This is a genomic window from Eubacterium sp. BIOML-A2 (assembly GCF_009680135.1).
Lineage (GTDB): Bacteria > Bacillota > Clostridia > Lachnospirales > Lachnospiraceae > Faecalicatena > Faecalicatena contortus_B.
In genome coordinates this window covers 1-45,775 of the sequence record NZ_WKZK01000037.1, presented here as the reverse complement: position 1 = coordinate 45,775, position 45,775 = coordinate 1, and the positions used below count along the sequence as shown (strand labels likewise).

Below are 45,775 nucleotides of genomic sequence, written 5' to 3'. Positions count from 1 at the left end.
ATTGTATCAAATGGGCTGATGCGCGGTCTAACTGCGCTAAACTGCGGCCTGGGTGGGCCGGAGGCCCGGAATAATCATTATAATTGTGTCAATGAAAACTTCTATATGAAGACTTACTTCCGGGCAATAAAGGAGGGAACACTAATGGCTGATAAAATTGTTCCAATAATTATAGTAATGGTTCCTATTATCTTCTTCATCTGTAGATTCTCCTAAAATCAAAAAAGCACCGAAGTTGTCCCATAAGAGAAAGCTTCGATGCATTCGGTGAGAAAAGATATTCCAGATATTTTAATTGATGAGCTGGCTAAAAATGTGCTCAAGGAATTCTTTAAAATTGTAGCTGTTAGATACTTAGACTATTTCACTACAATTTGACCGCATTATTATTTGGCGGTTACTTTACATGCGGTAAATATAAAGATATATTATTATCAACTATTTTTCGGATTTCATCTAAAATTCTGTTCATCTTATTTCCTCCCAATAAACTTTTAATTTATCACCGGCTCTATTATATTTCATCCAGATAAAAAAGTATAGAGAGATTTCTCTCGCTCCGATGGAACAGCAGCTTCAAAACCGTGCTGACCTGTTCATCCGTCACATTCTCTGGGTGGGGGAAATAGCTTTCCAGCATTGCCCGTCTGGTGCAAAGCCGGTGTGTCTGTTCCTTTCGGGTCAGCATCTTTATCTGGTGCTGCAATATCTTTTCTTCATGCTGCGCCCGCCGGAGCTTGGCTTCTCCCTTTGCTATCTGCTCATTCAGTTTTTCCAGCTCTTCAGGGAACGCTTCACGGTCATAAGGCTTCGGGAAAGTGCCGCCGCCAGCTCCATGATAGGGAAGCGGATAAACAAAATCCCGTTGCTGTCCGGGATTCCATCTGTCAGAATTTCGCCCAGCAGACGGGCATACAGGATTTTGGCTGTGCTGCTGATTGGGAGCTTCACCACAGCCCTCGGCAGCGGAACGCAGGGCGGAACAGATGGAAAATAGAGAATCATTTAACCGCCAGAAGAATTGGCAGGGAAATATAGAATATGCATGCAGTTGGGATGAATGTGCCCAGAAGAATCATTATCTGTTGGAACAAATTATTGACAAAATAGAGAGGAATGGATATAATATCAATATACAAATTTTTGAACAATGGGGGATCGTTTATGGATGTAGATGGGAGAAGTGTATTATATCAGAAGATAGGCGTTACAATCAGCAATATGGCTCTTAGTCTGCTTTCTAAAAACGTGGGGGATCGGATTCACTCTATTTCCCAATATCAGGAGGAATTCGGTGTGTCAAGGGGGACGATTCAGAATGCCATTAGCTACTTAAAAGAAGTCAGAGCAGTGGTGCTTGCCCCTCATGGACATCTGGGTACATATGTAGAATGGATTGATTATGTAAAATTGCAGGAATGTTGTGTGGCACAGGGGTTAATGGGCATTATGCCGCTTCCTTATTCCGTAACTTACGAAGGTTTTGCTACTGCGATGTACGAACAACTGAAGAATCTGCGGTTTAATATGGCATATGCAAGGGGCGCTGTAGGGCGTATGGAACTCGTTGAGTCGGGGGTTTACCAGTTTGCGATTTGTTCCCAGTATGCAGTCGAACACGAAATGAAGATTGGTAAGAATATAGAAATCGCCTTAAACTTTGGTGCCGGGAGTTTTTTGTCACGGCATGTCCTGCTGCTGAGAGACCAGAATCAGAATGGGATAGCGGATGGTATGAAGGTGGCTTACGACAGTGATTCTCTGGATCAGAGTCAGATTACAAAAAATGTCGTAAAAGGGAAACGGGTTGAACTGGTGAATATCCCAACCCAGCAGACCGTCACCGCACTTTTGGAAGGCACAATCGATGCAGGTGTATGGAACTATGATGATATCCTGGAGAACCATCATCTGTACAATCTGAAAGTGGTATTCCTGAATGCATCGGAATATAGTGATTCGTTTTCTACGGCTGTTCTTGTGATCAGGAAGGATAGTGGTTATTTAAAAAAGGTTTTAGAAAAAAACATCAGTGTAAGCATGACTTTAAAAATTCAGAACGAAGTTCGCAGCGGAAAGCGCCATCCGTTTTATTAAGGAAATGTGTCTGGCGCCTATGTTGTTTTTTTTGATAGTACAAAAAAATGTACTTTATGTCGTAAGGTAAACGAGAAGTGGATTATGTAATCCGTTTCCAAAATATTTTTTAATTAAAAGTACAAAAAAATGTATATTAAAGGAGGAGCAGATGAACGAGATGGAAACTTTGTACGAGAGGTTAGCAATCCTGGAACAGGGGGGATTGATCACGCCTCATGTATCAGAACAGGTGAAGAAGATCATTGGGTTGGTTTTCGAGAGAAAGGAGCGGCCGGATATGGAGAAATTGGAAATGTTTACGACCCATATCGCAATGGCGATTCAGCGTATTTTAAACGGAGAGCGTGAGAATCCGCTGGATGATGCCGTGCTTGCAGGGCTCAGGGAAGAGGCTGTTTATCCTGATGCAGAGAGGTTTGCCCAAAACATTTATGAGCATACTGATATTGAGTTCCCGGAAGTTGAGAAGGGATATTTGGTAGTCCATTTATGTAATCTTTTTTCATAAAAAAATAAGAAGGAGGAAGAAAAGATGAAAATTGCAATTGGAGGAATGCAGAAAAATGAGATGCAGCAGGAAATTTTAAAATGCTGCCCGGATGCGGAGACGATCATCACAAACGATATGAATGCTGTATCTATGATGAAGAAAGGGGAGGTAGATTATTATATTGGTGCTTGTGAGAGCGGAGGCGGTTCTGCGATTTCAATACTGATTGGTCTGCTTGGCTACAGCAAATGCTGTACAGTCTGCAAAAATGGAGGCAAACCAAAAAAAGAAGAGATTGAGAAGTTTGTAAATGACGGAAAGGTCTGTTTCGGTATGGCGGTGTCACACATTGACATCACAGTGCCGGTGCTGATGCAAGTATTAATGGAGCATGAGGAGAAGTAATAGGAAATAGTAACAAGGCGAACAAAGAAAAGAGGAAGAAAATATGGAATTAAGTATTGTAAATGTGATAATTGTTATGCTTGTATGTGCCATGGCAGCTTTTTTATCCCATATGGGAATGGCAGTTTTTCATGATGGAATCCGTCCGGTCATTCCGGAATACATTGAAGGACGTATGCACAGAAGTGAGATGGCGTCCATTGCATTTGGATTGAGCGTTGGGTTCATCGCATCAGTTGGAATCGGAAATGCACTGGTAACTAATTTGCTGAATCCATGGCTGCTGTTTTTGGCAACAGATATTATTGGAATTGCGTCTCCGAAGAAATGGCTGGCCCCGATTCTCGGCGCGTTGTGGGGTCTGATTTGCATGACAGGAATCGGCGGGATCAATGCGGTGTTGACAGGAATGCCGGTGGATCTGATTACCGCAATGGGAGATGTCGGAACTTATGTTGTGACCGGTTTTGCATTATTCCCAATCGTTGCAATTATCATGCAGTTTGGAATAAAGACAGGAATTATAACCGCTGTGATTGTAATGGTATTTCGCTTTGCCGGACCTGGTTTCTCCACAATCAGCGGGGATGCCTGGACAATGATGATAGGTGTGATCGCCCTGGTTGCACTATGTATTTGGAAAGACTTTAAAAATAAGGAGAAGAGCGTGACAGAAGATTTGAATATTTTTTCAGAAAGAACTGAAAGAATCAAAAAGAATCTGCCATTTCTCATGGTTGCAGGGGCATTGATTGCAATCGCTTGTAATGTACATGTTTTGGCAGGTTCCGACGTGTCTATGTTTGACTTGTCAAAGGCCTATGCGATGAAAGATTCTGCGGAGGCAGCTACGTTGATAAAGACTGTTGCTACGAATGAATTCATGAGGGCACTGAGCTTTATTCCGTTGATCGCGACAACAGCAGTTACAACGGGTGTGTATGGAGTTGCCGGATTTACATTTATCTATGTTGCAGGTTACCTTTGCCCGAACCCGATCGTTGCAGCGATTGCAGGTGCGGCTATTATATTAGTGGAAGTTATGTTGCTTGGCCTAATCGGAAAATTCCTCGGAAATTTTCCATCTATGCGTGATGCATCTGATAATATCCGCAGTGCGATGAACACCTGTGTTGAGTTTGCATTGCTGATCGGCTCTATTGCGGCATGCTGCACGATGAGTGCCTCTACTTCTGCAGGAGCTGCAGGCGGTTTTGTTATCGGCGGATGTATATATTTGATTAATGAGATGACCGGACGTAAGATCATGCGTATGGCGATTGGACCAGTCGCAGCAATCGCAACTGGAATTATTTTGAATCTGACCTATTTGATTGGATTGACTCCTTTGGTATAAAGCATATGAAAGAGGTGGAATCATATGATTCAGACAGTAAATGGGAAGATTTCCCCGGAAGAATTAGGAATTACGATGTGCCATGAGCATTTGGCGCTGGACTTGTCCCCTGTGAGAGGGGACAAGGATTCCGACTTTGATGATACAGAATTGATTTTGGATGAAATTCGGAAAATGCAGGCATATGGGGTGAAATCCGTTGTCGAAGTAACTTGCAATGATATGGGAAGAGACGTAGAGAAGCTGCGTATGTACAGTAAGGCGTGCGGTATTCATATTATTGCGGCAACCGGATTTTATTTGGAGGAATACCATTCGGATGCGGTTCGGGAGGCAAGCCCTGAAGAATTAAGTGAAATTTTCTGTAAAGATATCCTGGAAGGAATTGATGGCACAGATATCAAAGCAGGCGTCATCGGTGAAGTTGCATCTGGAAATCCAAGTATGGGGCCAAGCGAGAGAAATGTGCTGATTGCTGCAGCTTTGGCCGGAAAGCAGACCGGACTGGCCGTAACGACGCACTGTCAGCTTGGAAGACTGGCAATGGAGCAGGCCAGGCTGTTTGAGAAGTACGGAATGGATCCTGCGAAAATTGTGCTGGGGCATTTGGATCTGGCAAATGATCGAACGTACTATGAAGAGGTTCTGAAAACAGGAGTAAATATCGGATTTGACACTATTGGAAAGACTGCATATCTAAGTGATGAGGTAAGGGCAGATAATCTGATGTGGCTTTTGGAACGAGGCTGGGAGGAACGAATTGTACTCTCTCAGGATATTTCGCGAAAAAGTTATCTGTCAAGCAGAGGCAAATATTCTGGATATATGACAGTGATGAAAGATTTTGTCCCACTTTTAAAAGAATGGGGAATTCAGCCAGGGACATTGAACAAATTATTGATAGATAATCCTGCCCGGATTTTTGATAAAGTGAATTGAGGTGATGATTACGAAGACATATCCTTTACAAAGTCTTACGGTTGAAGAGGCTGCAAAGTTTCAGTTTCGGATCGTGGACTGTATTACAAGAGAATTAAGCGGCCGCGAAATGGTTACCAGAGGAGATTTGGGAGTGGTGTGTGGGAAGAATAAACCGGTCATCACACAGAAAGCAGAAGCGGTAATTGCAAACATATTTGGCACGGAAGCATGTATGCTGGTGCGCGGGGCCGGGAGCGGGGCAATCCGGTTGGGACTTCACGCAATACTCAATTCGGGAGACATGATTTTGGTTCATAAGGCTCCAATTTATGATACTACGCAAACGTCTTTGGATATGATGGGAATCTACAAAGCAGAGGCAGATTTTCATGATGCCGGGGAAATTCATAAGATAATGGAAGAAAAACCGGAGATAAAGGCAGTATTAGTACAGCATACAAGACAGTGTCCAGAGGATCATTATAATTTAAAAAATGTAATTGAGACAGTAAAACGAGTCAGGCCTGTTCCCGTACTGACTGACGATAATTATGCGGCATTGAAAGTCCCACAGATCGGAGTGCAGTGCGGTGCTGATTTATCCTGTTTTTCGTCATTTAAATTGCTTGGCCCGGAGGGGGTCGGAATTATTGTAGGTAAGCAGTGTTACATAGAAAGATTGATTCAGGAGAACTATTCGGGCGGAATGCAGGTGCAGGGCCATGAGGCATTGGATGTACTTCGCGGTATGGTCTATGCCCCTGTGGCGCTGGCACTGGAAGCGCAGGTGAGCGAAGAATGTGTCCGCAGGCTGAACGAGGGAGAAATTCCAGAAGTAAGACGGGCGTTTTTGGCGAATGCACAGTCGAAGGTTATTTTGGTTGAATTTCGAAAGGAAATAGCAAAACGAGTTTTAAAAGAGGCTGAAGCATTAGGGGCAGCTCCATATCCTGTGGGATGTGAGTCAAAATACGAGATGGTTCCGCTTTTTTACCGGATTTCCGGTACATTTCGTAAAGCAGATCCGGCGCTGGAAGAGCGTATGATCCGTATCAACCCTCTTCGGGCAGGAAGCGATACGGTAATGCGGATTATAAAGGAATCTATAGAAAGAGGAAAAGTATGTTTGTAGATCAAATGTTAGAAAAGAATAAAAAGCTGCTTGAGACGGCGTTTGCATTACAGCAAAGCGGGCAGATCATGCCGGATTCCTATGTGATTGATATGGATACCTTGCTGGACAATGCGAGAAAAATTCTGGATGAAGCAAAAAAACAAAATATAAAACTATATTTTATGCTGAAACAATTAGGAAGAAATCCATATATAGCAGAGAAACTGGTGGAAATGGGATACGAAGGAGCTGTTGTGGTAGATTTTAAAGAAGCAAAGATCATGATGGACGCGGGAATTCCGATTGGAAACGTGGGACATTTGGTACAGGCGCCGAATGCTATGCTCTCCGAGATCGTAGCCTATCATCCGGAAGTGATGACAATTTATTCCCTGGATAAGGCCGCACAGATTCAGAAGGCAGCGAAGGAACTTGGAGTGTTCCAGGGCATTTTGCTGCGGGTTTATAATGAAGACGATATGAGTTATCAGGGGCAGACTGCTGGCTTTTTGCTTCGGGATCTGCCGGAGATTGCAAAAACAATTATGGACGATTACCCAAATATTGAGATAAAAGGGGTCACTTCTTTTCCGTGTTATCTGTATGACGAAGAAGCCGGGGATATTCGGCCTACTTATAATCTGAATACAGTAAAAGAGGCTGTTGAAATTCTCCAAAAGCTTGGTATAGAGGCGGAAATCGTCAATACACCGTCTGCTACTTGTGTCAGGACATTGCAGATGATGGCGGAATTAGGCGGAAACTGTGGAGAACCGGGACACGGAATGACGGGGACAACTCCTATGCATGCGGTACAGGGAATGGAGGAAACGCCATGTGTTGTATATGTAAGTGAGATTTCCCATAATTTTGACGGAAACGCATATTGTTATGGAGGCGGATATTATCGAAGATCCCACATGAAATCGGTATTGGTGGGAAAGGAACTGAAGTCAGCAAAGAAGCTGGATGTGATACCGCCATCCTTAGAGAGTATTGATTACTATCTTGGAATTTCAGAAGAGTGTGAGATCGGAGATGCGGCCATCATGGCATTTCGTTTCCAGATTTTTGTGACCAGGAGTGACGTGGTTCTGATTCAGGGAATTCAAAAAGGACATCCGAAAATCATCGGGATTTATGACAGCATGGGAAGGGTGAAAAAATGAGCAGAAGATTTGTCGTAATTGTGTTAGATGGATTTGGAATTGGTGCAATGAATGACGCGGTGACAGAGAGACCGGGGGATGAAAAGGCGAATACGCTGGGAAGTATTCTACGGGATTGCCCTGATCTGAAGCTTCCGAATCTGGAGCGGCTTGGACTTATGAATGCTTTTGGAAAAGAAAGCGCTAAAATGAAGTTTTGCAAAACAGCGAATTATGGAAAGTCTGAGCTGATGCACTTTGGGGCGGATACTTTCATGGGACATCAGGAAATCATGGGAACTTTGCCGAAGAAGCCAACCATGCATCAATTTCAGGAAAAAGTGGATGAAGTATATTATCATCTAAAAGAGAATGGACACAAAGTCAGGATTGTCAGCCGAGGCGGACTGCGCTACATAGTTTGTGATGACTACGTTACGGTTGCAGACAACCTGGAGGCTGATTTGGGCATGTGCTATAATGTGACAGCTCCGCTGGATTTTATTTCGTTTGAAAAGGAGTATGAGATCGCCCGGCTTGTCCGTGAGGTTGTGACTGTCGGGAGAGTGATTGTGTTCGGCGGAACAGGCAATACAATGGAAGATTTATATAAGGCGGAGGAAATAAAAGAAGGTAAGTTTATTGGGATTGCATCTGCAAGATCGAAATCTTATGAGTATGGATACCAATGCCTTCATTTAGGCTATGGTGTAGATAAAAATGTGCAGGCTCCGACGATTTTAACCAAAGCGGGAGTCCCGGTTACTTTGATTGGAAAGGTGGCGGATATTGTTGCCAATGACAGCGGAACAAGTATCTCCTGTGTGCCGACAGAAGAATGTATGCGGCTGACACTGGATGCCATAAAAAAAACAGACAGAGGGTTCATCTGCACGAATGTGCAGGAAACAGATCTGGCAGGTCATTCACAGTCTTCTGTGCAGTACCGTAAGATTTTGGAACAAGCAGATGCAGGACTAGGCAAATTGATTCCGGTTCTGGGAGAAGAAGATATACTGGTTGTGATGGCGGATCATGGGAATGACCCGGATATCGGGCACAGTAAACATACAAGGGAATGTGTTCCACTGTTGATATATAAAAAGGGAACCGAATACAGAAACCTGGGGATTCGCAAAAGTTTGTCGGATGTAGGGGCCTCTGTTTGCGAATATTTTCAAACGAATGCACCCCAGAACGGCAGAAGCTTTTTAGAACAGTTATGTTAAGTTAAGGCTTAAAAGAGAAAGTGAGCGTAGAAAAAGAAAATGCAAATAATCAGAAATGTGCAAATTAAAAGAAACGGAGAGATTTGCACATTCGATTATCCGCATAACCACTACACTTTCAAGTCATTTGAAATATAAAAACACTCATTTTTACAAGAAATTTACCACGATTGAATGAGCCTTGATATGATGATAAAACCACATGGGGATAGCACAGAATAACTGTATATCTCCCGGTTTTCATTTATGCAATATGATTATTTCACTCTGATTTCAACCACTTTCAGCGCGGTAAAACGGACGCAGGCATAACTTAGAGATATAAGCGTCATAGAACTTCAAAATTCCTTTAACCGCCTTTTCATTTCCAGCAGACGTTTTACAAATTACCCTAATGAGGGATAGCCATAATCTTTTCTTATTTGTTAATTCTTTTCTATAACCCCAAAATATCAAACGGAATATCACACTTTCATAGTGCTACATGCAAAGTGATCGAAAACTACAGCCAGAGCTATGGCTGCCCGGCTTGCAACAGCCTGCCGGGTATCAAACGCTGCTTTTGCTGGGCGCACATACGTCAATATTTCATTGATGCCGTCCCCAAAGGGAAACAGTATGATTACAGCCAGCCGGCAGTACAGGGAGTCCAGTACTGCAACCGGTTATTCGCCATCGAGGATTCCATTAACAAGAAATATCCCGGTGATCATGAAAAGCGGAAACAGCTGCGTCTCAAGAAGGAGAAACCCATTCTGGAGGCTTTCTGGCCGTGGCTGGATCAGCAGAAGCCGGTCCGGAATACCCGCATGGACAAAGCGGTGAATTAGGAGCCTGTCAATTCTAATAAAGACATTTCGAGTCAGGAATATTTACGAAATTTATGCAAAGAGTTTTCAGGAATTACTTTCAGACTAAATGATAAGAGTATAGAGTCTGCTGATGGAATGTTAGAACAAGTAGGCAATAATTTCGGCGGAAGGGATCAATGTAGTATCAGTATAGACCTTACGACAGATGAAGGAGATGCAGGACGAGGCTGCCCAGAAGGCTGCTATGGAAGCTGATTCAGATATGAGGACAATTGCGGCTTCATCAGCAGCTCTTAATGTTGCGGCCAATGGATTAGGTGAAACATCGGAAGGGAATGCAGAAGGCTGGGGTTGAATGGAAAATATTGCAAACAGAACTTTTGAATATGCCAGATAATCTTAATGAGTACAATGAAATTTATCTAGGTAATCTTAGAAAATGTCGGATTTGCGAAAAGATAAAACATGGACAGTGATTTAAGAGAGATTTACAATAGACGTAAAATGAGTAACAGCTATAAGGTACTGCTTGATACAGCTCAGGTGACCAATTAGATTTGTGGAAGAGAGGAATTGACAGATGAAACTGACAGATTTAAGAGTAAACCATGTGAAGAACCCATTGGGATTTCAAACGATCCCGTTAAGTTTTTCGTGGAAAGTAACAGAAGCCGGAGAGGCAAAGCGGATGGAGTCTGCCAGATTACAAATCTTTAATGGAGACACTCCTGTTTTTGACAGTGGAGAAAAAAGAGGGATGAACAGTCTGGATTATAATGTAGATATTTCTCTGATGCCGAGGACACATTATACATGGACGGTGGAAGTGACGGCAGATAACCGACAGAAAGCGGAAGCGACAGGGCATTTCGAAACAGGAAAGATGGAAGAGAAATGGACTGCAAAGTGGATTGCACCACAATTGGGAGACGAGGAAATACAACCAGTATTCAGGAAGTGTTTTAGAGTGGATGAAGCAATTGTGGGAGTTAATGCAAGATTGTACCTGTGTGGACTTGGCGTTTATGAAGTGTATCTCAATGGACAGAAAGTCGGGGAGGAATATCTTGCGCCGGGCTATCATTCTTATGACTTTCATCTGCAGGTGCAGACATATGATGTGACGGATTATCTGAAAGAAGGAGACAATGAAATTCAGATTTGGCTGGGAAGTGGATGGTATAAAGGTCGTCTTGGATTTGACGGCGGATATGAAAATCTGTATGGAGAGTTTTGCTGTGCGATGGGAGAATTGTATGTTGAGCGACGTGATGGAGACGGAGCGAAAACAACTGAGCTTGTTGTATGTACGGATGAGACATGGGAATACACACAGTCACCAATTGAATTCAGTAACATTTATGATGGAGAAATTTATGATGCAAGACGAGAATATGCAGTGCATCGTGAGACAAGTCAGATAGGTGATATTGCGGAAAATGCAGCAGAAAATGGAAAATGGAAATTGGTAAATCTTCGTGTTCCAGAAAAATGTGGACCGCTGAAAGACCGGTATAGTCTGCCGATTGTAAAGAAAGAACACTTTGAACCAATCGAAATCATCCGGACTACAAAGCAGGAAAATGTGTTGGATTTCGGACAGAACCTGACCGGCTGGGTAGAATTTGATTGTCAGATGCAGGAGGGGATGCAGATTCGTCTTACAGCATCGGAAATCATGCAGGATGAGTGCTTTTACCATGATAATTTTCGGACGGCAAAAACAGAATTCGTTTATATTTCCAATGGAAAGCAATCTCATGTAAGACCGCATTTCACGTTCTATGGATTCCGTTATATGAAAGTAGAATATCTGGATGAGAAGGGAAATATTCTGGCAGATCGGAGACCGTCAGAGGAAGAGCATTTTACAGCATATCACCTGCGCAGTGATTTTGATGAAATCGGCAGTATTATAACGGGGAACAAAAAGGTAAATCAGCTGTTCTCCAATGCAATGTGGGGGCAGAAGGATAACTTTCTGGATGTGCCGACTGACTGCCCGCAGCGTGATGAACGTCTTGGATGGACCGGAGACGCTCAGATTTTCTCAGAAACAGCATGCTATAACATGTACATGCCCGCATTCTATCGAAAATATTTGTGGGACATGCGTGCGGAACAAAGTATTTTGGGCGGCTCAGTGCCCAATGTAGTCCCAAGATTAAAACAAGGAATGGTTGCGGAACATGGAAGTTGTCCATGGGCAGATGCAGGAGTAATTATTCCATGGAATGTCTATCTGCATTATGGAAGTAGAACATTGTTGAAAGAGTGCTATCCGGGGATGAAAGACTGGGTGGATTGTGAGCGGAGAAAAGAAGAGGCGCTGGGAGGGCTGCATCTTGTCAAAGACGGTTTTCATTTTGCAGATTGGCTGGCACTGGATAATCCGCAGCCGGGGCCGTTTGGTGCAACAGATGCACTTTATATTGCAAACGCATACTACTATAAATGCACGAAGAGTGTGGCAGAAGCAGCGGCAGTGCTGGGATATGAAATAGATAAGCAGGAATACGGAAAATTGGCGAATGAGATATTAGCAGCGATTCAGAAAACATATTTTGATGAAAATGGATTGTGTATCTGTCATACGCAGACAGGTTCGGCAATTGCAGTTATGTTTGGCTTGAATCCAAATGAGGATGCACAGAATAGAGAAGGAGAGGTGTTATATGCCCGCGTGAAAGAAAACAATGGGCATCTAAATACCGGATTTGTCGGAACAACGATGCTCTGTCCTGCATTGACAAAGACGGGACACAGCAAAACAGCAGCAGATCTGTTGTTGAATGAGGAATTTCCGGGCTGGCTTTACAGTGTCAATCTGGGAGCAACGACCATATGGGAGCGTTGGAATTCAGTGGAGCCTGACGGACATCTGAACCCAGAGGGGATGAACAGCCTAAACCACTATAGCTATGGCAGCATTGCAGCGTGGATGTATGGAGATCTTTGCGGAATCCGACCAGTGGAGGCCGGATTTAAGAAGGCTGTGATAGAACCACATGCAGATGCAAGATTGGGGTTTGCTGAAATGAAGCTGGATACAGCAGCAGGATTGTATCGAAGCAAATGGAGCTGTAATACAAACGGAACGGTGTTATATGAGATTGAAGTACCTTTTGATGCGGAGGCAGAATTGATGATAGGAAACAAAAGGTGGACATTGCCAGCTGGAAATTATACATTTACAACAGAGAAGTGAAAAGGAAAGGGAAAAGGATATGAAAACATGTGAGGTAAATATGCGTGATCCATTTGTTATGGTACATGGGGGAATGTATTATTTGTATGGAACGAGGAGTGAGTCCTGCTGGGGACCGGCAGACGGATTCGACTGTTATGTCAGTGAAGATATGGAGAACTGGGAAGGCCCGATAGAAATCTTCCACAGACCAGACGGATTTTTTGCTGATCAAAATTACTGGGCACCGGAATGTGTGTACCTGGAAGCGGATGAGGAAGCAGGAAGAACAGAGGGACCATGGAAACAGATGGAGGAGCCAATCTTTCCGGAAAACGGAGGACATGGAATGATGTTCCGGGATGCAAAGGGGGAACTACTGTTTACGTTACATTTTCCAAACGATAAATATAAAGAACGTCCGATGTTTGCCAGAATGAATCTGGAAGACGAAAAATTAAGATTGAAATAGTATCAGTCAAAAAAAGAAAAGTACTGGTATGGTTGTTTGAAAGAAGGAGAAACAAATTATGAAAGAACTAAAATGGAACAAACAATGGAAATTCTGGCCGGATAAAGATTCATTTGCACTTGTGTGGGATATTTCGGAAATTGCAAAAGAAATCACATTGCCGCATGATGCCATGATTGAAAATCCGGCAGATCCGAACAGTTTGAACGGAGGTAATACAGGCTTCCGCGATGCAGAGTGCTACACTTATGTAAAAATGCTGTTTGCACCGGAGGAATACAAAAATCAGACAGTTATGATAAAGTTTGAAGGTGTTTACATGAATGCATTTGTTTCTGTAAATGGGCAGATAGCAGCAAAAAGTCCATTCGGTTACACGACATTTTATGCGGAAATCAGCGATTTTCTAAAATATGGAGAAGAGAATGAGATTCGTGTACAGGTAAGAGCAGGAGCGATGACAAACAGTCGTTGGTATTCCGGTGCTGGTATTTACAGAGATGTATATCTTCTGGAGTCGGGATTAACCTATCTGGTGCCGGAGGGTGTGCAGATTAAAACGGAGAGAATAGAAGACGGGTATGCCGTGCTTCAGATTTCTTCCGAAGTAAAAAACAGAAATCATACTGTGAAGGAACTGGTTCTGGAGACCGCAATTGAAGATGCTGATGGACGCGTTGTTACATCTGAGAGAACGAGCCTGGCTTTGTTTGATCAGGAAATGCGAAAATTATCTCAGAGAATTACGGTAGATGCTCCACAATTATGGAGCGAGCACTCACCGATCCTTTATACCTGTGTAAGCCGTCTGTTTGAGAAGCAAGCAGAGGAACTTATTCTTTTAGATGAAAACAGAGAAATATTTGGAATACGTACAGTTCAGGTTGATGCAAGAAGAGGATTTTGCGTAAATGGAGAAATTGTCAATTTGCGTGGCGGATGTATTCATCATGACAGTGGACTTCTGGGAGCAGCTACGTATGAGGATGCTCAGTATCGTCAGGTGAGAAGAATGAAAGAAGCTGGATTTAACGCAATCCGAATGTCACACCACCCGATGGCTCCGGCGATGCTTCGTGCCTGTGATGAGTTGGGGATGTATGTGATGGACGAGACATTTGATATGTGGAATCGACTGAAGTCCAATTATGATTATGGTTTGTATTTTCAGGAGTGGTGGGAAAAAGATGTAACTGCCATGGTGAGAAAAGATTTCAATCATCCATCGGTAGTGCTTTATTCCATTGGAAATGAGATTCCGGAAATTGGAACAAACGGCGGATCAAAGACGTGTTATGAATTAAGTTCTAAGGTAAAAGAATTGGATGACAGCAGATTCACATTAGCCTCTGTCAATGGTGTGTTTGCTGCTGGAGATCAGGTTCCGAAAATCATTGAGGATGTTGTTGCTGATTTGAGCCGGGAAGGTAAGATTGAAGGGAATGTAAATAATTTCATGACTTTAATGGACACGCATATGGATAAGATTGTTGTACATGATGCAATCACGGAAAGACTGGAAAAAGCAGCTGCATCTACCGATATCATTGGATACAATTACATGACAGCACGCTACGAGATGGACGGAGAGAAATACCCGAATCGTGTAATTGTAGGAAGCGAAACCTACCCTCCTGAAATCGCAAGAAACTGGGCATTAGTAGAGAAATTACCGTATGTTATCGGAGACTTTACATGGACAGGATGGGATTATATCGGGGAAGCAGGCGTTGGAATTCCGGCATACCAGTGGGGAGAAGGCGGTTTTGGTGCTACATTCCCGGCACAGCTTGCATATTCGGGAGATATTGATATTACCGGATTCAGAAGACCGGCATCGTATTACCGTGAGGTTGTGTTCGGCATGAGAACGATACCTTATATTGCAGTACAGAATCCATACAAATACGGACAGCCTATTATTAAGACGCCTTGGGTGATCAGTGATGCGGCGGCTGCATGGAACTGGAAAGACTGTGAAGGAAAACCGGTAGTCATAGAAGTATACGCACCGGGAGAAGAAGTAGAACTTTGGGTGAACGGAGTATCTTGCGGAAGAAAAACGTCAGGAAAAGAAGTGGGATTTCGCACATTGTTCGAGACAACTTATGAACCGGGAACAGTAGCCGCAGTTGCATATGAAAACGGAAAAGAGATTGGAAGATATGAACTGAAAACTGCAGAAAAAGCCTATAACCTTGTTCTGAAGCCGGAAATATATCACGGATTAAAGGGGAGAGAACAGGAATTGTATTATATTGATGTAGAACTTTGTGATGAGAAGGGTATAATTGTAACAGATGATGATCAAAAACTGAATTTGTCTGTTGAAGGCGGAGCAGAGGCAGTAGGATTTGGAAGTGGAAATCCGAAACCAAACTACAACTTTAATGATGGCGTTACAGAGACATTTAACGGTCGGGCACTGATAATATTGAAGAAAGTCAGCGATGAGTTTGTGATTGTGAAGGTGGCGGCAGAGAATGGAAAAACAGCGGAAGTTTGTTTAAAGACAAATGAATAATTAAAATGTATATATTCAGTATGAGAAGTTGTACCAAACCTGTAAGGGATGTATTATCGGTTTGGTACAATTTGCAGTATAAAAGGTGGGAGGGCTTATGAAAAAACAGGACAAGAAAATCAGAGATTTACTGGATCAGATGACATTAGAAGAAAAAGTTGGACAGCTTCAGCAGTGTGGACCTTCACTGGTAGGGGCATTTGAAGTAAGTTTTGAAGAATTGCTGGATATGATGTTTGATGGCAGAATCTCTCAAGAAGAGTTTGGACGGCTGATGGCAACAGCAGAACAGGATTTCCATGAAGAAGATCTCAGAGCAGGGAAAATAGGATCTTATAATGGAGTTGGTGATGCTGCTACAGCTAATCGTCTGCAAAAAATAGCTGTGGAGGAAACGAGACTTGGAATTCCGTTACTGTTTGGATTCGATGTGATTCACGGATTTCGCACGATTACCCCGATTCCTCTTGGAGAGAGTTGTGCGTGGGATCCGGATCTGTGGGAACGCACAGGGCGGATGGCCGCTGAAGAAGCAACAGCAGGCGGGGTTCATATGACGTTTGCGCCGATGGTTGATGTGGCGAAGGACGCACGTTGGGGCAGAGTCAGCGAAGGTGCCGGAGAAGATGTCCTTTTAAATGGACTTTATGGAGCGGCAAAAGTGAGAGGTTTTCAGGGGGAGAATCTGGCAAAAGAAGATGCAATGGCGGCATGCGTGAAGCATTTTGCGGCATATGGTGCCTGTGAGGCAGGACGGGATTACAATCGGGTGGATATGTCTATGCAGCGTTTATGGGAAGAGTATCTGCCGTCCTACAAAATGTGCATTGATACAGGAGCAAGAGCGGTAATGCCTGCGTTCAATGATATAAATGGAGTCCCATGTTCTGTGAATCCATGGCTTCTGAAGAATGTACTGCGAAAGCAGTGGGGCTTTGATGGTATGACAGTCAGTGATGCCAATGCGATTGCAGAGTGTGTAAACCATGGAATCGTGTCGGATAAGCGTACTGCTGCAAAGGAAGCGCTGGAAGCAGGGGTGGATATGGATATGACGTCCAATAGTTACAGTGAGTATCTGGCTGATTTGATCCGAGACGGTGAAATCGGGGAAACAGTACTTGATGAAGCAGTGTCAAATATTCTTCGCGTAAAATTTGAGTTAGGATTATTTGAGAATCCATATAAAACAAGTGAAGAACGTGAGTCAAAAGCATTTATGAAACCGGAATACCGGGAACTGGCGAGAGAAGCTGCGACAAAATCTATAGTTTTATTAAAGAACGATACACATGTTGATGCATGTAGTAGTGAATCCGAGAAGGCAGAGAAGATTCTTCCGTTGCAAGATGGAACACGGTTGGGGATTTTTGGAAAGTTGGCAGCAGACAAGGGAGAAATGACTGGTGCGTGGGCAATCGGTGCGAACCCGGAAGATTGTGTGAGTTTGCTGGAAGCCTGCGAGAAGCAGGGTATAGCTTATCAGTATAGTGATGAGGATAACCGGATAGCAGACATTGTATCAGAATCTGATGTACTGATTGCTGTACTTGGAGAGAAAAAAGATCAGAGTGGAGAGGCGGCAAGCCGGGCTGATATTACTTTGACGGAGGAACAGCTTGCGTTGGTACGTAATCTACTGGCAACAGGAAAACCGGTCGTGGCAGTGCTATTTAATGGGAGACCGTTGGCAATTCCGTATGTGGCAGAACATGTACCCGCAATTGTGGAAGCATGGCATCCGGGTGTGGAAGCCGGAAATGCTTTGTTGGATATACTATTTGGTAAGGTCAATCCAAGCGGAAGACTGACGACAACCTTTCCATATGCAAGCGGACAGTGTCCGACGTATTATGCACATATCAATACAGGACGTCCGGGCGGAAAGTCAAAGTTTACATCGAAATATCTGGATACACCGCTGGAACCTGTATTCCCGTTTGGTTACGGATTAAGTTATACGCAATTCGAATATCTGGATCAAGGAATGGAGCGAGAAGGAGATGTATTTCGGATATCGTTAAAAGTAAAAAATATCGGGGCCAGGGACGGCCAAGAAGTCGTACAGTGTTATATACAGAATAAGACGGCAAAACGTGTACGCCCAGTGAAGGAACTCAAAGCGTTTGAAAAAATCAACATCAAAGCAGGTGAGACTGCAGAGGTGAACTTTGAGATACCAATCAGTGAACTGGGATATTATGACTGGGATATGCAGTACATTACAGAATTACAGGACATTTCATTCTATATTGGAAGTGATTCACAAAATTGTATAAAAATTGATATGAATTAGTTTTTATAAATATAAAAATCTGTCCCGGTAATCAATCGGGGGCATGCCGTAATACTTCTTGAAAATATGTCGAAAAGTGCCGGCGTCGGAATATCCAAGTTCCTCGGCAATCGCAGCAACTCATTATCGGATAAGATGCCGAAGAAAACTCATCTGAAGTATATCCCGAATTTCATCTAGGGTGTGTGGAATATTCAGACTTCGCTGAGGGTAGTTGAAGTACAGTTCTTTGAAAATATATTCCAGTTCAAATGCTATGGAGAATTATTGCATTCCCCTGTCTGAAAGCAGATGAGATTGCTATACTGAATTTAGATGAAATGAGAAAGGGGGAATAGAGAATGTCAGAAATTGGAAAATGGATTACGAACGAAACATCGTCACCATTTTATGCGAGAAAGAAATTCACAGTTGAAAAAAACATAAAAAAAGCAGAAGCGAAAGTCTGCGGGCTGGGACAATTTCACTTTTATATCAATGGGAAGAAAGTGGAAGATCACGAACTGGATCCGGGGTGGACGGACTATAAAAAGCTTATACAATATGTGACGTTTGATGTGACCAATTATTTGAAGAACGGAGAGAATGTAGCAGGTGTAGAAGTGGGGAATGGATGGTTCATCAAAACAGATGAACATTATACATTTAAGTTCCCGGAATTTATGCCGCCGAATCCGAATCCATATGAGCCGTTTGGAAAATATCTGATGCTGGCATTGAAAATGACAGTTACGTATACAGATGGTACGAAAGATGTGATTACTGCAGATGATACATTTACTGTAAAAGAGCATCCGATTGTGATGAGTAATGTTTATGGATCAGAGACGATGGACGGTAGACTCGTACAGTACGGATGGAGCACAGCGGAATTTGATGATTTTGACTGGAAGCAGGCGGTGATTGTAAATCAAGAAGATGTGCCGAAGGGAAGTCTCCAGAATCAGTTTCAGCCTGCGGTTCGGGTGATTCATTCGTATGAGGGACAATTATTGAATGAAGTGAATGGACGACAAATCTATGATTTCGGTCAAAATATGTCCGGTATTCTGGAATTCGAGGTGAAAGGTCATGCCGGAGATGTGGTGAAATGTTATCCGGCAGAGAAACTTTCGGAAAACGGAGATGTGGATCAAATTGCAAAGAACTGGGTGACAGTAGACTCCTGTATCACGTATATTATCGGTCAGGATGATGTGTGGGAAACATTCCGAATGAAATTCACTTATTTTGCAGGAAGATACATGGCGGCAGAGAAAATCTCAGCAGCACAGACGCCAGCAGAAATAGTGCTTCGCAGTTTTTGGGGACATGCAATCAGCAGTGCTAGTGAAACGAATGGAACGTTTACCTGTGATGACGAACGCTACAATCAGATTTATAATCTGGTTGAAAAGGCGGTAGAGGCAAATATGGTCAGTGTCCATACGGACTGCCCGACGATAGAACGTTTTGCATGGCAGGAACCGAACCATTTAATGGCACCGTCAATCATGTATATGAAAAACGGGCGGAAACTGTGGGAGAAGTTCTTGACGGATATGCGGATTGCACAGCATACCGGAGCAGACTATTTTCTGGATTTTGAAGGAAATAAAGTATATCCGGGAGAAGGAATGATGCCGTCCCAATGCCCGTGCTATATTCCAAATGTTTTACCGGTTCCGGGAATGGGAAGTTTCTACGACATCATTCCATGGGGAGGTACATCCATCTTGGGCACGTATTGGCACTATCAGTTTTATGGTGATGTCAAGATAATTGAAGACAATTATGACGCAGGGATGCGTTACTTAAATCACTTGAAGAAAAAAGTCAATACAGATGGCTTCATCAATCACGGTCTGGGAGATTGGGGAAACCCGCGCAATGAACTGGTAAGAGAAAATATAGAAACAGCATATTTATATGCAGATACAACAACTCTGGCAAAATTTGCACAAGTCCTTGGCAGAGAAAAGGACAGGGAAGAATTGCAGGAGTTTGCGGACAGAATTAAACAGAATTACAATGAAAAACTGCTGATTCAACATCCGGATCATGGATTCTGGTGCTATCGTGCATGGGATCATCCTGATGAAATCTTCCTTACGCAGGCTTGTGAGGCACTGCCGCTTTACTGGGGATTGGTGCCTGAGGATAAGAAAGAGGATATTGCAAAAGCACTCTGCTATACATTCGAGAGGGATCAAGCATTTATCAGTGGGGAAATCGGGTTGCCGTATGTGATTCAAACCGCAAGGGAATATGGTATGAATGACATTATCGGTAAGTTCATTTTGAAAGAAGAACATCCGAGTTATTATGCATTTGTCTTAGATGGAGAGACTACACTTGGAGAATACTGGGAATCGAATCCGAGAAGTCACTGCCATGATATGATGGGACATATTATTGAGTGGTTCTACAATGGAATTGCAGGAATTCAGGCAGAAAAGCCAGGATTTAAACAGATTAAAATCCAGCCATATCTTCCGGAAAGTATTGGTGAGTTTATATGCCATTATCATTCTATAAATGGTTTGATTGAAGTTCATGTGAAAAAAGAAGGAAACGATGTCCTATTGGAAATTACAATTCCAAAGGAGATAGAATGTAGGATAGACACTTGTAATTTAGAGTCGGCAGGAAGAAAAATAATAACTGCTTTCAGGGAAAGGTAATGATAATATGCGAGATTTTGAAAATGCGAGAAACCCGATCCTTCCGTTGGAATATCATGTCCCGGATAGCGAAGGTCATGTAATGCCGGATGGAAAACTTTATATTTATGGAAGTTTTAACTGACACATATTTCCGATGGGGACGAGCTGTATTTCGTTATGTAAAGAGTGAGAAGGAATGGACAGAAGTGGAACTGACCTGTGTAGGTAGCGGAACTGTGACGATACTGATGAACGGAAAGAATGCCGGAATTGTATCTGTATCAGAAAATGGAAAAGAAGAAGTATCCAGCGCGATTGTGACAGCAGCGCCAATCCGGATGTCGGCGGGAGTGTATGAATTATGTCTGAGATTTGAAAATCCAGAGAAACTGGAAATACTTTCCATAAGATTGAAGTAGCTGACTTTAAAAGTATATTCAGGAAAGATAAAAAATGTCGGATGTATAAAAAGAAATGTCGGAGAAATAAAATCAACATGAAAAAATGTCGGATTTCAAATAAGAAACAACATGGGATTATCTATGGAAAGGAAGTAAACTAGAATTATCTTAAAGAGAGGTAAGATAAAAAGAAACTTAAGGAATTAAGGAGAAAAGGAGAGTAAGACAATGGCTAATGAAAACACAACAATGAAGAAGCCGGAACAGGAAGTCAGTACTGCTTTTAAATGGTTTCATGCTACTTCTGTAAACGGAGGTGCAATGCTGATTGCAGCGGTACTTGCAAGTTATCTTTCAGTTTACATGACAGATACATTAAAAATTCCGGCAGCAATGGCATCAGGAATTATGTTTATCTCTACATTATGGGATGCGATCAATGACCCAATGATGGGGGTTATTGCAGACCGTACCAAGACAAGATGGGGACGTTACAGACCATATATTTTTGCAGCACCGATTTTGTTGACAATTTTTGCTACATTGCTTTGGATTGACTGGGGATTCGAGTCTACAGTTGCAAAAGCAGCATATGTATTGATTATGTATATCGGATATGGTATGACAGTAACAATGTATACAATGCCACAGATGGCGATTCTTCCGGCAGCAGTCAAAAATAATCAGACAAGAAATGCGATTATTACAATGGGTGCAGGAACATGTGCATTTATGTTCACAATCGGAAATACATTTACATTGAATATTACCGGATTCTTTAACAGCATTGGATTCAGCAATGGTTATGTTCCATTGATGTTGATTTGCGGAGTGCTTGCATTTATTTCTTTCTGGGGACTATTTGTTACTTCTAAAGGGCAGGAAAAATATCTGCAGCCGGCAGAAAAAGGAAATCCAATGAAGAGTATCAGTATGGTACTGAAGTATAAGGAAGTAATCCCGAATCTGATTGCATGGGTAATGGCTTCTATGGGATACGGAATGATGTTTGCAACATCTGTTTACTATATGATGTACTACTGGGCAAGACCGGATCTGATTGGTGCTTATATGGGAGTTATTTCCATCGGAGCATTAGTTTCTATGATGGTTCTTATGCCAATCGTATTGAAAATCTGCAAGTCAGGATCAAAAGCGTTGATTGTTTCACAGGCATTGTCAATCATTTGTTATGTACTTCTGTTCTTTACAGGAAAGACAAACTTTACATATCTTTGCGTGTTAACATTTATTTCATCTGGCTTCTCTGCTATGCAGAATGCATTGGTAAATGTACTTGTAAATGATACAATTGACTTCATTCAGTTGAAAGAGGGAAAATCTGCAAATGGTGTGATTGCATCGATTAAAGGATTTGCACAGAAATGTGGTAATACAGTAGTAAGTTCCGGTATTCTTGCAGTTCTTGCAGCATCCGGATATATTGCAGGAGCAATTGGACAGCAGCCGGAATCAGCGATGTTTGCTTTGAACTTCTTGAAATTCGGAGCACCATCTATCACAGGAATTATCTTAATTCTCTGTGTAGCTAAGAACCCGATTGCAAAATATGCAAAAGAAATCGAAGATATGAAAGCCAAAATGGATGCAAATGAGTAATAAGAAATAGTGTGTTGAAAAAGTCTCTCCGGAAACAGGGAGACTTTTTAACAAGAAAAGAGGAAAAGTTATATGAAAACAACAGCAGTAAATCCATATCTTCCTTTCTGGGAGACGGTTCCGGATGGAGAACCGCATGTATTTGGAGAAAGAGTCTATATATACGGAAGTCATGACCGATTAAATGGTACATCATTTTGTGAGGGTGACTATGTTTGCTGGAGTGCTCCGGTGGATGATTTGGGGAATTGGACATGCGAGGGGACGATTTATCGGAAGCATCAGGATCCAATTAACGGTGCACCGTACGAAAAGCAAATGCCGGAGTTTGAACCCAGCTTTTTCGGTGCAGGGACACGATTTCTGTATGCACCGGATGTAACCAAAGGACCGGATGGAAGATATTATCTGTATTATGCGTTGGATACAGTAAATATCATTTCAGTGGCAGTATGTGATACTCCGGCAGGACAATATGAATTTTTGGATTATGTCAGAAAAGAGGATGGGAGCATTCCGCAGGTGGGACGTTGGTTTGATCCGGCGATTCTATGTGAAGAAAGTGGAAATTATCTATATTACGGATTTTGCCCGCCAACGCGTTTCCCGGGAATGGAAGAATTGGATATTCCGGGCGGCATGATGATAAAGCTGGCTAATGATATGCATACAATCATCAGTGAGCCGAAATGTGTGGCAAATGGAGTCGGCACGGCGAAAGGAACAGCTTATGAAGCACATCCGTTTTTTGAGGCATCCAGTATCCGCAAATACGGAGAGTGGTACTACCTTGTGTATTCCAGCCTGCAGGGACATGAGCTATGTTATGGGATGGCAAAAACTCCAGAGGGTCCGTTTGAATATAAGGGCGTGATTGTATCTAATGGGGATATCGGTTATAAAGGAAATACACTTCCAGTGAATTATACGGGGAATAACCATGGCGGTCTTGTGGAAATCGGTGGAAAACATTATGTTTTCTGGCATAGACATACACATGGAATCGCATTTTCCAGACAGGGATGTGCAGATGAGGTGCACATACTGGAAGACGGAACAATTCCGCAAATTGAGATCACAAGCTGTGGGCTGAATGGAGAACCACTTCCTGCAAAAGGAAGATATCTGTCTTATATCGCATGTCATCTCACAGAGGAAGATCAAACAAAAGTAGGTCAGGTCGTAATGGGCGGTCCGGGGCAGCCAGTGCCGGAATTACCGGAGGAAATGCCGTATGTGACTGAGGAAGCCGATGCACAAGGGGAACATGGTCTAAAACCGTTTATACGGAACTTGAAGACTGGTGCTGTGGCAGGATATAAGTATTTCCGGTTTGACGGAGATGAGACAACAATCGCATTAGAACTGCGTGGATGCGGTACCGTAGAAGTACATCTTGATACTCCGGATGGAGAGAAAGTTGCAGAAGTTATAGTGGATTCATGCGATTGGAAGATTGTAGATACAAAAATGGAATCATGTGAAGCAGTTCATGCATTGTATTTTATTGTAAAAGAAGGGTGTATGGATTTTGCCGGATTTGAAATAACTATTTAATGTGTTAGCAGTTGTGGGGGGTGGCTTGGATATAGTAGCGGATTCGAGGGCATATACACCAGTAGTCTTTACAACTGCTAATGCATTAAATTAGTTAATTTGTCGAGAATGGCACAAACATGTTTTCGGTAGTCTGATTCTGTTTCCGATATTCCTGGGGTGACATTTTATAAGTCGCGCGGAATACACGAGAGAAATGATCTGCCGAGTTGTACCCGATCTGTTCGGCAATTTCACCGACCTTTAAGTTTGTATTCAGCAGATAATCGATAGCATCTGCAAGACGGAGCCGCTTGATCAGCTCAGTGAATGTATATCCTGTATTCTGCTTGATCAGTGTGCACAGATGTGGTTCACTGTAGTGGAAAAGCTCTGCAAGTGAAGACAAAGTCAGGGTTTGATAATTATGCTGTATATACTGTAATACAAGTGAAAAATCTGACCCCATTTCATAATTGTAGAACTGGATTGTCTGGCTGTAGTTCCGAAGCAGTGAAGAAAACATCAGATTCACATAGCTGATACAGCAGGCATTGCTGTACATATCTTGTTTGTAGGACTCAATCATCATATAACGAATATATTTTTTTAGAGCAAAATTATCCTGCGTAAAAAACTTCAGATAATTGGATTGATTTTCGCCCTGAAGAATCATACGGAAAAAATAGGATAACAAATCTTTCCGGGACATTAACGAAAAGAATGTTGTATCAAAGGTACTCTTACGGATACAGATTGTAAAAATTGTTGAATCGTCCTCTAACAACATATCATGAGCGGATCCGGGGGCAATGATACACAATTCCCCCTCGTGAAGAATATGTGTCTCGTTTTCAAAAATAAAAGTTCCATGACCACTGGAAACAAAATTAATCTCAAAATAATTATGTTTATGCTTGTAAGGGCGTGTATACCGAGGGTGTCGGATAACAAATACATCTCTAGTGTTTGGAATAAGTGCATTTTCCATAACAGTGACATCCAGTGGTGCACCACCGTACAAAGAAAGAGAAAGTGGAAGGGAGTCCACGATTCGATCAAAATCTTCGTCAGTCATATTTTCAAAATTTCCGGTTAAGGAGGGTGTGGGAGCTACTTCGGACAGGAGCCCTTTCTGGTAAAGATATGCTGTCATTTCCGGGAACTGCATACGGTTGCCGGTACGCTGATAATAGTCTTTCATGTGGTTTTGAAATTCTCCGTAAGTCATGTAGTATGGCATATGTAAACTCCTTATTGATAAAATAATATTGTGTTTTCTGTTTACAGATTCACGTAGTCGTGTATGGATGTATTGTATCAAAAAAACAAAACAAGAGCAAGATGACAGTATTAAAATATGTCGGATAGAAAAAAAAACTACATGGAAACCTTTCGAGATTAAACGTAAGATAAATATATGATGTGACTAATTGTGAATAATGAAAGATGAGGAGAAAATGATGTTTGATTTTAAGGCAAAGCCATTTTATTTGAAAGATGAGCAGGTGCAATGGGTAAACGATACATATGAAGGAATGTCTATTAAGGAGAAAATAGGTCAGTTATTCTGTCCAATCGTATTTACAAAAGAGGAGGATGAACTTCGCAAACTGGTGCAGGAAAAACATATCGGAGGAATGCTTTACAGAGAAGGTCCGGGAGAAGAACTCCGTCAGGCGCACAAGATATTGCAGGACGCGGCAAAAATTCCGCTTTTGACAGCATCTAATCTGGAATACGGTGGAAATGGATCAGCTGTTGAGGGAACATACTTTGGACGCGAAATGCTTGTGGCCGCAACAGGGGATACAGAAAAAGCGTATCAGCTTGGTAAGGTGAGCTGCAGTGAAGGTGCGGCGGTCGGTGTGAATTGGTCGTTTGCTCCGGTTGTGGATCTGGATCAGAACTATCACAACCCGATCACAAATGTGCGGACATTTGGAGATGATCTGCAGACTGTCATTGATATGGGAAAAGCCTATATTAAAGCAGCGGAGGAAGAAGGTGTGGCGACATCCGTAAAACATTTCCCGGGAGATGGCGTGGACGAGAGAGATCAGCATCTTTTGACAAGTGTCAATTCATTAAGCTGTGAGGAGTGGGATGCGACATATGGAAAAATCTATGAGGAAATGATAGAGGCAGGTACATTGACCGTAATGGCGGCACACATCGCAATGCCGGCTTATGAGGAATATTTCGACGGTAAACCATGTGAAAAGATTATTCCGGCAACATTGTCAAAGAATCTTATGATACATCTTCTGAGAGAAAAACTTGGCTTTAACGGACTGATCACGACAGATGCGACTCCAATGGTAGGTTTCTGTAGTGCAAGTGATCGTGCAACGGCAGTACCTTTGTCCATAGAAAACGGATGTGATGTCTTCTTGTTCAACCGGAATATGGAGGAAGACTATCGGTTTATGACGGAAGGATATGAAAAAGGAATTCTTTCAGAGGCTAGATTGGAAGAGGCAGTAAAACGAATTCTGGCAACAAAAGCGGCGATGAAGCTGCCGGAGAAAAAAGCGGAAGGAATTCTTGTGCCGGGACCGGAAGCTCTGGAAATATTGAAATGTGAGAAGCATGATGTGTGGGCAAAAGAATGCGCAGATCAGGGCGTTACTCTTGTGAAGGATACACAGAATCTTCTTCCGATTTGTGCAGAAAAGCAGAAACGTATTCTTTTGGAACTGATGGGAGACTTCCCGTCCAATGAACGAGTTTGGACATATTTTAAAGAAAAGCTGGAAAGCGAAGGGTTTGAAGTTACTGTATATGAAAACGAAGGCTTTGAGGTGCTGGAAGACACCGTAGAAAACTTCAAACACAGATATGATCTGATTCTGTATCTTGCCAATATAGAAACGGCATCAAATAAGACTGTATCCCGTCTGAACTGGCATACAATGTTTGGACTTGGAAATAATATGCCGTGGATGGTACATGAGATTCCGGCGGTATTTGTCAGCGTGGGGAATCCATATCATTTGTTGGATGCGCCTATGTTGAAAACATTTATCAACGGATATTGCAATTCGGAATATGTAATGGATGCAGTCATTGAGAAGATGATGGGAAGAAGCGAGTTCAAAGGAACTTCTCCGATTGATCCGTTCTGCGGAAAGATGGACCTGAAGTTCTAAAATCTGACAAAAATAAAGCGAGGAAGACATATATGAAAATAACGAACGTTAGAATAAATGGAATTGAGAATCCGGTGGGATTTCTTTATGAGCGGATTTCTTGTTCATGGAACGTTGAGGATACGGAGAGTCAGAAGCAAACCAATGTGATAATTGAGGTTAGTGAAAAAGTTTCTTTCGAGACAATTTTATACAAAAAGGAAGGCGAAAATCTATGCCAGAGCGGAGAAATTCTTGAGATGGAATTAAAACCTCGAACTACATATTATTATCGTGTCTTTGTGGAAGGAGAGCAAGGAGATCATGCGACAAGTAATGTGTGTACCTTTGAGACAGGAAAAATGGATGAAGCATGGGTCGGAGACTGGATTGCCTCGGCAGCGAAGGATACATTTCATCCAATACTGACTCGTACATTTTCTGTAAGCAAGTCGGTAAAAAGAGCCAGAATGTATATCTGTGGTGTGGGATTATTTGAGGCATATATAAACGGAGAAAAACTGGGTAATGAATATCTGATGCCGTACATCAATCACTATGAAACGAATCTTCAGGTGATGACACTTCCGGTTGCAGTGGAACTTCTGAATGAAGAAAATGATTCAAAGGAAGAAAGCAGAGATATTCAAATAGATATTTTGCTCGGAAAAGGCTGGTATATGGGTACATTCGGTCTTGAAATGAAGGAACATAACTATGGGGATCGTATGGCTGCAATCGCAGAAGTGTATTTGGAATACACCGACGGAAGTGAGGAAGTGATTGCGACGGATGAAACATGGAATTACTGTGGATCAGATATTGAAGATTCCGGTATTTATCTGGGTGAAATTTTGAACCGTCAGCTATGGGAAGAACAAGAGAATCCATTGAAACAGGTGGAGGTATTGAAACATCCGGAAGCAGAAGAAGGAACGAAAAATCTAGAAAAATCACATTTAAGTGACCGGCTCAGTCTTCCTGTTATTGTAAAGGAACAAATAGAGGTACAGGAGATTATTCAGACTCCGGCGGGGGAAATTGTGTTGGATATGGGGCAGAATTTTGCCGGATTTGTAGAATTTACAGCGGATTTTCCGGCAGGGACAAAGATTGTACTGGACTTTGGAGAGATTCTTCAAGAAGGCAATTTCTACAATAAAAACTATAGAGATGCAGTCTCTCAGTTTGTTTATATATCGAATGGAACGAAAGAAGTGGTACGTCCGCATTTTACATTCTACGGATTCCGCTATGTGCGCGTGACCGGATGGCCGGGAATGCCGGAACAGGATGCATTTACCGGAATGGTGATTTATTCAGATATTCACAGAACAGGATATATACAGACAAGTAATCCGAAAATCAATCGTCTGTATGAAAATACTGTCTGGGGATTGAAATCGAATTTCATTGATATGCCGACAGATTGTCCGCAGAGGAGCGAACGATTGGGTTGGACCGGCGATGCACAGGTATTTGCACCGACGGCAAGCTATCATATGGACACAAGAGCATTTTTCCACAAGTTTGCAAAAGATCTGAGAGATGAACAGGTTATGCTGGATGGTGGAATGCCGAATTTCCTGCCGAACCCGGGACATAAGGAAAGTGCCGGAAGTGTGTGGGGAGATATCGCAACATTTTTACCGAATACAATGTATACATATTACGGTAACCTGGATGAAGCTGAGTATTGTTATCCGATGATGAAGGACTGGGTGGACGCTATTGAACGCAAAGATGCTACACGCGGTGAGCGGAAGTATTTGGTTGATTTCGGCGACACCTTCGGCGACTGGCTGGCATTGGACGGTTCGACACCGACCAGCTTCAAGGGGAGTACCGATGATGTGTACATTTCGACGATGTATTATTACCGTTCTGTCCAGATTGTGCGTGAAATGGCAGAACGCCTGAAGAAGTGTGAAGATGCAGCGTATTACTTTGAAATGGAAGAGAAAATCAGACAGGCAGTTTTCCGTGAATTCTTTACACCGAGCGGAAGACTTGCTATCGACACACAGGCGGCTTATGTAGTTGCATTAAAATTCGGGATATATATTGACAGGAATAAAATCATTGAACAGTTCAAGCTTCGTCTGAAAAAGGATTTGAATCAGATTAAATGTGGCTTTGTCGGAGCACCGCTTCTGTGTACAGTGCTTGCAGAGGCAGGAGAATATGAACTTGCATATGATTTTCTGCTCAAAGAAGGATTCCCAAGCTGGCTTTACAGTGTGAATCTGGGCGCGACAACCATCTGGGAGAGATGGAATTCCGTGATGCCGGATGGAACAATCAGTGATACGGGAATGAATTCCCTGAATCATTACGCATATGGTTCCGTTATGGAATTTGTGTATGCACATGTAGCGGGAATTCGTCTGTTGGAGCCGGGATTTAAGCGTGCTGTAATCGCACCGCATCCGGATATCCGTCTGAGAAATGTTGCCTGCACCTATGAGTCGGTGAATGGTTCTTATGTATGTGACTGGAAGATAGAAGAGGATGGTATGTTCACAGGCCATATTGAGATTCCATTCAACTGTGAAGCAGAGGTAGAACTGCCGGGATATCCGGAAGGAAAACAAATATTGGGGGCGGGAACTTATGATTTCAGCTACAGGCCTGAAGAGGATTTGAGAAAGCCGTACAGCAGGGAAACAACACTTGGAAGACTTGCACAGGATTCGAAGGCAATGGGAATACTTGGAAAATATGCACCGGCACTTGCAGGAATCGCTGCATCAGGAGATCCGGAAATGGGAGCGAAATCTTTGGAGGCACTGTCTCATATGGGATTTCTGCCGTTTGATCCGGCACAGTTGGAGACTGCAATTGAGGAAATCAGAGAATTGATCGTAGAATAATTACGCAGTAGTTTGAGTTTTAGCTGACCCAAAATCAAGTGGAGTAGGAACAGATAGAAAAAATGAGGAAGATATTAAATATGAAAGCATTTATTTTTGATTTAGACGGAGTAATCGTATTCACAGATAAATTTCATTATCAAGCATGGAAGAAAATGTCGGATGAGATGGGAATCTATTTTGATGAGACAATTAATAATCGTCTCCGTGGTGTAAGCCGGGCAGAAAGCTTGGAGATTATTTTGGAACGATATGAAGGAAAACCATTGAGTGCAGAGAAAAAAGCAGAGCTAATGGAAGAGAAAAATAATACCTATCGTGAGTTACTTGCAACAATGACACCGGCTGATGTATCTGATGAAGTCAGAGAAACATTAAAAAAACTGCGTGAAGCCGGATTTAAATTGTCTATCGGATCTTCCAGTAAAAATGCAAGATTTATTTTGGAAAAAGTAGAATTGCTGGATGCATTTGATGCAATTTCAGATGGAAATAATATTACGCATTCAAAACCAGATCCGGAGGTGTTCATCAAAGCAGGTGAGTTCCTAGGAATTGAGGCAAAAGAATGTGTTGTAGTAGAAGATGCTTATGCGGGAATTGACGCAGCAAAGGTAGCAGGTATGACAGCGGTAGGTATCGGGGACGCAGCAAGCTATGAGAAAGCGGATTACAAGATATCAAAGTTTGACGAATTACTGAATATTTGAAAAAGGGAGACCAGCTATGAAAATAAAAGAGTTAGTTAGTCAAATGACATTAGAGGAAAAGGCAGGGATGTGTTCGGGACTGGATTTTTGGCATCTTAAGTCAGTTGAGAGGCTGGGAATACCAAGTGTTATGGTAAGAAACAGTCAGTAAAAAGTGAAAACAAAGAAACGGAGTCGAATATGATATGATTTTATACCAGATGTTTGAATTGAAATTTCACGGAGAAGAACCAGTTGGCTCACAGGTTGATGTTGATGTGTCAGCTGAATTTACATGTGGAAGTATTACAAAAAAAGTAAAAGGTTTTTATGCAGGAAATGGAATATATAAAGTGCGTTTTCTTCCGCAGCAGGCCGGTACATATGACTGGAAGGTGACCGGTGTGGTCAGCGGAGAGGGGCAGGAAGTGTGTACGACAGAAAATGCAGGACACGGTCTTGTGAGAGCAGTAGATACACATTTTGAATTTGAGGATGGAACTCGTTATATTCCGTTTGGAACTACAATTTATGCATTGATTAATCAATCGGAAGAATTAATTGAAACAACGCTAGACAGTCTTGAAAAAGCACCGTTTAATAAGCTTCGTCACTGTGTATTCCCAAAACACTATGACTATAATCACAATGAACCACAATATTATGCATTTGAAAAAGATGAAAATGGAAAATGGGATGTGAATCGTCCTTGCTTTGCATTCTGGGATCATTTCGAAAAGATCCTTGCAAGACTTTCAGAATTGAAAATTCAGTCGGATTTAATTTTATTCCATCCATATGACAGATGGGGCTTCTCAGAATTGTCAAGAGAGGAGAATCACGTTTATCTTGATTATTTGATCCGAAGACTTGCTTCCTATCCGGATCTTTGGTGGAGTATGTCAAATGAATATGATCTTGTATTCTCGAAGACAATGGATGACTGGTACGATATAGAAGAATATGTTGCGAATGAAGATCCATACGGACATCTCCTTAGCAATCACAACTGTTTTGGATTTTATGATTTTACAAGAGAGAATATTACACACTGCAGTATTCAGATTTCATTGCTATATAAGGCCGCCGTCTGGATTGAACAGTATTGTAAACCAGTGATTTATGATGAATGCTGTTATGAAGGAAATCTAGAATTGGCATGGGGGAATATTTCTGCGCAGGAGATGACATCGCGCTTCTGGAAAGCTTATGCAGTAGGTGCATATGCGACACATGGTGAAACGTATCTGTCAAATGATGAGATTCTGTGGTGGGCAAGAGGTGGCAGACTTAAAGGGCATAGTCCAGAAAGAATTGCATTTCTCAGAGAAGTGATGGAAAGTATTCCGGGAACATTAAGACCATGGCATGCAATGCCATATCTTGGAGAGAACGCAGCAGATGATATAGCGAAATATGGCAGTCTGATGGAGAGTCCATTCTTCAATCTGATGAAAAGTCTTCCACAGGAAGTCAAAGATCAAGATGCAGAAAAGATGACACAGTATACGGGACAGAGTGAGAGGGCATTTATTCGTTACTTTAATGCAGAATGCTGTGCACAGTATCATATGAGTCTTCCGGAAGATAAAGATTATAAAGTAGAGATTATCGATACATGGGAGATGACAAGAGTGACATTTGCAGAACACGCAAGTGGGCAGATTGTAGTTGAACTTCCGGGGAAAGAAAGAATGGCAGTATTAGCAATTGAAAACTAGCAAGGCGAAATGGCTCGACTGGCAGGCACAGGGAACCCGTGTGACTCAGAACTTTTTTCATGACAACACAGTGCCTTTTTTGCGTGAGGACGCTGAACCTGGATTGGAACTTTTCCAGGCTATGGGTGAAGACGTATTTATTGAAGTATCTCATGGCCCGACACTTTTGGACAACAACATTTTTCTTTCAGCAAGAGCAGTAAAACTGGACACGCAGGGTGTTGCATTTGTACATAATCTGATTGGTGGTTCTTTGACCACTGGGAAGATGATTTGTACTGAAACGCTGGGTATGGCTTTTGAACCGGAACAGTATTTTGAAAATCCAGATGGCACACTAATTACTTTTAATGAGGATTATTTTGGCTCATTCCGAAATAAAATTCCGACGGTTGGGCCTTTGGAAAAATCAAACGTTAAGAAAAGCGAAATTATTCTGGCTAAAGATATTTTTTAATAGAAAGAGGGGAGTTGAGGGGACTGCTGGCTGTACAGCAGATTTTCAGTTCTATATCAGGACGGAAATCGAAAGTGAAATACGTCTAAAATCGAGGGTATGGGGAAACGAAATCCCGATCAAGAAAAAACATGAAGAAACAGGGAGCCCAAGGAAATACTGTTAAACATGGGTGGATCTTGCTCTTAGTGTTTTAGAAACTTTATTGATAAATGAAAATACTAAGAGCAAGATCCACCCGGTAATACAATATCCCATTTTATGGGATTTGTATTCTGACCGTGTTGTACTCTTGATGGGAAATCCCATACCCGAAAAGATAAATATTGGTTCACATGGCATGTTCACAACTTCGAAATAAATCGAAGAAAAATGCATATTCAGACAAAAATGGAAGACTTTCATTCTGACGAGTGGAGGTCTTCTTTTTATGCTTAAAGGAAGAAATCAATTTATGCATTTTAAAATTTTTCTACATAAGGTTGTAAAACAGCCCTTCAGGCTTTCTATAGGTGAAAGCAATTAACAAAGAATGTAAATCAGAAGGAGGACTTTATGGATGGAGAAAACAAGTTTTATTAGTGCAGACACAAAGCTACCGTTGTATTTGCCATTTCCAAACTATTTGTTGCAATTGGATATTAGTCAGACGGCAAGGGTGCTGTATGCGTTGCTTTTGAACCGGGCAACATTATCTCAGAAGAATGAGTGGGTGGATGAGCGAGGGCGAGTTTTTATTGTGTTTCCGATTGAGGAACTGGCGAAAGAGATGCGCAAGGGTAGGACAACAATAAAGGCAGCATTGAACGAATTATCGGGAGCAGGATTGTTTGAACGTATCAGAACAGACTTTGGTTACTAATAACTGTACTAAAACAAATTATAACAGTAACAAAAGAGATATCAGGTCAATGGATTATACATTTGAAGAGGGAGAGAGTTTTTGATGAGAGAAGAAGAGAAAGATTTTATTGGAAAAGATGGATTACTTTATTGTGGTGTTTGTAAAGAACCAAAAGAAGCCTTTTTGCCGAAAGAGATTCGCTTTGGACATTTTGACAGACATCCATCTATGTGTGCCTGTATGAGAGAGGAAGTAGCGAAAGAGGAAAGCAGAGCCAGAAAAATGGAACACCATAATACAATGGAGCGGTTGAAATCAAGGCGCTTTCAGAATAGGAATATGCTGAATTGGAGATTTGAAAATGATAATGGGATGAATGAAAAAATTGAGCTAGCAAAAACCTATGTTGAAAAATGGGAGTCCGTAAAAGAAAAAAATCTTGGATTGTTTCTGTGGGGAAGTGTTGGTACAGGGAAGAGTTATATGGCTGGCTGTATTGCCAATGCATTGTTGGACAAAGAGGTTTCCGTCCATATGACAAACTTTGCGAAAATATTAAACGATTTACAAGCTAAATATGATGGACGGAATGAATATATTAATTATCTTTGTGGTTTCCAATTGCTCATTATTGACGATTTAGGGGTTGAACGAGGCACAGAGTATGGGCTTGAACAGCTTTATAATGTGGTTGATTCCAGATACCGTACCAGGAAACCATTCATTGTTACTACCAATTTGACATTGAAGGAAATAAAGAATACGATAGATTTAAGTTATAAGAGAATTTATGATCGTGTGCTCGAAATGTGAGGAGGATGTGCATATGTAAGAAATCCCGATTTGGGAAAAAACAAATTTAACAATACGTGGGGCTGCGGAGTATTCTAATATTGGAATTAACCGGATTGAGGAGCTGTTGAAGCAACCGATGTGTAGCTTTGTATTGTATGTTGGAAAGAAAAAGTTGGTAAAAAGAAAAGCATTTGAAAAGTTCTTGTCGGAATCTTTAGTATTATGACCAAATTATGGAAATTATTGAAAATCTGATAATTTACTTTTGGGGCTTAATATGTTACATTATAACGTAGGTATTAAGGCTCTTTAGAACGAAAGGAGCTTTTACCATATGGGAAAAGATTTAAAAGGAAAAGAGCTAGGTGTCGGAATATGCCAGCGACCAGATGGATATTATGTTGGGAGATTTACGACCAAATACGGAAAACGTAAACAGAAATTATTCCGAAAGTTACAAGAGTGCAGACAATCCTTAAGAAACAGAAACAAAAGAATGCTTGTTTCAAATTAATTCCAATAGAATGGTCAGAGTTTGTATTTCTATGTAAAAAAGGCACTCCGGTAAAAAATAGCACTTATGATACCATGCTGTTCAAACTGTGTGATAAAATCGGGATTCCAAGATTTTCGATGCATGTACTTCGACATACATTTGCGACCAGATGCATTGAAGGAGGAATGAAACCAAAGACTTTACAGACAATTTTGGGACATTCCAATATTGGGATTACCATGAATTTGTATGTACACACGACAGAAGATGAAAAGCAAAAAGAGATTGAAAAAATCGCAGCATCGCTCAAAGTGGTGTAAACTGGTACATAAATTGGTACATTACCAAATTGAGTGAGCGCAAAACCCAGTAAAATAAAGCAATTTAAAAGGAGATAGATGAAAGATGAAATTAGGAATCGTTGGATTACCGAATGTTGGGAAAAGCACATTGTTTAACTCATTGACAAAGGCAGGGGCGGAGTCTGCGAATTACCCGTTCTGCACGATTGATCCGAATGTGGGCGTCGTAACAGTGCCGGACAAGCGTCTTGACGTGCTGGGAGAAATGTACCACACAAAAAAGATCGTTCCCGCGGCCATCGAATTTGTAGATATAGCGGGCCTTGTAAAGGGAGCATCCAAGGGGGAAGGCCTGGGAAACCAGTTTCTCGCAAACATTCGCGAGGTAGATGCGATTGTGCATGTGGTGAGATGTTTTGAGGACGGCAATATCGTACATGTGGATGGCAGCATTGATCCACTGCGCGATATAGAGACGATCAATCTGGAACTGATCTTCTCCGATCTCGAGATACTGGAGAGAAGAATTTCAAAAACCACAAAGGTAGCAAGAAACGATAAAGCAGCGGCAAAAGAACTCGGTCTTCTGGAGCGGATTAAAGAGCACCTGGAAGAGAATAAAATGGCAAAAAGCTTCGGCACAGACGATGAAGACGAGCAGGGCTGGCTGGAGAGCTATAACCTGCTGACCCGCAAGCCGGTTATCTTTGCGGCAAATGTAACCGAGGACGACCTGGAAGATGACGGAGCCTCCAACGCTGGCGTGCAGGCAGTGCGTGAGTACGCAGAGCGCGAAGAGTGTGAGGTATTCGTGGTCTGTGCCCAGATCGAGCAGGAAATAGCGGAGCTGGATGACGAAGAGAAAAAAATGTTTTTGGAAGATTTAGGATTAGAAGAGTCAGGACTGGAAAAACTGATAAAAGCCAGTTACCATCTTCTGGGCCTGATCAGCTATCTGACGGCCGGTGAGCCGGAAGTCCGCGCATGGACAATCAAGCGCGGCACAAAAGCGCCGCAGGCTGCCGGAAAGATCCACACCGATTTTGAGCGCGGATTTATCCGTGCAGAAATCGTAAGCTATGACGACCTGATGGCTTGTGGGACACATGCTGCGGCCAAAGAAAAAGGGCTTGTCAGACTGGAAGGAAAAGAATACGTAGTACAGGACGGAGACATTATTTTGTTTCGGTTTAATGTATAGGGTTCAGACCCCTCTGAACAATCCTACAGGAAGGGAGCATAGGACATGCATTATAATATAAATTTCCCGCATTTGGGAATTCATCTGGAACACGTAGAGAAATCGATTACTGTTTTCGGATTTGAGATTGCTTTTTACGGGATTATCATCGGATGTGCGATTCTGATTGGTTTTTTGATAGCCACATCTGAGGCGAAGCGGACGAGGCAGAATCCGGAGGATTATCTGGATATGGGTATCATCGGCGTTGTCTGCGGCATTGCAGGTGCAAGGCTGTACTATGTTGTATTCTCCTGGGATATGTATAAGGATAATCTTCTCGATATTCTGAACCTCCGTGAAGGCGGGCTGGGGATCTATGGCGGCGTGATTGCGGCGGTGATTACGGTAATCATCTGCGCGAAGGTCAAACGCCTGAATGCGCCCCAGATATTTGATACGGTGGCATTAGCGATCCTGAACGGACAGATGCTTGGACGCTGGGGGAATTTTTTCAACCGGGAGGCGTTTGGAGAATATACAGACAGCCTTTTCGCGATGCAGCTGCCTTTGGACGCGGTGCGGGACAGTGATGTGACGGAGACGATGAGGGCCAATATGCAGGTGGTGGATGGCGTCAGCTATATCCAGGTCCATCCCACATTTCTGTACGAGTCGGTCTGGTGCCTGATTTTGTTTATTATTTTGTTTCTTTACAGAAAGCATAAGAAGTACGAAGGGGAACTGTTCCTGCTGTATTTGTTTGGATATGGGCTGGGAAGAGTGTGGATCGAAGGACTGAGGACAGACCAGCTGTTAATTCCTGGGATTGGGTTCCCGGTTTCACAGCTGCTGGCCGGGCTGATTGTTGTTGTAACCGGCGGCCTTCTGATTTATCTATGGCGGAATCATAAGCGGATGCCTTTTCTGAGGAGCGGGAGGAAATATGAACCGCTGCCGGATAAACCTGTGGGGAAGAAACGGCCGAAGGCGAAAGACAGGCTGTTTAAATAGGAGTCGCTAAATAAAGGAATAGCCGCCAGCCTCCTAAGGGCACATATGCCGTTGCGAATTGCGGACACAGTCCTAAGACATTCTAAGAAGGAGCCAGCCACGAAAGTGGGGCACGGGATGGCACATCACGAGAAATCCGATGATTTCCCGCGCTGGGCCATCCGCATTTATGATTCGGAATCATAAATGCTCCCCACTTTCGCGGCTGGCTCCTTCTAAGAATTTCTAAGGTCTGCTTTAGCAATTCGCAACGGTATATGTGCCCTTAGGAGGCTGGCGGCTATCCCTTCATTTTGCTGGGTGCATCCAATCGGCAGAAAGATGGTATCTGGTTTATTAGTAGAGGCAGATTTGAACGGATATAGTGCCGTATGGGGGAAGTGAAGCAGATTGTAGATGGATCGAAAGAGATGCTGGATGCAACGCTTTCATGTGACGGACTGAAAGTAGCTGCAATGCTGGAAAAGATCCATGACCGGGAAATTCCGTTTCTTGAATATAATGATGAGAATGCACTAGCTTGTTTCATTACGTTAAGTTATTTATATGCAAGGAAGGATTACAGAATCGAACGGGAAGCCAAAAGTGGCAAAGGATACTGTGACTATCTTTTTATACCAAAGAAAAAAGGAAGAACAGCGATCATTCTTGAGTTAAAAGTAGATGATACCCCGGAGAATGCAATTTGTCAGATAAAACAAAAGAACTACATGCAGAAAGTAGAAGAAAGCAGCGAGATTTTACTGGTTAGGATCAGCTATGATAAGAAAGTAAAAAGGCATCAGTGCCTTATTGAAAAGTATACTACTAAATGACAGGCAAAGATGTGAAATGTAAGCACAGGCAGTGGATAAAAACATGTAAAAGTCCCGAATGACGGTTGTTGTTTGGGGCTTTTTTGCTGTGATATAAATAAAAAACGTATTTCTAAGTATTCGTCAGAATACATATAAAGTTGATATTAGTGCTTTGAAGGAACGAGGTACCGCATCCCATCGGATTCCCATATATTTCCCTTCGTAAAAAATTATTACGGGACGAAAGTGTTATGCTATAATTATAAAAAACCCCGGAGGCGGTCATGAAAAAGAAAAGTATCTGGATAAGCGCAGTTATTATCATTTGTCTTTTATTCTGGCTGGTTGTGAATTGCTTTGACTATGGCGCAGAGAAAAGGAAAAAGAGCGTTCAGGTAGCAGTATCGTTCAGCGATACAAAAAACGCACGGACAACTGCCATATGGCAGGATGTTTTGGAGAATCTGGAAAGGCAGGGCTTTACAGTCGCGTGGAGAGATGCAGATGCCGATATAGATAAGCAGAAACACGATATACAGGAATTATTAGAATATGAACCGGAATACCTGGCAGTTATGCCTGTGAAAACGATAGGGCTCGAAGAAAGCCTGCGCCAGGCGGATCAGGGAAAAGCAAAGATTATCATGCTGGACAGGCTGGCCGACAACATAGAAGACGTCTCTATTATGGCAGAGATCAGAACCGATGCACTGTGGGAAGGGGAAGCCTGTGCGGATCTTCTGGCACAGTTTTTTGACGGCAGAGAAGGAAAGATTCTGGAAGTACGCGGAGAAAATGGCTCATCCATTAACAGGATGCATAATATCGGATTCAGAAACCGATTAAGCAAGTACGGCAATCTGGAAATCACGGCAAGCACGGAGGGGAATGGGGATCGGGGAACCGCCAGGAATAATGTCATGAGTTTTCTTTTAAACCATCCGGATTCAATCGACGCTATCTTTGCCAACACGGATGAAGAAGGCATTGGAGCGGTTCATGCCTTGGAAGAACTGGGGCTTCGGGAACAGATTACCGTAGTCTCAGTGAATGGGATCAAAGATGTAAAAACAGCGATACAGGCAGGCGGATATTATGGCTGTGTCGAGGCATCTCCATATCTGGGGAGAGAACTGGCGGAACTGATCGCTAAAGACATGCAGGGGGTACAGACCCAGAGCAGCATGGTGACAAGGGGAAATGTATTTACTGTAAGTAATCTTGATGAAATGCAGGGGTATTAGAAGATGAAGAGAAAATCAATCCGGGACAAGCTGTTGAAGAACTTTGCGCTTTTTTCCCTGATACCGGTCGTACTTTTTTGTATCGTAATGCTGCTTTACATATCTGCAAATGTGCAGGAAAAAAGAAAGAATGAGATAACCACGAATCTCGGGAATCAGGCGGCCCAGCTGGATAAGCTTCTCCAGCAGGCCTATCAGATCGGTCAGACGATAGCGGGAGATGAAGTGGTTAACCGGGAATTATCGCGGAATTTTTCAGACGCGCAGGAACTTCATGAGAGTGAAATAAAGCTGAACAGTTTATTGTTGGGGACATCCGGGTATTTTGATGAGGCCATCAAGATCTACATTGTCGGAGAAAATGGCGGCGTATATAAGGACAGCCCATACTCACTCCAGGAAAAAGATTATAAATCCCAGGACTGGTATAAGCTGATAAAAGAGATAAAGGAACCAAACTGGTTTGAACTGCACAGTGAATCCTTTTTTGTCAGTACGGCCGAAACGGAATTTGTCTCTCTGGCAATTCCGGTAACGGCAGAGAAAACAGGCCGTATGCTGGGCAGTGTGATGGTAGAAGTGGCGGTATCGGATATTCTGCGCAACAGCAAGTATCAGGAGGAACGTGGAGAATTATACTTGTTTTACCCGGACACACAGATCAGAATCAGGGATGGACAGGTGAAGCTCTATGACGATGACAGAGTTACGCTAATTTGTGAAAATGGTATAGCGGGCCATGAGGAAGTGGTGGAAGAAATGCCGGAAGTTCTGGAGGCGTCCAGGTTTCTGACATACTGGAAAAAAGATTTTCCGGAAAAAGATTTTGGAACCATCTCGAAGTTTATTACGGCCTACCAGCAGCTCCATACAAATGACTGGATTATCGCCTATTACATGCCTCAGGCTGCATACTACAGTCTTTTGATCAACGTGCTGGCGGTGTCGGTTATCGTAACCATCCTCCTGATTGTGATAGGCGGGTACATATCTTACCGAGTGGCCGGCAGCATCACCAGGCCGATTCTGTCCCTGAAGAAGTCCGTGGAAAAGGTGCAGGAGGGGAATTTTGAAATAGCGGTTACATGTGAATCAGAGGACGAGATTGGGGAGCTGGGGAGCCAGTTTAATGTCATGGTTGTGGAAATACGGAACCTGATGGAGCGCATTCAGAAGGAACACGAGCGGCAGCGCCACTATGAACTGCTTCTGCTTCAGGCACAGATCAATCCCCATTTCTTATATAACACGCTGGATTCCCTTATGTGGCTGATTCGCATGAACGAACAGAGGGACGCAGAGAACATGCTGGAGGCCCTGACCCGTTTCTTTAAAACGGGTTTAAACAATGGCAGGGAAGAAGTGTCCCTTAAATATGAAATCTCGAATGTTGAAAGCTACCTGACGATTCAGCTTATGAGATATAAGAAGAAGCTTTCATTTTCCATATATCTGGAGGAAGACATCAGGGATTTTTTACTCCCGAAGCTAATCCTCCAGCCCCTGGTAGAAAATTCGATTTACCACGGAATCAAGGGGAAAGAGGACGGAGGGAAGATCCGGATTGACTGCAGGAGAAAAAATGGGAGAATCGTTCTTATGGTGGAAGACAATGGGCTTGGAATGCCAAAGGAACGCTGCCGGAAAATCCAGAGACAACTTTCGGAAGGGTTTGTGGAGGAATCTGAGAGCTACGGGCTTACCAATGTGAACGAGCGGCTGAAGCTTTTCTTCGGAGCTGCGTGCAGGATGAAGGTTGAGAGCAAAGAAGGGGCAGGGATGAAAGTTCTGATCGAGATAAGAGAGGAGCGTATGCATGTATAGATTGGTGATCGCAGACGATGATGAAATACAGCTGAAGGGAATGTGCTGTGCGTTTCCATGGGAGGAGCTGGGGATTGAAGTGGCAGCCGGAGTCGAGGATGGGGATCAGGCGCTGGAAGCAGCGATTGAAAAGCAGGCGGATATCCTTCTGACAGATATTAAGATGTCAAATATGGATGGGCTGCACCTGACGGAACAGATCAAAAAGCAGTGTCCGGAGATTCAGGTGGTCATTATGAGCGCTTATGATGATTTTCAATTTGCACAGAAGGCGCTGCGGCTGGGCGTGGACGATTATCTACTGAAGCCGATTGACCTGAGCCAGCTCCGGGAGACGATGAGGCAGATTGTATATCAGAAAAATGAAAAGAAACGGGCGGAGACTCTGAGAAAACATAGCAGCGGACTGGAAGAAATCGTGCTTGAGGACGAAAAGATCCTGGAGGAAACCTTTTTTAAGAACGTTCTGAACCAGAAATACACAAGAGAAGTGTGCCGTAAACTGGAGAAGCCTTTTCAGAAACAGGAGAGTCAAAAGTGGCTTGTTATGGAGGCCATGTTTGACGATGATGAGAAGGAGACGGAAATAAACCAGATCGTGAAGAGCGTCTGCCAGATGCGCGGATACCAGTATATCTGTAGTTTTGGACACAGTCTGATCTGCTGCTGGGGCAGCGGGGAAAGGATAGAAGCGGATGCCGGCAGCTTCAAAGAAGAATGCAGAAAGAGGATACGGGAGAGAAATATGCCAGCCACAATATCATTTATCATGGGGCCGGCGGTATCGGAGTTATACTACCTGGGTCTGTCGTACGAAAAAGTCCGCCAGATATGCAGCTACCAGTTCAGCGAGGAAAAGGGCAAGGATTTGACGGAGAAAGATCTGGATAAATATTTTGACCAGCATCATACCGTAAATAAAAGTCTTGTGGAATATCTGGCAAAATTAGTTCTGATGGGAAATACGGAGATGATCCATGAGTATGTGGAAAGGCTGAAAAATAACCTGAGGTATACAGGAAGTGATTCTTTGCTGATGCTGTCTTTTTCTCTGAGTTCCATATTAGGGGAGCTGGGGAAAACCCAGCAGCTTGCAGAAACAGGTGAAGCCGGTCTGGATGAAGTATACCGTCATGTGATCAAACAAAAAACGCTGGACGATGCAATGGAGCTTCTGGAAACGGAACTGATAAAGATGGCTGAGCGTTTCAAGGCCGGAGATGCCATATCCAACGATCAAATGATCAAGAAGGCATGTGAGTATATAGAAGAGCATTTTGCCGAGCCGGGCCTCCGGATTGGAGAGGTTGCCGGGCATACGGGCTTAAGCCCCAATTATTTCAGTTCGGTCTTTACGGAAGTGACAGGGGAAAGTTTTACAGATTATCTGATCGGCAGAAGGATGAAAGAGGCCCAGCTGCTCCTGACGAACTCCGATTATAAGATCCAGGAGATTGGCTATATGTCTGGATATGATAATCCCGCTTATTTTAGTGCGGCTTTTAAGAAATATACGGGAGTCAGTGTTTCACAATATAAAAAAATGATTAAAGGAATCGGGGGCGGAGAGAGCGTATAGCATCCGCCTTCTTTTTTTAGGGAACCCTGGCTGAATGTTTATCTTAACCCGAAATCCGTTCAATATGAAAGAGAGTATGATATCTAAAGTTTATCGTATGATATTGGATTATCAGATTGGACAATGAAAATTATAATAGAACTATCTTAAATAGAACTGTTTCATATAGGAAGGAGAAAATTTATGAAAAAGAAAGTTTTAAGTATTCTGGTAGCGGCGGTGATGGTGATGTCCCTTGGGGCATGCAGCCTGGTGAAGACTTCGGATGATTCAGCAGGAGGTTCTTCCGACACGAAAGAGAAAAAGGACGGAACCCTGAAGGTAGGGTATACCGTACAAAGCATGGAAAATGCGTACTTTGTTTCCATTGTGGAGGGGATGAAGGCTGCGGCCAAGGAAAAAGGAATCGATCTGGTAGTTGCAGATGCTGAGGCAGATGCATCAAAGCATATCAGCCAGATTGAAGATTTTGTATCTCAGGGTGTGGATGCCATCATCATCAGTCCGGTGGATCAGGAAGCGCCTGCAGATGCGGTAAAGAAGGCTCAGGAAGCAGGGATACCGGTTATCAGCCTTGACCAGGAAGTAAAGGGTTCGGATGCATTTTTCGGCATCGATGAAGAAGAATACGGACGGCTTGGCGGAGAGCTTGCAGGGCAATGGCTGAACGAGAAAGAAAGCGACGGCACAATCGACGATATTGCAAACGATAAGGGCGAGATTGAGGTCGTGGTTGTCCGCTATGACCAGATACCGTCAGTTATCAAACGTGCAGACGGCTTAAAACAAGGGCTGGAAGACACTTATACCGGCGACAAGAAGATCAACTATGTCTACGAGCAGAACGCCGCGGATGCCGATACAGGTTACAACCTGTCCGAAACAGCCTTAACGTCCAATCCGGGTGTTTCAATGTTCATCTGCATCAACGATTCCTCCGCGCTGGGCGTATACGAATCCTGTCTCACACATAAAGAGCACACACCGGACAATACCTGTATCATCGGTCTGGATGCACTGCCGGAAGCGCTCAAGCTGATCTCCCAAGATACAATGTATCAGGGAACCGTAGACATCAAGCCCGCCGAAAAAGGTGCGGAAGTATTGGATTTAGTACAGGATGTATTGGAAAACGGACCGAAATCAGAACAGATCGTCTATGAAATGAGCCAGGTAACAAAAGAGAACATTGGGGATTATGATATTGAATAGGCGCTGAAAATCAACTGTATATTTTAAGAAAATTCTGAAAATGGAGGGCAAAGGGGTCTGACCCCTATGAATGATGGAGCAGAAAATACTTGAATTAAGACATATTACAAAGCTTTATCCCGGTGTTGTGGCCCTTGATGACGTCTCCCTGGGGTTCTCCCGGGGAGAGGTGCATGCGATTGTCGGTGAAAATGGAGCAGGCAAATCTACCTTTATTAAAGTGATTACCGGAGCTATTGCACCAACGCAGGGGACGCTCATATTTGAAGGAAAACAAATCGAGGACAATACGCCACAGAAATCGATGGCGCTGGGGATCACGGCGATCTATCAGGAGCTTAATCTTCTGAAACACTTGTCTGTGGCAGAAAATATTTATTATAACCGGTACCGAAAAAAAAGAGGGCTTATTGATTTTCGTGGGATGGAAGAGGATGCGGCAAAGGTTTTAGACAGACTTGGCGTGAAGATAGATCCTAAGATGCTGGTCAAAGACCTGTCGGTCGGTTATCAGCAGCTAGTGGAAATCGCAAAGTCACTTTCACAGGATGTGAAGGTTATGATTATGGATGAGCCGTCCGCTGCTCTGACAAACAGTGAACTGGAGTATTTGTTTGAGATTGTAAAAACCCTGAAGCAGGAAGGCATGGCAATCCTGTACATTTCACACCGTATGGAAGAAATATTTCAATTGTGTGATAAAGTTTCTGTTTTCCGTGACGGGCATTACATAAAGACAATGGATGTAAAGGACACCACACAGGAAGAACTGATCCGGCTGATGGTAAACCGGGAATTAAATGATACGTTTCCGGAATTTATTCCGGATAGAGGCGAAAAAGTTCTGGAGGTCCAAAACGTATGTACCGAGCTTTTAAAAGAGGTATCTTTTGAGGCCTACCGCGGTGAAAGACTTGGGTTTGCAGGGCTGGTCGGCGCAGGTCGTACAGAGACGGCAAGGGCGGTATACGGGGCGGATAAGATGCAGAAGGGAGAGATCCGGATCAAGGGACGTTCCGTAAATATCCAGTCTCCGGAGGATGCCATAAAACATGGGATTGCACTGATTCCCGAGGACAGGAAGCAGCAGGGGCTGTTTTTGAACATGTCTGTAAAAGATAATATCAGTTTTGTATACGCACCCCGGATTACAAATGTTCTTGTGTTGATTAACGGAAATAAAGAAGAGGAAGCCTGCCGGCAGCAGATTGAGAAGCTGACCGTAAAAACTCCGACTATGCGGCAGCTTGTCAAGAACTTAAGCGGCGGAAACCAGCAGAAAGGTTACTATTCACAGTCGATTTAGCGTTCATTCTTTAGGAAGCTCGTAACAGAGCTTCTTTTTCTTTGCCATAATGCA

General features: G+C 42.9%; 35 protein-coding genes and 5 pseudogenes. 36 read left to right on the top strand and 4 right to left on the bottom strand.

Features of this window, described 5'->3' with window-relative positions; translation table 11 throughout:
• The coding region (locus tag GKG43_RS23115; protein ID WP_206672035.1) for a hypothetical protein at positions 1–216 on the top strand (216 nt) is incomplete at its 5' end.
• 298 nt (positions 217–514) lie between these two features.
• On the opposite strand, the gene GKG43_RS13725 is transcribed toward GKG43_RS23115, so the two are convergent.
• Positions 515–778 (bottom strand): DUF3847 domain-containing protein, encoded by a 264-nt coding sequence (locus GKG43_RS13725; protein WP_083486997.1) that lies wholly within the window; start codon positions 776–778, stop codon positions 515–517.
• A 5-nt stretch (positions 779–783) separates the two neighbouring features.
• Positions 784–1,005: pseudogene (locus GKG43_RS23380) on the bottom strand (DeoR family transcriptional regulator); the annotation flags it as partial.
• Positions 1,006–1,164: 159 nt separating this feature from the next.
• Here GKG43_RS23380 and yhfZ point away from each other — a divergent pair.
• The 8 genes from yhfZ (at position 1,165) to GKG43_RS13680 (ending at position 8,764) form a co-directional block, all read left to right on the top strand.
• Entirely contained in the window at positions 1,165–2,097 is a 933-nt protein-coding gene (gene yhfZ, locus GKG43_RS13715) for a GntR family transcriptional regulator YhfZ (RefSeq protein ID WP_055150650.1), read from the top strand.
• Positions 2,098–2,248: 151 nt separating this feature from the next.
• Positions 2,249–2,608 (top strand): PRD domain-containing protein, encoded by a 360-nt coding sequence (locus GKG43_RS13710; protein WP_055150647.1) that lies wholly within the window; start codon positions 2,249–2,251, stop codon positions 2,606–2,608.
• Positions 2,609–2,632: 24 nt separating this feature from the next.
• Positions 2,633–2,995 (top strand): DUF2620 family protein, encoded by a 363-nt coding sequence (locus GKG43_RS13705; RefSeq protein WP_055150644.1) that lies wholly within the window; start codon positions 2,633–2,635, stop codon positions 2,993–2,995.
• A 43-nt stretch (positions 2,996–3,038) separates the two neighbouring features.
• Entirely contained in the window at positions 3,039–4,352 is a 1,314-nt protein-coding gene (locus GKG43_RS13700; RefSeq protein WP_055150641.1) for a YhfT family protein, read from the top strand.
• A gap of 24 nt (positions 4,353–4,376) precedes the next feature.
• Positions 4,377–5,291: a hypothetical protein gene (locus GKG43_RS13695; protein ID WP_055150638.1), complete on the top strand. Its 915-nt coding sequence runs from the start codon at positions 4,377–4,379 to the stop codon at positions 5,289–5,291.
• Positions 5,292–5,295: 4 nt separating this feature from the next.
• Complete coding sequence (locus tag GKG43_RS13690; protein ID WP_055150635.1) at positions 5,296–6,405, top strand: aminotransferase class V-fold PLP-dependent enzyme; 1,110 nt, start codon at positions 5,296–5,298, stop codon at positions 6,403–6,405.
• On the top strand, positions 6,396–7,556 hold the full coding sequence (locus GKG43_RS13685) for a YhfX family PLP-dependent enzyme (RefSeq protein ID WP_055150631.1): 1,161 nt from the start codon (positions 6,396–6,398) through the stop codon (positions 7,554–7,556). Before GKG43_RS13690 ends, GKG43_RS13685 begins: the two co-directional genes overlap by 10 nt.
• A complete protein-coding gene (locus tag GKG43_RS13680) occupies positions 7,553–8,764 on the top strand; it encodes a phosphopentomutase (RefSeq protein WP_055150628.1) in 1,212 nt (403 codons plus the stop codon). The genes GKG43_RS13685 and GKG43_RS13680 overlap by 4 nt, the downstream gene beginning before the upstream one ends.
• A gap of 276 nt (positions 8,765–9,040) precedes the next feature.
• Here the strand turns inward: GKG43_RS13680 and GKG43_RS13675 are convergent.
• A pseudogene (locus GKG43_RS13675) lies at positions 9,041–9,186 on the bottom strand (helix-turn-helix domain-containing protein); the annotation flags it as partial.
• Between the two features lie 111 nt (positions 9,187–9,297).
• Between GKG43_RS13675 and GKG43_RS13670 the strand changes: the two are divergent.
• The 9 genes and pseudogenes from GKG43_RS13670 to GKG43_RS13625 all read left to right on the top strand — a co-directional run.
• Positions 9,298–9,591, top strand: a pseudogene (locus GKG43_RS13670) (transposase); the annotation flags it as partial.
• Between the two features lie 565 nt (positions 9,592–10,156).
• A complete protein-coding gene (locus GKG43_RS13665) occupies positions 10,157–12,784 on the top strand; it encodes a family 78 glycoside hydrolase catalytic domain (protein ID WP_055150625.1) in 2,628 nt (875 codons plus the stop codon).
• Between the two features lie 19 nt (positions 12,785–12,803).
• Entirely contained in the window at positions 12,804–13,235 is a 432-nt protein-coding gene (locus tag GKG43_RS13660) for a family 43 glycosylhydrolase (protein ID WP_055150622.1), read from the top strand.
• A 58-nt stretch (positions 13,236–13,293) separates the two neighbouring features.
• On the top strand, positions 13,294–15,759 hold the full coding sequence (locus tag GKG43_RS13655) for a glycoside hydrolase family 2 TIM barrel-domain containing protein (protein WP_129879199.1): 2,466 nt from the start codon (positions 13,294–13,296) through the stop codon (positions 15,757–15,759).
• A gap of 97 nt (positions 15,760–15,856) precedes the next feature.
• On the top strand, positions 15,857–18,055 hold the full coding sequence (locus GKG43_RS13650) for a glycoside hydrolase family 3 N-terminal domain-containing protein (RefSeq protein ID WP_055150616.1): 2,199 nt from the start codon (positions 15,857–15,859) through the stop codon (positions 18,053–18,055).
• Between the two features lie 341 nt (positions 18,056–18,396).
• On the top strand, positions 18,397–20,718 hold the full coding sequence (locus tag GKG43_RS13640; protein ID WP_055150613.1) for a family 78 glycoside hydrolase catalytic domain: 2,322 nt from the start codon (positions 18,397–18,399) through the stop codon (positions 20,716–20,718).
• 107 nt (positions 20,719–20,825) lie between these two features.
• Positions 20,826–21,119 (top strand): hypothetical protein, encoded by a 294-nt coding sequence (locus GKG43_RS13635; RefSeq protein WP_083486996.1) that lies wholly within the window; start codon positions 20,826–20,828, stop codon positions 21,117–21,119.
• Between the two features lie 210 nt (positions 21,120–21,329).
• On the top strand, positions 21,330–22,721 hold the full coding sequence (locus tag GKG43_RS13630) for an MFS transporter (RefSeq protein ID WP_055150607.1): 1,392 nt from the start codon (positions 21,330–21,332) through the stop codon (positions 22,719–22,721).
• 72 nt (positions 22,722–22,793) lie between these two features.
• Positions 22,794–24,278 carry a family 43 glycosylhydrolase gene (locus GKG43_RS13625; protein WP_055150604.1) on the top strand — a complete coding sequence of 495 codons (1,485 nt, stop codon included), beginning with the start codon at positions 22,794–22,796 and terminating at the stop codon, positions 24,276–24,278.
• 94 nt (positions 24,279–24,372) lie between these two features.
• On the opposite strand, the gene GKG43_RS13620 is transcribed toward GKG43_RS13625, so the two are convergent.
• Positions 24,373–25,500 carry an AraC family transcriptional regulator gene (locus GKG43_RS13620; RefSeq protein ID WP_129879198.1) on the bottom strand — a complete coding sequence of 376 codons (1,128 nt, stop codon included), beginning with the start codon at positions 25,498–25,500 and terminating at the stop codon, positions 24,373–24,375.
• 220 nt (positions 25,501–25,720) lie between these two features.
• On the opposite strand from GKG43_RS13620, the gene GKG43_RS13615 reads away from it, so the two are divergent.
• The 18 genes and pseudogenes from GKG43_RS13615 (at position 25,721) to GKG43_RS13530 (ending at position 45,721) form a co-directional block, all read left to right on the top strand.
• On the top strand, positions 25,721–27,409 hold the full coding sequence (locus GKG43_RS13615) for a glycoside hydrolase family 3 N-terminal domain-containing protein (RefSeq protein ID WP_055150598.1): 1,689 nt from the start codon (positions 25,721–25,723) through the stop codon (positions 27,407–27,409).
• Positions 27,410–27,441: 32 nt separating this feature from the next.
• Positions 27,442–30,261: an alpha-L-rhamnosidase gene (locus GKG43_RS13610; protein WP_055150595.1), complete on the top strand. Its 2,820-nt coding sequence runs from the start codon at positions 27,442–27,444 to the stop codon at positions 30,259–30,261.
• A gap of 80 nt (positions 30,262–30,341) precedes the next feature.
• Positions 30,342–30,971, top strand: coding sequence for a beta-phosphoglucomutase (gene pgmB, locus GKG43_RS13605; RefSeq protein WP_055150592.1), 630 nt, complete (start codon positions 30,342–30,344; stop codon positions 30,969–30,971).
• Positions 30,972–30,987: 16 nt separating this feature from the next.
• Positions 30,988–31,113: pseudogene (locus GKG43_RS23370) on the top strand (beta-glucosidase-related glycosidase); the annotation flags it as partial.
• 43 nt (positions 31,114–31,156) lie between these two features.
• Positions 31,157–32,671 (top strand): DUF5060 domain-containing protein, encoded by a 1,515-nt coding sequence (locus GKG43_RS13595; RefSeq protein WP_055150589.1) that lies wholly within the window; start codon positions 31,157–31,159, stop codon positions 32,669–32,671.
• Complete coding sequence (locus GKG43_RS13590) at positions 32,661–33,128, top strand: hypothetical protein (protein WP_055150586.1); 468 nt, start codon at positions 32,661–32,663, stop codon at positions 33,126–33,128. The genes GKG43_RS13595 and GKG43_RS13590 overlap by 11 nt, the downstream gene beginning before the upstream one ends.
• A 577-nt stretch (positions 33,129–33,705) precedes the next feature.
• Positions 33,706–33,972: pseudogene (locus GKG43_RS13585) on the top strand (replication initiator protein A); the annotation flags it as partial.
• A gap of 102 nt (positions 33,973–34,074) precedes the next feature.
• Positions 34,075–34,785 (top strand): ATP-binding protein, encoded by a 711-nt coding sequence (locus GKG43_RS13580; RefSeq protein WP_173020109.1) that lies wholly within the window; start codon positions 34,075–34,077, stop codon positions 34,783–34,785.
• A 22-nt stretch (positions 34,786–34,807) separates the two neighbouring features.
• Positions 34,808–34,993, top strand: a complete 186-nt coding sequence (locus tag GKG43_RS13575; RefSeq protein ID WP_083486995.1) for an excisionase — start codon at positions 34,808–34,810, stop codon at positions 34,991–34,993.
• 236 nt (positions 34,994–35,229) lie between these two features.
• Positions 35,230–35,583, top strand: coding sequence for a tyrosine-type recombinase/integrase (locus GKG43_RS13570; protein ID WP_242857505.1), 354 nt, complete (start codon positions 35,230–35,232; stop codon positions 35,581–35,583).
• A gap of 85 nt (positions 35,584–35,668) precedes the next feature.
• Positions 35,669–36,766, top strand: a complete 1,098-nt coding sequence (ychF, locus tag GKG43_RS13565) for a redox-regulated ATPase YchF (protein WP_055150580.1) — start codon at positions 35,669–35,671, stop codon at positions 36,764–36,766.
• A 45-nt stretch (positions 36,767–36,811) separates the two neighbouring features.
• On the top strand, positions 36,812–37,759 hold the full coding sequence (gene lgt, locus GKG43_RS13560) for a prolipoprotein diacylglyceryl transferase (RefSeq protein WP_055150577.1): 948 nt from the start codon (positions 36,812–36,814) through the stop codon (positions 37,757–37,759).
• Positions 37,760–38,130: 371 nt separating this feature from the next.
• Positions 38,131–38,574 carry a PD-(D/E)XK nuclease domain-containing protein gene (locus tag GKG43_RS13555; protein WP_055150574.1) on the top strand — a complete coding sequence of 148 codons (444 nt, stop codon included), beginning with the start codon at positions 38,131–38,133 and terminating at the stop codon, positions 38,572–38,574.
• A 266-nt stretch (positions 38,575–38,840) separates the two neighbouring features.
• Positions 38,841–39,800: a substrate-binding domain-containing protein gene (locus GKG43_RS13550; protein ID WP_055150571.1), complete on the top strand. Its 960-nt coding sequence runs from the start codon at positions 38,841–38,843 to the stop codon at positions 39,798–39,800.
• A gap of 3 nt (positions 39,801–39,803) precedes the next feature.
• Complete coding sequence (locus GKG43_RS13545) at positions 39,804–41,624, top strand: sensor histidine kinase (RefSeq protein WP_055150568.1); 1,821 nt, start codon at positions 39,804–39,806, stop codon at positions 41,622–41,624.
• Entirely contained in the window at positions 41,617–43,203 is a 1,587-nt protein-coding gene (locus tag GKG43_RS13540; protein ID WP_055150565.1) for a response regulator, read from the top strand. The genes GKG43_RS13545 and GKG43_RS13540 overlap by 8 nt, the downstream gene beginning before the upstream one ends.
• A gap of 183 nt (positions 43,204–43,386) precedes the next feature.
• Positions 43,387–44,415: a sugar ABC transporter substrate-binding protein gene (locus tag GKG43_RS13535; protein ID WP_055150562.1), complete on the top strand. Its 1,029-nt coding sequence runs from the start codon at positions 43,387–43,389 to the stop codon at positions 44,413–44,415.
• Between the two features lie 70 nt (positions 44,416–44,485).
• Positions 44,486–45,721 (top strand): sugar ABC transporter ATP-binding protein, encoded by a 1,236-nt coding sequence (locus GKG43_RS13530; RefSeq protein ID WP_242857500.1) that lies wholly within the window; start codon positions 44,486–44,488, stop codon positions 45,719–45,721.
• The last annotated feature ends 54 nt before the right edge of the window (positions 45,722–45,775 follow it).

Excerpts from the sequence above, each read along its gene's own strand:
- GKG43_RS13705 (WP_055150644.1), top strand. The coding sequence starts at position 2,633 with ATGAAAATTGCAATTGGAGGAATGCAGAAAAATGAGATGCAGCAGGAA.
- GKG43_RS13530 (WP_242857500.1), top strand. The coding sequence starts at position 44,486 with ATGATGGAGCAGAAAATACTTGAATTAAGACATATTACAAAGCTTTAT.
- GKG43_RS13615 (WP_055150598.1), top strand. The coding sequence starts at position 25,721 with ATGTTTGATTTTAAGGCAAAGCCATTTTATTTGAAAGATGAGCAGGTG.
- GKG43_RS13545 (WP_055150568.1), top strand. The coding sequence starts at position 39,804 with ATGAAGAGAAAATCAATCCGGGACAAGCTGTTGAAGAACTTTGCGCTT.
- GKG43_RS13550 (WP_055150571.1), top strand. The coding sequence starts at position 38,841 with ATGAAAAAGAAAAGTATCTGGATAAGCGCAGTTATTATCATTTGTCTT.
- GKG43_RS13635 (WP_083486996.1), top strand. The coding sequence starts at position 20,826 with ATGGAAGTTTTAACTGACACATATTTCCGATGGGGACGAGCTGTATTT.
- GKG43_RS13640 (WP_055150613.1), top strand. The coding sequence starts at position 18,397 with ATGTCAGAAATTGGAAAATGGATTACGAACGAAACATCGTCACCATTT.
- lgt (WP_055150577.1), top strand. The coding sequence starts at position 36,812 with ATGCATTATAATATAAATTTCCCGCATTTGGGAATTCATCTGGAACAC.
- GKG43_RS13680 (WP_055150628.1), top strand. The coding sequence starts at position 7,553 with ATGAGCAGAAGATTTGTCGTAATTGTGTTAGATGGATTTGGAATTGGT.
- GKG43_RS13660 (WP_055150622.1), top strand. The coding sequence starts at position 12,804 with ATGAAAACATGTGAGGTAAATATGCGTGATCCATTTGTTATGGTACAT.
- GKG43_RS13695 (WP_055150638.1), top strand. The coding sequence starts at position 4,377 with ATGATTCAGACAGTAAATGGGAAGATTTCCCCGGAAGAATTAGGAATT.
- GKG43_RS13685 (WP_055150631.1), top strand. The coding sequence starts at position 6,396 with ATGTTTGTAGATCAAATGTTAGAAAAGAATAAAAAGCTGCTTGAGACG.
- GKG43_RS13540 (WP_055150565.1), top strand. The coding sequence starts at position 41,617 with ATGTATAGATTGGTGATCGCAGACGATGATGAAATACAGCTGAAGGGA.
- GKG43_RS13655 (WP_129879199.1), top strand. The coding sequence starts at position 13,294 with ATGAAAGAACTAAAATGGAACAAACAATGGAAATTCTGGCCGGATAAA.
- GKG43_RS13700 (WP_055150641.1), top strand. The coding sequence starts at position 3,039 with ATGGAATTAAGTATTGTAAATGTGATAATTGTTATGCTTGTATGTGCC.
- GKG43_RS13650 (WP_055150616.1), top strand. The coding sequence starts at position 15,857 with ATGAAAAAACAGGACAAGAAAATCAGAGATTTACTGGATCAGATGACA.
- GKG43_RS13710 (WP_055150647.1), top strand. The coding sequence starts at position 2,249 with ATGAACGAGATGGAAACTTTGTACGAGAGGTTAGCAATCCTGGAACAG.
- GKG43_RS13535 (WP_055150562.1), top strand. The coding sequence starts at position 43,387 with ATGAAAAAGAAAGTTTTAAGTATTCTGGTAGCGGCGGTGATGGTGATG.
- GKG43_RS13595 (WP_055150589.1), top strand. The coding sequence starts at position 31,157 with ATGATTTTATACCAGATGTTTGAATTGAAATTTCACGGAGAAGAACCA.
- GKG43_RS13690 (WP_055150635.1), top strand. The coding sequence starts at position 5,296 with ATGATTACGAAGACATATCCTTTACAAAGTCTTACGGTTGAAGAGGCT.
- GKG43_RS13555 (WP_055150574.1), top strand. The coding sequence starts at position 38,131 with ATGGGGGAAGTGAAGCAGATTGTAGATGGATCGAAAGAGATGCTGGAT.
- pgmB (WP_055150592.1), top strand. The coding sequence starts at position 30,342 with ATGAAAGCATTTATTTTTGATTTAGACGGAGTAATCGTATTCACAGAT.
- ychF (WP_055150580.1), top strand. The coding sequence starts at position 35,669 with ATGAAATTAGGAATCGTTGGATTACCGAATGTTGGGAAAAGCACATTG.
- GKG43_RS13610 (WP_055150595.1), top strand. The coding sequence starts at position 27,442 with ATGAAAATAACGAACGTTAGAATAAATGGAATTGAGAATCCGGTGGGA.
- GKG43_RS13580 (WP_173020109.1), top strand. The coding sequence starts at position 34,075 with ATGAGAGAAGAAGAGAAAGATTTTATTGGAAAAGATGGATTACTTTAT.
- GKG43_RS13630 (WP_055150607.1), top strand. The coding sequence starts at position 21,330 with ATGGCTAATGAAAACACAACAATGAAGAAGCCGGAACAGGAAGTCAGT.
- GKG43_RS13665 (WP_055150625.1), top strand. The coding sequence starts at position 10,157 with ATGAAACTGACAGATTTAAGAGTAAACCATGTGAAGAACCCATTGGGA.
- yhfZ (WP_055150650.1), top strand. The coding sequence starts at position 1,165 with ATGGATGTAGATGGGAGAAGTGTATTATATCAGAAGATAGGCGTTACA.
- GKG43_RS13625 (WP_055150604.1), top strand. The coding sequence starts at position 22,794 with ATGAAAACAACAGCAGTAAATCCATATCTTCCTTTCTGGGAGACGGTT.
- GKG43_RS13620 (WP_129879198.1), bottom strand. The coding sequence starts at position 25,500 with ATGCCATACTACATGACTTACGGAGAATTTCAAAACCACATGAAAGAC.